At 71.6% G+C, this 55010-nt stretch carries 58 protein-coding genes (2 of these 58 cut by a window edge); 34 read left to right on the top strand and 24 right to left on the bottom strand.

Annotation, left to right across the window (positions count from 1 at the left end; genetic code table 11):
- The 3 genes from ACGFIE_RS09645 to ACGFIE_RS09635 all read right to left on the bottom strand — a co-directional run.
- Positions 1-31 carry the beginning of an MSMEG_1061 family FMN-dependent PPOX-type flavoprotein gene (locus tag ACGFIE_RS09645; RefSeq protein ID WP_393292879.1) on the bottom strand. Its footprint begins 629 nt before the window's first position, so the window shows 31 of its 660 coding nt (coding positions 1-31); its start codon is at positions 29-31; its stop codon lies off the left edge, out of view.
- A 56-nt stretch (positions 32-87) separates the two neighbouring features.
- Entirely contained in the window at positions 88-738 is a 651-nt protein-coding gene (locus ACGFIE_RS09640) for a VOC family protein (RefSeq protein WP_393292876.1), read from the bottom strand.
- A gap of 107 nt (positions 739-845) precedes the next feature.
- Positions 846-2135 carry an MFS transporter gene (locus ACGFIE_RS09635; protein ID WP_393292874.1) on the bottom strand — a complete coding sequence of 430 codons (1290 nt, stop codon included), beginning with the start codon at positions 2133-2135 and terminating at the stop codon, positions 846-848.
- Positions 2136-2487: 352 nt separating this feature from the next.
- Here ACGFIE_RS09635 and ACGFIE_RS09630 point away from each other — a divergent pair, with 352 nt between their 5' ends.
- Both ACGFIE_RS09630 and ACGFIE_RS09625 read left to right on the top strand, forming a co-directional pair.
- On the top strand, positions 2488-2973 hold the full coding sequence (locus ACGFIE_RS09630) for a hypothetical protein (protein WP_393292871.1): 486 nt from the start codon (positions 2488-2490) through the stop codon (positions 2971-2973).
- An 88-nt stretch (positions 2974-3061) separates the two neighbouring features.
- The gene (locus ACGFIE_RS09625) at positions 3062-3502 is read left to right on the top strand and encodes a VOC family protein (protein ID WP_393292869.1); all 441 of its coding nucleotides are present in this window, start codon (positions 3062-3064) and stop codon (positions 3500-3502) included.
- A gap of 3 nt (positions 3503-3505) precedes the next feature.
- Here ACGFIE_RS09625 and ACGFIE_RS09620 read toward each other — a convergent pair whose 3' ends face one another.
- On the bottom strand, positions 3506-4000 hold the full coding sequence (locus ACGFIE_RS09620; RefSeq protein ID WP_393292867.1) for a GNAT family N-acetyltransferase: 495 nt from the start codon (positions 3998-4000) through the stop codon (positions 3506-3508).
- Positions 4001-4076: 76 nt separating this feature from the next.
- On the opposite strand from ACGFIE_RS09620, the gene ACGFIE_RS09615 reads away from it, so the two are divergent.
- Both ACGFIE_RS09615 and ACGFIE_RS09610 read left to right on the top strand, forming a co-directional pair.
- Positions 4077-4505 carry a VOC family protein gene (locus ACGFIE_RS09615; protein WP_393292865.1) on the top strand — a complete coding sequence of 143 codons (429 nt, stop codon included), beginning with the start codon at positions 4077-4079 and terminating at the stop codon, positions 4503-4505.
- A gap of 222 nt (positions 4506-4727) precedes the next feature.
- Complete coding sequence (locus tag ACGFIE_RS09610; protein ID WP_393292863.1) at positions 4728-5312, top strand: hypothetical protein; 585 nt, start codon at positions 4728-4730, stop codon at positions 5310-5312.
- Between the two features lie 94 nt (positions 5313-5406).
- On the opposite strand, the gene ACGFIE_RS09605 is transcribed toward ACGFIE_RS09610, so the two are convergent.
- On the bottom strand, positions 5407-8637 hold the full coding sequence (locus ACGFIE_RS09605) for a S8 family serine peptidase (protein WP_393292861.1): 3231 nt from the start codon (positions 8635-8637) through the stop codon (positions 5407-5409).
- Positions 8638-8818: 181 nt separating this feature from the next.
- Between ACGFIE_RS09605 and ACGFIE_RS09600 the strand changes: the two genes are divergently transcribed.
- On the top strand, positions 8819-9319 hold the full coding sequence (locus ACGFIE_RS09600; RefSeq protein ID WP_358100990.1) for a SigE family RNA polymerase sigma factor: 501 nt from the start codon (positions 8819-8821) through the stop codon (positions 9317-9319).
- A complete protein-coding gene (locus ACGFIE_RS09595) occupies positions 9312-10028 on the top strand; it encodes a hypothetical protein (protein ID WP_393292859.1) in 717 nt (238 codons plus the stop codon). Before ACGFIE_RS09600 ends, ACGFIE_RS09595 begins: the two co-directional genes overlap by 8 nt.
- A gap of 59 nt (positions 10029-10087) precedes the next feature.
- Here ACGFIE_RS09595 and ACGFIE_RS09590 read toward each other — a convergent pair whose 3' ends face one another.
- A complete protein-coding gene (locus ACGFIE_RS09590) occupies positions 10088-10807 on the bottom strand; it encodes an SDR family oxidoreductase (RefSeq protein ID WP_393292858.1) in 720 nt (239 codons plus the stop codon).
- A gap of 144 nt (positions 10808-10951) precedes the next feature.
- Between ACGFIE_RS09590 and ACGFIE_RS09585 the strand changes: the two genes are divergently transcribed.
- Together ACGFIE_RS09585 and ACGFIE_RS09580 are read left to right on the top strand one after the other, a co-directional pair.
- A complete protein-coding gene (locus ACGFIE_RS09585) occupies positions 10952-11851 on the top strand; it encodes a LysR family transcriptional regulator (protein ID WP_393292856.1) in 900 nt (299 codons plus the stop codon).
- 13 nt (positions 11852-11864) lie between these two features.
- Positions 11865-12308 carry a GNAT family N-acetyltransferase gene (locus ACGFIE_RS09580; RefSeq protein WP_393292854.1) on the top strand — a complete coding sequence of 148 codons (444 nt, stop codon included), beginning with the start codon at positions 11865-11867 and terminating at the stop codon, positions 12306-12308.
- On the opposite strand, the gene ACGFIE_RS09575 is transcribed toward ACGFIE_RS09580, so the two are convergent.
- From ACGFIE_RS09575 to ACGFIE_RS09560, 4 genes are all read right to left on the bottom strand, one after another.
- Positions 12305-13213 (bottom strand): NAD-dependent epimerase/dehydratase family protein, encoded by a 909-nt coding sequence (locus ACGFIE_RS09575; protein ID WP_393292852.1) that lies wholly within the window; start codon positions 13211-13213, stop codon positions 12305-12307. The genes ACGFIE_RS09580 and ACGFIE_RS09575 overlap by 4 nt on opposite strands.
- A 49-nt stretch (positions 13214-13262) precedes the next feature.
- Positions 13263-14300 (bottom strand): trypsin-like serine peptidase, encoded by a 1038-nt coding sequence (locus tag ACGFIE_RS09570; RefSeq protein WP_393292850.1) that lies wholly within the window; start codon positions 14298-14300, stop codon positions 13263-13265.
- 267 nt (positions 14301-14567) lie between these two features.
- Positions 14568-17402: a PQQ-dependent sugar dehydrogenase gene (locus tag ACGFIE_RS09565; protein WP_393292848.1), complete on the bottom strand. Its 2835-nt coding sequence runs from the start codon at positions 17400-17402 to the stop codon at positions 14568-14570.
- Positions 17403-17488: 86 nt separating this feature from the next.
- Complete coding sequence (locus ACGFIE_RS09560; protein WP_393292846.1) at positions 17489-18760, bottom strand: ThuA domain-containing protein; 1272 nt, start codon at positions 18758-18760, stop codon at positions 17489-17491.
- A gap of 325 nt (positions 18761-19085) precedes the next feature.
- On the opposite strand from ACGFIE_RS09560, the gene ACGFIE_RS09555 reads away from it, so the two are divergent.
- The gene (locus tag ACGFIE_RS09555; RefSeq protein WP_393292844.1) at positions 19086-19433 is read left to right on the top strand and encodes a hypothetical protein; all 348 of its coding nucleotides are present in this window, start codon (positions 19086-19088) and stop codon (positions 19431-19433) included.
- A gap of 24 nt (positions 19434-19457) precedes the next feature.
- Here the strand turns inward: ACGFIE_RS09555 and ACGFIE_RS09550 are convergent, their stop codons facing one another.
- A complete protein-coding gene (locus ACGFIE_RS09550) occupies positions 19458-20186 on the bottom strand; it encodes an alpha/beta fold hydrolase (protein ID WP_393292841.1) in 729 nt (242 codons plus the stop codon).
- A 121-nt stretch (positions 20187-20307) separates the two neighbouring features.
- Complete coding sequence (locus ACGFIE_RS09545) at positions 20308-21051, bottom strand: SAM-dependent methyltransferase (RefSeq protein WP_393292839.1); 744 nt, start codon at positions 21049-21051, stop codon at positions 20308-20310.
- A 105-nt stretch (positions 21052-21156) separates the two neighbouring features.
- Between ACGFIE_RS09545 and mug the strand changes: the two genes are divergently transcribed.
- Positions 21157-21750 (top strand): G/U mismatch-specific DNA glycosylase, encoded by a 594-nt coding sequence (gene mug, locus ACGFIE_RS09540; RefSeq protein ID WP_393292837.1) that lies wholly within the window; start codon positions 21157-21159, stop codon positions 21748-21750.
- On the opposite strand, the gene ACGFIE_RS09535 is transcribed toward mug, so the two are convergent.
- Positions 21747-22259 (bottom strand): SRPBCC family protein, encoded by a 513-nt coding sequence (locus ACGFIE_RS09535; RefSeq protein WP_393292834.1) that lies wholly within the window; start codon positions 22257-22259, stop codon positions 21747-21749. The genes mug and ACGFIE_RS09535 overlap by 4 nt on opposite strands.
- Positions 22256-22636 carry an ArsR/SmtB family transcription factor gene (locus tag ACGFIE_RS09530; RefSeq protein WP_393292832.1) on the bottom strand — a complete coding sequence of 127 codons (381 nt, stop codon included), beginning with the start codon at positions 22634-22636 and terminating at the stop codon, positions 22256-22258. Before ACGFIE_RS09530 ends, ACGFIE_RS09535 begins: the two co-directional genes overlap by 4 nt.
- Before the next feature lie 72 nt (positions 22637-22708).
- On the opposite strand from ACGFIE_RS09530, the gene ACGFIE_RS09525 reads away from it, so the two are divergent.
- Both ACGFIE_RS09525 and ACGFIE_RS09520 read left to right on the top strand, forming a co-directional pair.
- The gene (locus tag ACGFIE_RS09525; RefSeq protein ID WP_393292830.1) at positions 22709-23809 is read left to right on the top strand and encodes a calcium:proton antiporter; all 1101 of its coding nucleotides are present in this window, start codon (positions 22709-22711) and stop codon (positions 23807-23809) included.
- A 121-nt stretch (positions 23810-23930) separates the two neighbouring features.
- Positions 23931-24140, top strand: a complete 210-nt coding sequence (locus ACGFIE_RS09520; RefSeq protein ID WP_393292827.1) for a hypothetical protein — start codon at positions 23931-23933, stop codon at positions 24138-24140.
- Between the two features lie 4 nt (positions 24141-24144).
- Here the strand turns inward: ACGFIE_RS09520 and ACGFIE_RS09515 are convergent, their stop codons facing one another.
- Positions 24145-24507, bottom strand: a complete 363-nt coding sequence (locus tag ACGFIE_RS09515) for a hypothetical protein (protein ID WP_393292825.1) — start codon at positions 24505-24507, stop codon at positions 24145-24147.
- Between the two features lie 165 nt (positions 24508-24672).
- Between ACGFIE_RS09515 and ACGFIE_RS09510 the strand changes: the two genes are divergently transcribed.
- Positions 24673-25416: a neutral zinc metallopeptidase gene (locus ACGFIE_RS09510; protein ID WP_393292823.1), complete on the top strand. Its 744-nt coding sequence runs from the start codon at positions 24673-24675 to the stop codon at positions 25414-25416.
- A 122-nt stretch (positions 25417-25538) separates the two neighbouring features.
- A complete protein-coding gene (locus tag ACGFIE_RS09505; protein ID WP_393293211.1) occupies positions 25539-26195 on the top strand; it encodes an HAD family hydrolase in 657 nt (218 codons plus the stop codon).
- 69 nt (positions 26196-26264) lie between these two features.
- Here the strand turns inward: ACGFIE_RS09505 and ACGFIE_RS09500 are convergent, their stop codons facing one another.
- The 4 genes from ACGFIE_RS09500 to ACGFIE_RS09485 form a co-directional block, all read right to left on the bottom strand.
- Positions 26265-28820, bottom strand: coding sequence for an ABC transporter permease (locus tag ACGFIE_RS09500; protein ID WP_393292821.1), 2556 nt, complete (start codon positions 28818-28820; stop codon positions 26265-26267).
- Complete coding sequence (locus tag ACGFIE_RS09495) at positions 28820-29587, bottom strand: ABC transporter ATP-binding protein (RefSeq protein ID WP_358101050.1); 768 nt, start codon at positions 29585-29587, stop codon at positions 28820-28822. Before ACGFIE_RS09495 ends, ACGFIE_RS09500 begins: the two co-directional genes overlap by 1 nt.
- A gap of 354 nt (positions 29588-29941) precedes the next feature.
- Complete coding sequence (locus ACGFIE_RS09490; RefSeq protein WP_393292818.1) at positions 29942-30628, bottom strand: response regulator; 687 nt, start codon at positions 30626-30628, stop codon at positions 29942-29944.
- A gap of 148 nt (positions 30629-30776) precedes the next feature.
- Entirely contained in the window at positions 30777-31691 is a 915-nt protein-coding gene (locus tag ACGFIE_RS09485) for a RecB family exonuclease (RefSeq protein WP_393292816.1), read from the bottom strand.
- Between the two features lie 140 nt (positions 31692-31831).
- On the opposite strand from ACGFIE_RS09485, the gene ACGFIE_RS09480 reads away from it, so the two are divergent.
- Genes ACGFIE_RS09480 through ACGFIE_RS09470 form a run of 3 tightly spaced genes read left to right on the top strand, consistent with a single transcriptional unit; the run spans position 31832 to position 34522 of the window.
- Positions 31832-32923, top strand: coding sequence for a site-2 protease family protein (locus ACGFIE_RS09480; protein ID WP_393293210.1), 1092 nt, complete (start codon positions 31832-31834; stop codon positions 32921-32923).
- Positions 32920-33921 (top strand): tRNA (adenine-N1)-methyltransferase, encoded by a 1002-nt coding sequence (locus ACGFIE_RS09475; protein WP_393292814.1) that lies wholly within the window; start codon positions 32920-32922, stop codon positions 33919-33921. Before ACGFIE_RS09480 ends, ACGFIE_RS09475 begins: the two co-directional genes overlap by 4 nt.
- A 28-nt stretch (positions 33922-33949) precedes the next feature.
- Positions 33950-34522, top strand: a complete 573-nt coding sequence (locus ACGFIE_RS09470) for a hypothetical protein (protein ID WP_007459901.1) — start codon at positions 33950-33952, stop codon at positions 34520-34522.
- A gap of 64 nt (positions 34523-34586) precedes the next feature.
- Here ACGFIE_RS09470 and ACGFIE_RS09465 read toward each other — a convergent pair whose 3' ends face one another.
- Complete coding sequence (locus ACGFIE_RS09465; protein ID WP_039908212.1) at positions 34587-34880, bottom strand: ferredoxin; 294 nt, start codon at positions 34878-34880, stop codon at positions 34587-34589.
- A gap of 178 nt (positions 34881-35058) precedes the next feature.
- Here ACGFIE_RS09465 and arc point away from each other — a divergent pair, with 178 nt between their 5' ends.
- The 6 genes from arc to prcA all read left to right on the top strand — a co-directional run bounded on the left by arc (position 35059) and on the right by prcA (position 41212).
- The gene (arc, locus tag ACGFIE_RS09460; RefSeq protein WP_363689455.1) at positions 35059-36843 is read left to right on the top strand and encodes a proteasome ATPase; all 1785 of its coding nucleotides are present in this window, start codon (positions 35059-35061) and stop codon (positions 36841-36843) included.
- A 203-nt stretch (positions 36844-37046) separates the two neighbouring features.
- Positions 37047-38564, top strand: a complete 1518-nt coding sequence (gene dop, locus ACGFIE_RS09455) for a depupylase/deamidase Dop (RefSeq protein WP_393292810.1) — start codon at positions 37047-37049, stop codon at positions 38562-38564.
- Between the two features lie 104 nt (positions 38565-38668).
- Positions 38669-38884 (top strand): ubiquitin-like protein Pup, encoded by a 216-nt coding sequence (locus tag ACGFIE_RS09450; RefSeq protein WP_088948111.1) that lies wholly within the window; start codon positions 38669-38671, stop codon positions 38882-38884.
- Between the two features lie 6 nt (positions 38885-38890).
- Positions 38891-39562 carry an endonuclease VII domain-containing protein gene (locus tag ACGFIE_RS09445; RefSeq protein ID WP_393292807.1) on the top strand — a complete coding sequence of 224 codons (672 nt, stop codon included), beginning with the start codon at positions 38891-38893 and terminating at the stop codon, positions 39560-39562.
- Positions 39481-40320 carry a proteasome subunit beta gene (gene prcB / locus ACGFIE_RS09440; RefSeq protein ID WP_363689449.1) on the top strand — a complete coding sequence of 280 codons (840 nt, stop codon included), beginning with the start codon at positions 39481-39483 and terminating at the stop codon, positions 40318-40320. The genes ACGFIE_RS09445 and prcB overlap by 82 nt, the downstream gene beginning before the upstream one ends.
- 61 nt (positions 40321-40381) lie before the next feature.
- Complete coding sequence (prcA, locus tag ACGFIE_RS09435; RefSeq protein ID WP_393292805.1) at positions 40382-41212, top strand: proteasome subunit alpha; 831 nt, start codon at positions 40382-40384, stop codon at positions 41210-41212.
- Between the two features lie 92 nt (positions 41213-41304).
- Here the strand turns inward: prcA and rfbB are convergent, their stop codons facing one another.
- A complete protein-coding gene (rfbB, locus tag ACGFIE_RS09430; RefSeq protein ID WP_393292803.1) occupies positions 41305-42306 on the bottom strand; it encodes a dTDP-glucose 4,6-dehydratase in 1002 nt (333 codons plus the stop codon).
- Between the two features lie 86 nt (positions 42307-42392).
- On the opposite strand from rfbB, the gene rfbA reads away from it, so the two are divergent.
- From rfbA to ACGFIE_RS09405, 5 genes are all read left to right on the top strand, one after another.
- Complete coding sequence (gene rfbA, locus ACGFIE_RS09425; RefSeq protein WP_393292800.1) at positions 42393-43280, top strand: glucose-1-phosphate thymidylyltransferase RfbA; 888 nt, start codon at positions 42393-42395, stop codon at positions 43278-43280.
- Entirely contained in the window at positions 43277-43900 is a 624-nt protein-coding gene (locus ACGFIE_RS09420; protein WP_393292798.1) for a dTDP-4-dehydrorhamnose 3,5-epimerase family protein, read from the top strand. Before rfbA ends, ACGFIE_RS09420 begins: the two co-directional genes overlap by 4 nt.
- Positions 43901-43968: 68 nt before the next feature.
- The gene (pafA, locus tag ACGFIE_RS09415; RefSeq protein ID WP_393292796.1) at positions 43969-45327 is read left to right on the top strand and encodes a Pup--protein ligase; all 1359 of its coding nucleotides are present in this window, start codon (positions 43969-43971) and stop codon (positions 45325-45327) included.
- A gap of 67 nt (positions 45328-45394) precedes the next feature.
- Entirely contained in the window at positions 45395-45598 is a 204-nt protein-coding gene (locus tag ACGFIE_RS09410) for a hypothetical protein (protein ID WP_393292794.1), read from the top strand.
- 176 nt (positions 45599-45774) lie between these two features.
- The gene (locus tag ACGFIE_RS09405; protein WP_393292792.1) at positions 45775-46917 is read left to right on the top strand and encodes an oxalate decarboxylase family bicupin; all 1143 of its coding nucleotides are present in this window, start codon (positions 45775-45777) and stop codon (positions 46915-46917) included.
- A gap of 178 nt (positions 46918-47095) precedes the next feature.
- Here the strand turns inward: ACGFIE_RS09405 and ACGFIE_RS09400 are convergent, their stop codons facing one another.
- Positions 47096-48181: a DUF3866 family protein gene (locus ACGFIE_RS09400; protein WP_393292790.1), complete on the bottom strand. Its 1086-nt coding sequence runs from the start codon at positions 48179-48181 to the stop codon at positions 47096-47098.
- Between the two features lie 55 nt (positions 48182-48236).
- Positions 48237-49277: a cation diffusion facilitator family transporter gene (locus ACGFIE_RS09395; RefSeq protein ID WP_393292788.1), complete on the bottom strand. Its 1041-nt coding sequence runs from the start codon at positions 49275-49277 to the stop codon at positions 48237-48239.
- Between the two features lie 127 nt (positions 49278-49404).
- On the opposite strand from ACGFIE_RS09395, the gene ACGFIE_RS09390 reads away from it, so the two are divergent.
- From ACGFIE_RS09390 to ACGFIE_RS09365, 6 genes are all read left to right on the top strand, one after another.
- Positions 49405-50403, top strand: a complete 999-nt coding sequence (locus ACGFIE_RS09390; RefSeq protein WP_363689431.1) for a WYL domain-containing protein — start codon at positions 49405-49407, stop codon at positions 50401-50403.
- On the top strand, positions 50400-51449 hold the full coding sequence (locus tag ACGFIE_RS09385) for a helix-turn-helix transcriptional regulator (RefSeq protein ID WP_393292786.1): 1050 nt from the start codon (positions 50400-50402) through the stop codon (positions 51447-51449). The genes ACGFIE_RS09390 and ACGFIE_RS09385 overlap by 4 nt, the downstream gene beginning before the upstream one ends.
- A 10-nt stretch (positions 51450-51459) precedes the next feature.
- Positions 51460-51705: a hypothetical protein gene (locus ACGFIE_RS09380; protein WP_266242080.1), complete on the top strand. Its 246-nt coding sequence runs from the start codon at positions 51460-51462 to the stop codon at positions 51703-51705.
- Between the two features lie 180 nt (positions 51706-51885).
- On the top strand, positions 51886-52200 hold the full coding sequence (gene tatA / locus ACGFIE_RS09375; RefSeq protein ID WP_393292783.1) for a Sec-independent protein translocase subunit TatA: 315 nt from the start codon (positions 51886-51888) through the stop codon (positions 52198-52200).
- 18 nt (positions 52201-52218) lie between these two features.
- Entirely contained in the window at positions 52219-53172 is a 954-nt protein-coding gene (gene tatC / locus ACGFIE_RS09370) for a twin-arginine translocase subunit TatC (protein WP_393292780.1), read from the top strand.
- Positions 53173-53444: 272 nt separating this feature from the next.
- The gene (locus tag ACGFIE_RS09365) at positions 53445-54329 is read left to right on the top strand and encodes a diacylglycerol kinase (protein WP_393293209.1); all 885 of its coding nucleotides are present in this window, start codon (positions 53445-53447) and stop codon (positions 54327-54329) included.
- On the opposite strand, the gene ACGFIE_RS09360 is transcribed toward ACGFIE_RS09365, so the two are convergent.
- Positions 54292-55010, bottom strand: the 3' portion of a protein-coding gene (locus ACGFIE_RS09360) for a DMT family transporter (RefSeq protein WP_393292779.1). It continues 199 nt past the right edge of the window; the window shows 719 of its 918 coding nt (coding positions 200-918); its start codon lies beyond the right edge, outside the window; the stop codon is at positions 54292-54294. The genes ACGFIE_RS09365 and ACGFIE_RS09360 overlap by 38 nt on opposite strands.

Below are 55010 nucleotides of genomic sequence, written 5' to 3'. Positions count from 1 at the left end.
CGAACGCGGTGGTGGCAGGGGCTGGTGTCATGCCGCCGACCCTAATGGGGCGCACAGCAGCCGTGGGGGGACCACGATGGCCGCGGTTCAGACCGTCCCGGACGTTCCGGCATCGCGGCCGACCCAGGTGGCGACGCACACCTCGTTGCCCTCGGCGTCGGCCAGCACCCACCACATCGGCGCGTACGCGTCGGATACCAACCGGCCGCCGGCGGCCAGGGCGGCGGCGATGCGCGCCTCGGCCTGGTCGTGCGGGACGGCGACATCGAGATGCATGCGGTTGCGGTGCGAGCGCGGTAGGTCCATCTGCTGCAACCCGAAGCCGGGGCCGCGGCGCGACGGGTCGTAGAGGTAGTCGTCGCCGATCGGGGAGTAGCCGAGTACCGCACGCCAGAACGGCAGCACGTCCGCGCCGACGAGCGCGTCGAGCGTGACGTTGATGACCTGTACGGCGGTCGGGTCGGCGGAGAGCCCTCGATTCCGGGCGGCCGCCGAGATCCGCCGGGCCAGCCCGGCATCGCGCCGGGACAGGGACACCGTGACACCGGCGTTGCGCAGGTCGATGGTCAGAATCCGCTGCTCGGCCTCGTCGGCGAGCCTGCCGATCTCATCGACGAGAGCGATGCCGTCCGTCAGCGAGCGAGTGGGGAAGTGGGCGGAGACGAGGTGGTACAGGGAGCGCCAGTCCTCGACACCCTCGGCGGCGTGAAACTCCCTGGCCGTGATCTGCCGAGTCATGCCGGCGAACCTAACATCGCACGCCCCGACCGGAGTCCGGACGCCCACTGCCGGGACGTGGAACCTGTCCTGGTTGCTCCTGGGACGGCGTCGGCCGGCTCGCGGCCCTAGGTTCCGCTGGCGACGAGCGCGGCCTCCGCTGACTCTGGGCGCGTTCGCTCGCCCCATCGGACGACCGCTGGCACGGCGAGCCCTACGGCGACGAAGATGCCGCCCATCAGCAGCCAGCCGGGAGCCCCCCAGGCGATGCAGAGCAGGCCCAGTATGGAAGGGGCGGCGACGTTGGCCAGGCCCGTGCCGAGCCCGGATACTCCCGTGTACTGCCCCTGCGCGTGCGCGGGGGCGAGTCGGAACTGCAGCTCGAGTGACCCCGCCGCGTGCCACAACTCGCCGACGGTGTGCGCGGCGACCCCCAGCGTTATCACCGTGACGGCGAGCCATCCGGGCATCGTCGACGTGGCGGCGATCAGGGCCATCCCGACCAGGAACGCTACGCCGGAGCGGCGCATCGCCCGACCCGCCGCTGGACTGGTGTCGATCCCCCGGCTCGCTCTGACCTGAAGCGCCGCCACGAGGGCGGTGTTGACCAGCACGGCCACCCCGACGAACCAGCGCGGAGCATGCGTCTGCGAGATGATCCACACCGGCAGCGCGAAGACCAGTACCTGGCCCTGAATTCCCAGGATGGCGTCGAGCACGGTGACGGCCAGGAAGGTCTTGTCCCTCAGTGCAATCCAGCGCCCGGTCATCCGGGGGACTGGAACAGGCGGCAGCGAGGGCAGCCGGGTGATGATGGCGGCGCATGCCACGAAGCTGATGGCGTTGCCGACGACCAGGGCGAGGTAGGCCGCTCGGGTGTCCAGTTGCACCGCAGCGCCGGCGGCGAGGGCGCCGCAACATCCGGCGAGGTTGGCGACCGAACGCAGATAGGCCCGGTACCGGGCCAGGTGCGTGCCCGCGAAGCCACGCACCAGCGGACCGCGAGACGCCCCGCCGGCCGAGTGGGCGAGCTGGGTCAGACAAACCAGGACGACGAAGAGCCAGAACGTGTGCACGAATGCCAGAGCGGCCATGGTGGCGGCTCGAACGATCAGCGTCAGCAGGTAGATCTCGCGCGGCCCCCGCCGATCGGCGAGATGCCCCACCGGGACTCCGGCGAGCATTCCGACCAGCGCTGCTATGCCCATGCCCAGGGCGACCTGCGCAAGGGGCAGCCCGACGGACCGGGTGAAGAAGAGCACGGCACTGGCCATGAAGATGCCACTTCCGAGCATGTTGACGAAGGTCGCGAAGGCCAGCACGCGCCGAGGGCCGCTCGCGGGAATGAGTCCTCGGGCAACCAGCCATGAGCTGTTGGACGGCGGCGGGGTGGGAATGGGCGATGTCGCTGCCTGCACGTGACGAACCTTCCGTCGGGGATCGTGGACTCGTGGCAGGGCTGCAACCTGCCCGAGAGCTGCTACTCGAGGCTGGTCAACCGCTAGCTCACCCAGTGCTTGACCGACCGGAGCGGCGAGAAGTGGAAGGCCGCCGTGCCGCTGTGGTCCAGCCGGGTGTCCAGGCACCCGCAGCAATCACGTTCGTGGGCATTGGGCGAACGTAGCCACCGCCGCTGACCTGCGCAGTCGGTTGTCCGCCCGATACCGATCGCGCACAATCGCTGTTAGGTTATCTATCGTGGGAAGCGCTCCGCCGGCAGCGCGATGACGGCTCTCGCGCGGTAGTCAGGTGGGCTCGTAGGATCTGCTGATGATCGAGCCTGCGCCGGTGACCCGGTCGTCGTTGCGTCGCATTTCGCCGATCGCGGCGCCGATGCCGTTGGCGGTGCTTCCGGCCCGGACCTGGTCCGACGAGCAGTGGAAACGGATCACGCTCGGTTACCGGGCTCGCGACATGGACGAGAAGTGGAACGTGTTCGTTGAGGACGAGGTCGCGTTCCTGCATCGCAGCTGGACCGGCAACGGAATCTACGAAGCGTCCTTCTCGCCCGTACCCGGCGATGGCTGGCGCATCTCCACCGTGGTGGTGGAGTCCGATCCGTCGCGTTACCGCCGCCGCTCGGACCAGTACGACAGCCTGCTGGTCGATTTGGTGCTCAGCGGAATCGTGCTCGGTGAGCCCGTCGTTGATCTACGCGCCGAGCTGGTGGCGCTGACAACGCAGGGGTCTGGACGCACCGATCTGCCCGCAGGCGTCATCGAACACAGCGCGCTCGGGCTGAGGTCATCCCAATAGCCAACGCTTTGTGTCGAGAACGCGTCGGTGGCTCCGTCTCAGGGGAGGATGCGACCACGGCGGCCGCAGCAGAGCGAGGAGATCCCGCATGGCGATCCAACGGATGGACAACGTCCTCATCGTGGTGAACGACCTTGACGCGGTCATCGCGTTCTTCGTCGAACTCGGCATGGAGTTGGAGGGCAGGGGGCCGGTCGAGGGACGGTGGGTGGAGCGTGTCATCGGCCTCGACGACGTCCGCCAGGAGGTCGCGATGCTGCGGACCCCGGACGGTCACGGCAAGGTCGAGCTGGCGATGTTCCACACGCCGAAGGCGATCAGCCACGAACCGGAGAACGCGCCGACGAACACCCTCGGGATTCGCCGCATCATGTTCGCCGTCGACGACATCGAGGACGTCATCGCCCGGCTGCGCGCCCACGGGGCCGAACTCGTCGGGGAGGTGGAGCGGTACGAGGATATCTTCCTGCTCTGCTACCTGCGCGGCCCGGAGGGCATCATCGTCGGACTGGCCCAGCAGCTCACCTGAGTGTCAGGCCCCGATGTCGGCGACCATCGTGTCCGCGTCCGTGAACGACTCGACCGTGCGGAATCCCTCGGAGGCGTAGAGGCGGGCGGCGGCGTTGGCCCGCTCGACGCTCAGCGACACGGTACGGATGCCGCGTTCCCGTGCGGCGTCCAGGACGGCGCGCAGCAGCGACCGGCCCACACCCCGACCCCGCCAGGCGTCCACCACGCCGATCGTCAGCTCCGGCACGTCGTCACTGACGTACCCGTAGCCGGGATCTTCGGCGCTCAGGTAGCGGAACCAGGCCGCGCCGACCGGCCGACCGGCCGGGTCCACCGCGACCACGCCGACGTCGTCCCGCCGCATCCACCCCGCCACGTAGTGGGCCAGCGCGGGATCGGCCAGGATCCGCTCGCGAGACCAGGTGCGCTCGGGCAGCCAGTTCACGGCCTCGACGAGCATGTCCACCAGGAAGTCGGCGTCGGCCGGGGTGGCCGCGCGGATGACGAAGTCGGTCACCGCGCCAGCCTCGCACACGCGAGCGGATGCGAGAGGCGGCCGGCGCCACCACAATGGGCGCCGGAGGTGATCGAGGATGGTCGACCAGGAGAGCGTGCCCAAGCTGTGCCAGGTGGTGCTCGACTGCACCGACGCCCGTTCGCTGGCGGAGTTCTACCGGCAGCTGCTGGGTCTGGTCTACCGGCCCGGCGACGAGCCGCCAGCGCCGGGGCAGGACGATCAGCGCGGGCGCGACTGGTTGGTGCTCAGGACTCCCGAGGGCGCGTCCCAGATGGCGTTTCAGCAGGTGGATCACCTGCCGGAGACGACCTGGCCGGACAACTCGGTGCCCCAGCAACTGCACCTGGACCTGACCGTGGAATCGGTCGAGGAGCTGCTCGTCCAGCACGAGCGGGTCCTGCGCCTCGGTGGTCGGTTGCGCTACGACCGTATCGACGACCCCGACGAGCCACTGCGGGTGTACGCCGACCTGGCCGGCCACCCCTTCTGTGTGTTCGTCGGCTGAGCGGCATCGCCTGCGCGGTGTCGAGCGCCGGGCGCAGCGAGCCCGGCAAGCGCTGTCATGTACCGGCGATACCGCCCCCGGCTCACAGCGGTGGCGACGCCCGGCGTCCACGACCTGCTCGCCAGCAGGCGGGAACGTGCCGCTGAGAGCGAACATGCGGCACGCCGGAGCGCGCGGTCCCTACGATGTCCGAAGAGGCGGCCGCTGTGAACGGGGATGACCATGCCGGAACCGCGCGCTTTCTGGGTCGACGAGCACTTCGACCGGGAGCACGACGTCGACGGCCGCGGCCGGTACGAGGCCGAGGTGCTGAGGCGGATCGACGAGTTCGCCAGCAGTTGGGACGACATCGCGCCGGTGAGCTTCGCGGCGACCGCGTGGCGCATCGCCTGTGAGCTGGAACCGGGCTACGTCCGCTGGCACCGGCGGGTCCTGTCGGCGTCCTGCACGCGCAGCCCGTGGGACGGGGGCATGGTCTGCGCGGTGACGGTGATCTCGCGCTGGCCGGCGGAGCTGACCTGGACGAAGCAGTGGCAACGCGACAGGGGTTGGCAAGACTGGCCGCAGATGTTCGGGCAGTACACGACCCCGTCGGAGCAGGACGTGACGCGCCGTCCGCACCTGCGGGCGCTGCTTCAGGTGGAGGCGCCGGTTCCGCTCGGTGAGCTGCCGCCGGCGCCCGCCGGGCCGCAGGATCAGGTGGCGTCCGCAGCGCGCAGGGCTGTCACGGTGCTGACCCGGGAACTCAACGACCTGCTCGCCCCGATGATCGGCCAGCTCGAGGCCGGGGTGCCGGCCGACTCCTGAAAGCCGCCGGGCCGCCGGCAGCGACGCCGCCGACTCCTGAAACCCGCCGGCAGGGGAGTCCGGGGCGACGGCAGGCCGCCCCGGACTCCACAGGTCACGCGGTCCGGTAGGCCCGCAGCACCGTCTGCGTCACCGTGTTGCCGGCGGTGTCGGTGGCCGTCACGCGCAGCGACACGAAACCGGCCCGTCGTGGGTGAGCGATGAGCGCTACGCCGCGCACCACCGGCAGCGCGATCCATGTCCTGCCGTCGTCGAACGACGCGGAGACGCCGAGCTTCCGGTTGGGCGCGGCCGACGAGCCGGCCTGCCGGTCCAGGCCGACCGGGATCGCCATGATCCGGCCCGCCCGCGCGGTGTTGGTGTCATCGAGAATCGGCATCGGCCGAGCCGTCGTCAGGGGCAGCCGCTGCGGCGACGACGTGTGCGCCGAGGTGAACGTCCAGGCCACCGACACCGACGTCGACAGGGTGTCCGGGGCGCCGCGCTTCGCGGTGGCCTCCAGCCGGTAGTCGGCCTTGCCGGCGGGCACCGTGAACTCCGCCCACGGGCTGTCCGACGTGCCGATCCGCGTGCCGTTGCGGAACAGTCGGACCTCTACCGGCAGGTCGTCGCGGGTGGCGGGGCGGCCGGTCGCGTCACCGAACAGCGGCAGCCCAGCGACCGAGATGGTGTCGCCGTCGCGGCCCGCGTACCCCAGGGGGTTCAGGGTTGGCGCCTGGGCCACCGACGGGCCGAACGGGGCCGCGTTCCAGGTCTGGGTGTACGCCCGTCCCGGTTGGAAGGTGGACTCCTGGGTGGTGGAGTTGTCGCCCTCGACGAACGTGGAGGTCCAGGTGAGTCCGCCGTCGGTGTTGTAGTACTCGGTGCCGTGAAACGGCAGGTCGATGGGCGTGTTCGACCCGATCGGGCCGGCTCCGCCGGCCGCCGCCGCGCGGTGGAACCGGACGGCCGTCGCCGTGGTGGACTGGCGGCGGTAGGTCGCGGTGACGGTGGCGAGGTTCTTCGGCGTCAGCTTGGTGGACAGTCCGGTGAACATGTCGCCCTTGCGGACGTAGGCGAGGTCGTACGTGTAGGGGCTGTTGCGGAAGGTCCCGTCCCGGCCGGGGCGGGCGAGCCCGACGCCGAGCGTCGCGGCGAACTCGGGCGCGGCGACGGCAGGCCCGATCCGGCCGAAGAACACGTCCCCGAACGACACCCCGCTGAGCTGCACACCCGGGTAGCGGAAGCCGTCGTCCCAGTTGGCGCTCACGTTGATCGCGGTGGGCGCGGCGTCGCGTTGCGGCACGGTCAGGGCGACGGGCTTGGCGGTACGGGCGTCGACGGCCTCGGTGACCGGGCCGTGGACGTCCAGAACCGGCTGCACGAGCAGCGTCGAGGCGTCGCCCTCGTGGATGGTGCTGTAGAGCCCGTAGCGGCCCACGGGCAGCCGCAGGGTGCCGCCGCCCGGCTCGGAGGTGAGGGTGCTGAACTCCCCGGTGGCGAGGTTCGCCGCGACTGTCGTGTACTCGGTGGCCGGCTTGCCGTCCCGGCCGGTGTGGGGGAGCGCGACGTCGTAGCTCTCGATCTCGCGGTTGAGGGCGAACGGCGTGCGTACCCGCAGGTCACCGGCGCCGGTCGCGACCACCGCGCCCTGGTAGACGCCGTCGGCGGCGTCCACGCGGGTGTCCACGGTGATCGTGGCCTCGGCCCGGCCGCCGGCCGGCACGACAAGCGTGGCCGGGCTGACGGTGAGCATGCCGGCCGGCGCGGGGGCGACGGTCAGCGACAGGGTGACCGGCGCGGCGCCGGTGTTGCGGTAGCCGACGACCCGGGTGACGGGGGTGTCGTCGGCGTGCGGCCAGCGCTGGACCGGGAAGTCGATGGCGGCCACGTCGGCGGCGACCGGCTGGGTGACCGCGCGGGCGATGTCGACCCGGCCGGCGCCCTGCTCGTAGAGGGTGTCCGCGCCGGTCGGCTTGGCCGAGTCCATCAACGCGGCCTTGAGCTGCGCTCCGGTCCAGTCCGGGTGCTGGCCGGCGAGGATCGCGGCGCTGCCCGCCACGTGCGGGGTGGCCATCGACGTGCCCGCCATGGTGGCGTAGTCGCCGCCGGGGGCGGCCGCGACGATGTCGACGCCCGGCGCGCTGATCTCGGGCTTGATGTGGTTGTCGCCGACGCGCGGGCCTCGGCTGGAGAAGTACGCCCGTTGGTCGTCGGCGTCGACGGCCGCGACGGCGAGCGCGTCGTCGGCGGACGCCGGCGAGGACACGGACTTCGGCTTGCCCTCGTTGCCGGCGGCGACCACGAACAGCGTGCCGTACTGGCGGCTGAGGTCCTGCACCGCCGTCTCCAGGGGGTCGAGTCCTGGCGCGTCGTCGCCGCCCACGCTCAGGTTGACCACCCGGGTCTGCGGGGCGAGCCACTGCATGCCGGTGATGATGTCCGAGTCCTGGCACTCGGTGGTGGCGCAGACCTTGCCGACGAGCAGCTTCGCGCCCGGCGCGACGCCCCGGTACCGACCGCCGGAGGCGGCCCCACTGCCCATGATCGTCGACGCCACGTGGGTGCCGTGGCCGACCGCGTCGGCGGGGTCGTCGCCGCCGGTGAAGTCGCGGACCTCGGTGAGGTGCCCGGCGAAGTCGGGATGGGCGGCGTCGATGCCGGTGTCCAGCACGCCGACGGTGACGCCGGTGCCGTCGAAGCCGGCCTGCCAGGCCGTCGGGGCGCCGATCTGCGGGACGCTGCGGTCCAGCGTCACCCGCCGCTTGCCGTCGAGCCAGATGGCGCTGACCCCGTCGGTGAGCGTGCGCGCCATCGACGTGCCCCGGGTGAGCGACGACCACAGCGTCACCCGGTCGTCGCGGCCCGCCCGCACCGCGAGGGCGTGGGCGGCGGGCAGGTCGGCTCGCACGCGCCCGTCGCCCCCGACGGTCGCGGTCCGCGCCGCCGCCGGGTTCTTTCCGGGGTACGTGACAAGCAGCGGCAGGTCGGCCGCCCGGTCGTCGTAGCCGAACCCGGCCAGCGTGGTGAGGTCGAACAGCCGTCGGTCGAGCCGCCCGTCGCGCAGCAGCGGCAGAGCGTCCACCGGGACGACGAACTGGTGGCCGCCCTCCCGGCTGGTCACGAAGCGCATCGTCGTCCGCCCCGGCCCCCGCTCGATCGCCGGGCGGCCGGCCCCGTCGACGGACACCCGGTCGCCGGTGATCAGCGTGAAGGTGCCGGGCGTGCCGGAGACGGTGGCCGCCGGCCGCACCTGGGCGCTCGCCGGGTTGGCCGCCAGGCCGGCCGCGACAAGTGCTGTCGCGAGCACCCCGGCCGTCAGGGCGCGTCGTTGACGTCGTCGCACATCGTCCTCTCCGCCACGGGTGTCTCCCGGGACGGCACGATGACGCCTGGGCTCGCCACCCGGTTGATCTTTGCTGGTGTGACCGTGATCACAAACAGGCCGGGCGGGCGCCGGTCGGGTCGGCGCGGCGAGTTCCATGCGCGGTGACCCGGGGGACGAGGCTTCGAAAGGCGCAGGTCGGATGCGTGACGCTGAGGAGTTCGACGCCCTCTACGCCGCCTGCGCGGGGCGGATCGTGGGTCACGTCTACGCGCTGACCGGCAACCGCAGCGAGGCCGAGGACGCCGTCGCGGAGGCGTTCATGCGGGCCTGGCAGCGCTGGCACACCGTCCGGGAGGCGGACAGCCCGGAGGCGTGGGTCCGCGCCGTCGCCTCCCGGGCGGCGGTGAGCAGTTGGCGCAAGACGTTCAACCGGATCCGCGCCCACCACCGGGCCGCCGTCGACCAGAGCGTGCCCGGCCTCAGCGAGGACCACGTCGCGCTGATCCAGGCGTTGCAACGCCTCAGCGCCAACGAGCGCCGCGCCGTCGTGCTGCACCACCTGAACGACCTCAGCGTCGCCGAGGTGGCGGCCGAGATGCGGGCCCCCGTCGGGACCGTCAAGACCTACCTCGCCCGTGGTCGCCGGGCGATGGCCGGGCTGCTGACCGAGGTGAACCAGGAGGGGACCTCCCATGCCTGATCCGCACGACGACCTGCGGGCGATCGTCGACGAGGTCCGACGCGTCACGACCCTGCCCTCCGCAGGGACGCTGCGCGGGCGCAGCGACCGGCGGCGTCGACGCCGGACGGCGGTCACCGGCGTGGGCCTGGCCGTGCTGGTCGCGGCCGTCGGCACCACCGTGCTGCGGGTACGCGCCGACGTCCCGACACCGACCGTGGGCCCGGCGGGCGTGACGCAGCCATCCGTGGTCCCGTCGTCGCTCTCCCCGAGCCAGACCTCCCCGGCGGGGTCGCAGGACATCCTCGGCGGTCGCCGGCAGGTACGGATCACGGTGCCGGGCCTGGACGGGGCGGCGTTGGCGAGCGGCCCCGACGACGACCGGGTGCGGGCCACCGCCGGGGCGGGCGTCGACGAACGGGCGCTGTGGGTCCTGCGGCCCGCGGGGAAGGCGTTCCGGATCGTGGCGGCCACCCCGGCCGGGGCCGGCCAGGTCTGCATGACAGTCGTGCACGACGCCGCGCCGGGCAGCGTCCGTGCCCACCCCTGTGACCCGACCGCGGCGACGCAGCTCTTCACCATCGACCGGGTCGCCGACGGCAGCTACTCGATCCTGCAGGGCAGGCGCTACGTGCAGGTCGTCGACGGCACGTTCGCCCTCGTCCCCGACCTGCCGGAGGCCCTGACCACCACCTACGAGTTCGAGGACCGAGGCGCGTCGGGCTCCTGACCGCCGCCGGCCGGCAGGTGGTGCGACACCGCTGCGTGATCGGCTCTGCAGGCTCGGGCTCAGGAGACCAGGGTGCCGCCGTCGATGGTCACCACCGTGCCGGTGGCGTAGGTCGCCCGCAGCAGGTAGACGAACGCCTCGGCGACCTCCTCCGGCTCGCCCACCCGGCCGAGCGGCAGCGACTCGCTGAGCTGGGCGTACATCTGCTCTCGGGCCTCCTCGGCCAGCGAGTCCCACAGCGGCGAGCGGATCACGCCCGCCGAGACGGCATTGACCCGGATCGGGGCGAGTTCGACGGCGAGCGCGCGGACCAGGGCGTCGATCGCCCCGGTGATGCTGGACGCCACCGACCAGCCGGCGCTCGGCCGGTGGTTGGCGGTGCCGGTGGTGAGGGTGATCGACCCACCGGGCCGCAGGTACGGCAGTGCCGCGTTGACCGCGGACAGGGCGCCGAAGTACCGCAGGTCGAAGGCGGTACGAGCGGTGGCGAGGTCGAGGGCGTCGACGGACATCAGCGCGAGCGGCTCACCGGCGGTGTAGACGAGGTGGTCGAACGGGCCGAGGCCCTGGAACAGTCGGGCCACGTCGCCGGGGTCGGTCAGGTCGGCCACGTGCCCCTGGGCGCCGGCCGGCAGGGTAGCCAGGGCGCGGTCCACGCTGCGCTGGTTGCGGGAGGCGACCACGACCTGGGCGCCCTCGCGGGCGGCCCGGGTGGCCGTGGCCAGCCCGATTCCCGAGGTCCCGCCGAGTACGACGACACGCTTGTCGCTGAGGTTCATGATCGTGTCCTTCCGGATCTGTGGTGGAGACGGTTCCCACCATGCGCCGGTTGCCACGCCCTCGTCCAAGACCTCTTTCACCTACTGTGATACCCAACGGGTATCATGGATACGGCCCGATGGCGGGACCGGACGGGGGACCGGATGGATGTCGATCTGCGCAAGCTGCGCTACTTCGTGGCGGTCGCCGAGGAACTGCACTTCGGGCGGGCCGCCGCGCGGCTGCACATCGCCCAACCGGTCCTGTCGCGCCAGATCCGGGTCTTCGAGCAGGAGTTGCGCGCCGAGCTCTTCGTCCGGGACCGTCGCTCCACCGTGCTGACCGAGGCAGGCCGTCAACTGTTGACCGACGCTCGTTCGCTGCTCGCCTCGGCCGAGGCACTGCATCGGCGGGTGCAACGGGCCGCGCACGGCAGGTCGACGTTCACCATCGCGTTCATGCCCGGCATCATCGTCACCGCCGAGGCTCGCGCGATCGCCGAGCGGCACCCCGACCTGTCCGTCGATGTCGTCCGCACCTCCGTGACCGACCAGGCCGACGTGGTACGCGAGGGGCGCGCCGACGTCAGCTACGTCCGGCTTCCGATCGACCAGCGCGGCCTGAGCCTGCGCCCCCTGTTCACCGAACCCCGGGTCGTGGTCCTGCCTCGGGAGCATCGCCTGGCCGGCAAGGAGTCGGTCGAGCTTGCCGAGCTGGTCGGGGAACGGCTTCTCCAGGACCCGGACGTGGTGCCCGAGTGGCGGGACCTGCCGAACCGTCCGAGCGACAGCGATCCCCGTCCCCGGCCCGTGCTGTCGTCCGTCGAGGAGAAGCTGGAACACGTCGCCGCGTACGCGGGAATGGTGATCCTGCCGCTGTCGATCGCGACGTTCTACACCAGACCGGATGTCGCCCACGTGCCCGTCGGCGACCTCGGGCACAACCAGGTGTGCCTGGCGTGGGCCGAGGACAATCGCTCGCCGCTGGTGCAGGAGTTCGTCGACATCGCCGCGCGGCAGGCCCGGGCGGCCGACCGCACGTCCCCCAGTGGAGACGGCCGCTGACTACGCTCGGGGCATGTTCCGTGCGGCTCGGCCCGATGACTTCGCGCAGATCATCCGCCTCTATCGGCAACTGAACCCGGACGATCCGGTGCTGGACAACGGCGCCGACGAGGCGGCCTTCCACCGGATCCTGGGGGCACCGGGGCTGCATCTCTTCGTCCTCGAAGCCGACGGGGTCGTCGTCGCCACGACGTACCTCAACGTGATCCCCAACCTGAGCCGGTCGGCGTCGCCGTACGCCGTCATCGAGAACGTCGTCGTCGAGGAAGCACGGCGCGGCGCCGGTCTGGGCCGGCAGATCATGGCCGGGACGCTCCAGGCGGCGTGGGATGCCGGCTGCTACAAGGCGATGCTGATGACCGGTTCGCGCGACGCGGCGACCCACGCCTTCTACCGCGCCTGCGGGTTCTCGGCCGACGTCAAGACCGCGTACCTCGCGCGCCCGCCGGCAGCCTAGGCGGGAAAGGTCTCGCGCAGCGCGGAGTCCAGCGACCGGCCGGTCGTCGGCTCGACGAACAGTTCGGCGAGCAGCAGGTCCGCGAGGTGGGTGGGGTTGATGCCCGACTCCTTGCCCCCGAGGCCCTGCAACCCGCCGCCGAGTCGGAGGGCGGCCTTCGCCGCGCCGGCCGGCAGTCGGGTGACCCGGCGGCGTCGGCCGACCGCCTCGGCGATGCGGCCGAGCATGTCGCGCCACGTGAGGTTCTCGTCGGCGACCGGGATGTCCGCGCCACTGGCCTGCTCCAGAGCGTCCGCCGTGACCTCGGCGACGCTGCGCGCCGAGGCCGCGGCGCTCCCGCCGGTCGGGGCCACCAGAGGGGTACGGGAGCGAGCCCACCGGTCCAGCGGCCCGGCCCAGTTCGGCAGCCGGTCGCCGGAACGACCGAAGACGAAGGGCAGTTCGAGGACGGCGATCGGCAGATCCGGGCCGGCCGCCGCGCGTCCCTCCCGGGCCTGCTCGACCCGGCACCTGATGTACGTGTGCCGCTCGGCGAGCCGCCACTGCGGATGCCGCCTGTCGAAGTAGGTGTAGTACGAGCCCATGACGGCACCGCGGGTGAGGCCCTCCAGGCGGGCAGCGGTGAACAGGCGCACCACCGGCTCCACGTTGTCGCGGCGGAACTGCGGATAGATCGGCTTGGGCAGCGGCCGCTGCTCGTCGGTGCGGGTGGCGTACACGACGCCGTCGTGGGCGGCGAGCAACGGCCGCAGCTCCTCGATCGGGGCGGACCCCACATCGAGCAGGTGGTCGACCCCCGGCTGGGCGGTGCGCGCCACAGTGGTGGTGGCATGGCCGCGCTCGCGCAGCACGTCCACGACATGAGCGCCGATCAGACCACTGCCACCCACCACGAGAATCCGCACGATGCATCGTCCAGTCTGGACCCCGGTGCGTGTCAAGCCATGGCGCCGGTCACTGCTTGTTCTTCGCGACGTTGTAGATGTCCAGGACGTCGTCGTCGAAGTAGGGGCCGTACATGTTGCCGGAGTACTTGTACGACATCACCGAGTTGACGTACCCGAACCGGAGGGTGTTGTCCCAGGCGCGCAGGAACGGGCCTCCGCTGGAGCCGTGGTTGAGCGGGCAGTCCTTCAGCTTGACCCGCTGCGTCCCGGCGGCTTTGATGCCGCCCTGGGCGTAGTACTGCGACTGACCGTCGTAGGGGGCCTCGCCGGGGTAGCCGAGCAGCAGCGCTGTGAGCGTCTTGGACTTGTTGACGCTGAGCCCCTGCCCGCCGGTGACGTGCACGAGCCGGTCGCCGTTGCGGGGGTGCATGGTGACGAACGCGAAGTCCCACCAGAGGTAACCCCAGTCGACCCAACCCTCGACCGACGTGAACTCCTTGGCGAACCAGAGGCCGTGCAGCGCCACACCGTCGGTGAACTCCGGGGCGTACGCCCAGTTGTCGAACCAGACGGACCCGCCGTCACCGGGATGGACGCAGTGCCCGGCGGTGGACACCATGTTGGCCTGCGGGTTGTTGATGGTCCCGCCGGAGCAGAAGAAGTCCTCGTCGTTGTGGGTGAAGAAGACGCGCCCGACACCGGGTGAGGCGTTCACCGACTGGGTCCCCTGGCTGGGGCCCCGCGCGGCCGCGCTCAGCCCGGCCGCCGGGGAGCGTGGGGGCGCCGGCGTCGCCACGTCTCGTGCGGCGCCGATGCGGCCGGGTCGGTCGGCGGCCTCCCCGTCGAAGGTGTCGACCCCGTCCGGCATGGGCGCGGGGCGTGCCGCGCGCATGCGCTCGGGCGTCCAGTAGGCACTGCCCGCCGACGCCGCGGTGTCCGCGTCGGTCAACACCCGCCCGTGGATGGTGGCACGCGCCTCGGCCACGGTCGCCGAGGCGCTCGGCGCGTCCGCCGCCGCCGCAACCGCTCGGGCCGGCGTCGCTCCGACGGCGAGCGTGGCCACCAGCATGATGCCCACCGCGACGAATCCGAGTTTCCTGCGCACGGGACCCCCTGAGGTTGGCGGTCGGAGTCACTACGCTCCGACGTCGCACCGCCAACGCTAGGGTCGACCGGGCGATCCACAGTGGTCCTGTCGGCTACGTTCGGTGACGGTTGCCTGACTGCGAAACGGGCTCCGCCGTGTCTGAGGATCCTTCACCAATGCGTGTCGGAGCGGGCCACAAAGGAACCGGGGCGGGCGGTTTGCACCGCCCGCCCCGAACTCCCGCCGTTTCACGGCCCGGCCGCCGACCAGGCCGGGTAGCGCCGTCTAGCTGCTGGTCAGGACGAACCTTTCCCAGGATCCGACCGACGTGCGGTTGGCGATCAACGCGCCCGCCCCGGCGTTCTCGGCGGCCACGATCTGGTTGTTGGCAAGCGCCCGCAGCGCGACCGTCCCGTCCGAATTGTTGATGATCTGGAAGGTCTCCCACGGGCCGATCGTCGTACGGTTCGCGATCAACGGGCTGGTGCCCGTGTTGTCAGCACAGACGTACATCCCGTTGGCGCGCGAGCGCAGGGCGATGTTGCCGTTGCCGGCGTCCACCCGGTCGTACTGCTCGGTCGTCGAGACGCTGGCCTTGTTGGCGATCAGCGGGTTGGTGCCGACGGCCGACACGTACTGGTTGTTGACCTGCGCCCGCAGCGTGATCCCCCCGGTGGGTGGGGTGGTCGTGCCGGTGGTGAAGGTGAACGCGTCCAGGTCGAACAGGTTGCCCGAGCCGCCCTTGAACACGAGGTACAGCGTGGTCGAGGCGGTCGGCGGGTTGCTGATGGCGGTGGAGACGTCGACGAAGGTCTCCCAGTTACCGGTCACCGGCACCGTGGCGGTGCCGAGCAGGGTGCCGGTGGCGGACCCGGTACGGACCTCGATGGTGCCGCCGGCGCCGGCCGAGGAGACCCGGGCGGTGAACCGGGTCGCGTTGGCCAGGTTGTACGGCTGGTACGAGATCCAGTCGTTGTTCTCGATGAACCCGGCCGTCCGGCCACCCTCGGCGTTGGTGTGGTCGGTCGCCTGGACACCGGACTGGGCGGTGAAGTGCTCACCCTGGCGGTGCTTCGGCTGGAGGGTCTTGATGCTGTGCGTGGTGAGCCCACCGTTGTCGGTGTAGGCGGCGTCGAAGACCCCGTAGATGTTGGCCGCGGAGTCGTGCTCCCCGTCGGTCGGGACGGCGATGGAGCCACTGCACCCGTTCTTCGAGGTGATCTGGTGCGCGTGGCTGTCGTGGCCCAGCGCGTAGGTCAGGCTCACCTTGGAGCAGTCGATCGTGCCGTCCTGCGGGTCGCTCACGCTGATCTGGTACGACACCGTGTCACCGAAGCTGAACAGCTGCCCGTCGACGGGCGAGGTCAGCGTCACCGTCGGCGCGGTGTTGCCCACGGTGATGACCAGGCTCGCCGTGCCGGACAGGCCGGTCGGGTCGGTGACCTTCAGGGTGGGGGAGAACGTGCCGTTGGTGGTGTACGTCTTCGTCGGGTTGGCCGCCGTCGACGTGGTGCCGTCGCCGAACGTCCACAGGTAGCTCAGCGCCCCACCCTCCGGGTCGGAGCTGCCGGCCGAGGAGAAGGTGACGGTCAGCGGGTTCGACCCCGAGGTCGGGTTGGCCGAGGCGACCGCGATCGGGTTGCGGTTGCCGCCGCCGATGTACTCGATGCGGAAGAGCGCCTGGTTGTTCGAGCCGGTACCGTAGTCCAGCACGTAGAGCGCGCCGTCCGGGCCGAAGGCCATGTCCATGACCTGCGTGCCGCTCCACGGGAAGCTGGAGATCTCCCCGCGCGAGCCGTCGGAATTGATCTTGATCGGCTTGATCCACCGGCGGCCGTACTCGCCGGCGAAGAACTGGCCGTCCAGCGACTGCGGGAACTTGATGCTGGAGTTGAGCGAGGCGTTGTACCGGTACACCGGCCCGGCCATGGGCGACTCGGAGCCGCTGCCGAACTCCGACGGCGAACCGGAGTCGCCGGCGTACTTGATCCAGGCCGGCTTCGCCGCGGGCAGCGTACCGAGGCCGGTGTTGCGGAACGAGTTGTTGGTGGGCCCGCCGGTGCAGTTGTACTTCGACTGCGACGGCCCGGACGGGAAGGTGTATTCGTTGTATGTTTCCGTGCTGCTGTTGCTGCCGGTGCAGTACGGCCAGCCGAAGTTGCCCGGTGCCGTGATGCGGTTGAACTCGACCTGGCCGGAGGGGCCACGGCTGGAGTTCGTGGACCCGGAGTCGGGGCCGTAGTCGCCGACGTAGACGACGCCTGTCGCCTTGTCGACGCTCATCCGGAACGGGTTGCGCAGACCCATCGCGTAGATCTCCGGACGGGTGTTGGCCGTGCCGGGCGCGAACAGGTTGCCGGACGGAATCGTGTACGTGCCGTCCGTCTGCGGCTTGATGCGCAGCACCTTGCCCCGCAGGTCGTTCGTGTTGCCCGCCGAGCGCTGGGCGTCGAACTGCGGGTTGCGGTTGGTCCGCTCGTCCAGCGGCGCGTACCCGGAGGACTCGAACGGGTTGGTGTCGTCGCCGGTGGTCAGGTAAAGGTTGCCGGCGCTGTCGAAGTCCAGGTCACCGCCGACGTGGCAGCACTGCCCACGGTCGTTGTTGACCTGGAGCACGACCTTCTCGCTGCTCAGGTTCACCGTGTCGTCGCTGTTGAGGGTGAAGCGGGACAGGTTGAGGTGCCCCTTCCACCGGTCCCAGTCCGACTGCGAGCCCGTGGTCGGCGCATCCCCGGACGGGGTGCTCAACGTGGGCGAGTAGTACAGGTAGATCCACCGGTTGGTGGCGAAGTTGGGGTCGACGGCGACGCCCTGCAACCCCTCCTCGTCGTGCGTGTAGACGGACAGGGTGGCGGAGACCTTGGTGTTGCCCGCCACGTCGGTGACCCGCAGCACGCCGTTGCGGGCGGTGTGCAGCACCGAGCGGTTGGGCAGGACGGCCAGGGACATGGCCTCACCCAGCTCTGCCGAGCCGGTGGCGAGTTTGACCTGCTGATAGTCGGAGGCCGGGATGACCGCCGCCTGAGCGGTGGAGGGCGCGGCCACGGCCAGGGCCACACTCGCTGCGGTGGTGACCGCGGCGACGAGTGCCCGGGACCAGCGCCGGGGGTTCGAAAGCATGATCGTCCTTTCTCGACGACCAGGGCCGGGCGTGCGGGGGCGCACCACGGCCAGGTGGGGGTGGTGAGGAGCGCGTCGAGACGCGATCAGTTGGTGGTGACGAGGTCGAACTTCTCCCACTGACCGATGGAGGTCCGGTTGGCGATCAGCGGGGAGGCACCAGCGTTGTCGGCCGCGACGTAACGGTTGTTCACCGTGGCCCGCAGGCTCACCGTGCCGTCGGAGTTACGGACGAGCTGGAACGTCTCCCAGGCGCCGGCGCTGGCCCGGTTGGCGATCAGCGCGGAGGCGCCGGCGTTCTCCGCCGCGACGAACTGCCCGTTGCTCTTGGCGCGCAGCGCGACGTTGCCGTTGGCGAGGTTGACCAGTTCGAACCGCTCACTGTTGCCGACGGAGCTCTTGTTGGCGATCAGCGCGGTGCTGGCGTTGGGCGCGCTCACGTACTGGTTGTTGGCGCGGGCCCGCAGCGTGGAACCGGCGGCAGCGGGCGGCGGGGTGGTCGGCGGGGCCGTCGTCGGCGGGGCCGTCGTCGGCGGGGGAGTGGTCGGCGGGGCCGTGGTCGGCGGCGGGGTCGTCGGGTTCGTCGACCCCGGCGAGCAGTTGGCGCTGACCGAACCCGCGGCGACCTGCAGGCCACCGAGCAGCATCCGGGTGAAGTTCGGGTCGGTGTACGACGCCTCGGTGTGCCCGAGGCCCGTGTACCAGGCCCGTCCGCTGCCGACCGTCTTGCACCAGGTGATCGGGTGGTCGCCGTTCATGTTGCCGCCGCTGTAGGACGACTCGTCGAGGCTGGCGAGGACCCGCGCGGTGGAGCGGGGGTTGGTGCGGTAGTTGTACCACTCGTCGGAGCGGGACCAGGTGGCGGGCAGGTGAGCCGTCGACGGGTTGGTCCGGTCCTCGATCTTCACGGTCGCCGTCTGGATCGCCGGGTGCGAGTCGAACCACGCCCCGACGAGCTGGCCGTACCACGGCCAGCTGTACTCGGTGTCGGCGGCGGCGTGCACGCCGACGTACCCACCACCGGAACCGATGTACGACTCGAAGGCCGTCTGCTGGCTGGAGTTGAGGACGTCGCCGGTCGTCGACATGAAGACCACCGCCTGGTACTGGGCCAGGTTGGAGGTGGTGAACTGGCCGGCGTCCTCGGTGGCGGTCACGCTGAAACCGTTGGCGGAGCCGAGCTGCTGGATCGCGGCGATGCCGTTGGGGATGGCCGAGTGGCGGAAGCCGGCGGTCTTGCTGAACACCAGGACCTTGGTCAGCGGTGCCGCCGAGGCGGTGGTCGGCAGTGCGACCAGACCGGCCATCATCACGGCCAGGCCGGTGACGAGGGCCAGTAAACGGGGACGGGAACGCATGGTCTTGCTCCTCTGCTGAGCGTCGACCCCGAAGGTGTGCACGAGGGCACGCCGGGGCCACGGTGGCGGTGGTGCGGAAGCCGGGCCGCCGATGCTCGGCTGAGATGGTGCGGTGATGTGGTGCGGTGATGTGGTGCGGTGGTGAACTGCGATTGGCCAGCCGATGACCCCGACCACCCTCAGTGGACGGTCGCCGCGCATCGACTCGCATCGCTGACGCAGTAAACCTCCGATGTCTGGGCCCCGTCAAGCCCACCCGCTCCGGCCAGGGACGCGCCGTGGCACGGTCGGCGCCGTCGTCGGGGCGGGACGTAGGGTCGACCGCATGTCCACCGACGAAGATCGCGAGCGCCTCGCCGGGCACCTCGCGGCGCTGCCGGTCCGTGAGCTGGTCGACGTCCTGCGGCGTGCCCTACCGCACTTCGAGCAGGAGGCGTACGGCATGCGAACGGTGCTGACCCTGGCCAACGTCACCTGGTACGAGGACGATGTCGACCCCGGCCTCGACGTCGAGCTGGTCGCCTGGCCCGATCGCGACCACTACGGCGGCGAGCTGGGCCCGGACCAGGGTCTGTGGGAGAACGGTCGGTGCCCACGCTGCGACGTCGAGGTCACCTCCAACGCCAAGCGCGCGCACTGCCCGTACTGCGGAACCGCGTGCGCCCTGACCTGACGGTCGACGTCGGCGTCGCGGTGGTCAGCTCCGGCTGTCCGCGGCGGGACCGCGGGTCCCCGTGGTCGCCATGAGGATGAGGTCGGCGATCGTCTCGGGGTGCGTGACCATGGCGAGGTGCGAGGAGTCGACCTCGATCGTCGTCGCGTTCATCCGTTCGGCCAGGAACCGCTCCAGCTCCGGCGCGGTGGTCCGGTCCGCCGTGGAGACGGAGTAGTAGCAGGGGCGGTTCCGCCAGGCCGCGACCGTCGTCCGGCCCGCGAACAGGTCCCCGGCGATCGGCCCCTGAACGGCGTAGAGGGAACGCGCACGGGTCGCCTCGACGCCGCCCGCGAAGTCGTCGAGGAAGGCCTTCTCGCTGAGCTGCGCAAAGCCGTCGTCGTGCACGAGCCCGGCATTCGCGGGCGGGGTGGGGAACCGTGCCGCGAGCGCCGTGAAGTCCTCTCCGGCGTCCGGGGCGCGGGCGGCGACGTACACCAGGGCGGTGACCGTGGGATGGTTGCCGGCCTCGCTGATGACCGTCCCCGCCCAGGAGTGGCCCACCAGCACCGTCGGCCCGGCCTGCCGGTCGAGAGCGCGGTTGGTGGCCGCCACGTCGTCGGCCAGGGAGGTCAGCGGGTTCTGCACCGCGGTGACCGTCAAGCCGGCCCTTTGCAGGAGGGGAATGACGTCGGACCAGGAGGAGCCGTCGGCGTAGGCGCCGTGCACCAGGACGACGTTGCTGACGGGCCCGGTCGGGGTCGTGCCGCTCATCCGCACCTCCGCACGCCACGACGCCGTGCCACCGCCCGGCCGTCGACGACAGTTCTCGTCAGCACTCTTCCCCACCGCGGCTGGGTCGGGCGGCCAAACGGGCGGGCTTCCGCCAGAGGGGTCAGCGACCGAGGACGAGGTACGCGAGGCCGAGGACGCCGCGGTAGCCGCCCACGTACTGGCGCAGCCGATCGTCGAGCTCCGCGCGGACCTCGGCCGCGCGGGGATCCTCGGGGTACGTCAGCAGCCACTCCTGCCTCCCCGCGAGCCAGGTGGACTCGAAGTCGTCCCACTCCCGCTGGTCGGCGGTGCTCAGGTGCAGCAGCCGCCAGCCCCGCTCGCGCGCGGCCTCGACGAGGCCCGCGAGGTCGGTGACCTCCGTGCCGAAGATCTGCTCGGCCTCCGTGGTGGGGTCGCGCTGCCAGTACGCCTCGCCGAACAGCAGTCGCCCACCGGGCCGGACCACTGTCGCGAGCGTGTCGAGAGCCGCCCCGGTGCCGCCGAAGGCGTGCGCCGAGCCGATGCACACGACCCGGTCGGCCGGCTCGTGCCAGGCCGCCGCCTCGCCCATCACGAAGGCGACGTGCCGGTTCAGCGACCTTTCGGCGGCGAGCCGGCGTCCGCGGGCCAGGGCGGCCTCGTCGGTGTCCACACCGACTCCCCTCGTCGCGGCCGGGCCGCCCACGCCACCCGCGGCGACCGCCCGGAGCAGCAGTTCGCCCCAACCGCAGCCCAGGTCGAGCACGCGCGCGCCGGGACGTACGTCGAGTCGTCGCAGCAGCAGGGCCGCGTGCTCCTCCGACAGCGGCGTGTTCCAGCGCATCCGCGCGTAGCGGCTGGCGGCCAGGTGGTCGGTGCTGTGCATCCGTTCAGGGTCTCAAGTCGTGATCACCGGCGTGCACCGGGTCGGGTGCGGTCGCGTTGCGCGCACGTCGGGACGGGCGTCGGAGCGTACGGCAGGATCGGTGGTGTGGACGCGGGCGCGGCGCAGCCCTGGCGGCCGCCGACCCGCCACGAGGTCGCGGCCGCGGCCGGTCGCGGCCTGGTGGACGTGATCGGCCCCGGCCTGCGGGTGCTCTTCTGCGGCTTCAACCCGGGCCTCTACTCGGCGGCGGTGGGGGAGCACTTCGCCCGCCGGGGCAGCCGCTTCTGGCCGGCCCTGCACGGCGCCGGCTTCACCGACCGGGAGCTGCGCCCGTGGGAGCGCGCCGAGCTGCTGCGCCAGGGGCTGGGCATCACCAGCCTGAGCAACCGGGCCACCGCCCGCGCCGACGAGCTGACCTCCACCGAGTTGGTGGCAGGCGTGACCGGGCTGGCGGTCAAGGCCGAGCGTCACCGGCCCCGGTGGGTGGCGATTCTCGGGGTGACCGCGTACCGGATCGCGTTCGTCCGGCCGAAGGCCGGGCTGGGCCCGCAGCCGGAGCGGCTCGGCCCGGCCCGGGTCTGGGTGCTGCCCAACCCCAGCGGCCTGAACGCGCACTTCCCGCTGCCGGCCCTGACGGCCGAGTTCGCCGCGCTGCGCCGCGAGGCCGGCCCCACGACAGGGCGCGAGGCCGGTCGCTAGGCGTGCGGCGCGGCCTCGGCGGCCAGCCCCTCGTAGTAGGGCTGCATGGCGGGGTGGTACTCGTCGAACTCCGGTCGGGGTGAGCCGTCCCGGGCGGCGACGAACAGATCCAGGTAGTACTCCCAGCCGGCGCCCACCTCGGCGATGCCCTCCACGCTGTCGAGGTGTTGCACGAAGCGCAACTCGGTGGTGCCGTCGGTCTCGGTCAGCGCGAACTCCAGCAGCCAGGTGCCGTAGCTGTCGGTCGTCGACACGGCGAGTCGCCGCTGCGGTTCACACGCGTCGATGTGGACGTCGCACCAGGGCTGCTGCTCCTCGTACGCCATCTGGACCCGGATGGTCCGGTCGGGCCCGGCGTCGCCCTCCCACGGACCGAACCAGCGGGCCGTGCGCTCCGACTCGGTCAGGCTCGCCCACACGTCCGCCGCCGGGGCGCGGAACGTGCGGGTGAGGACGAGGTCGTGGCCAGCGGCGGTGCGAAACAGGCGTCCAGCGGGTGTACGGGTCATGCGACATGCTCCGTTCGATGCTCTGCCGGGCCGCGAGCGCGACGTTCCCGGCGGGTGCGATGGACCTCGGTCTCCAGCGCGTCGAGGCGCTGCTCCCACTTCTGCGGTGCGGTGAACTCGGCGAGCCAGTCGGCCAGCGCGGCGAGTGGGCCGGGGTCGAGCCGGTAGATCCTGCGGCGGCCGACCACCTCGTCGCGGACCAGTCCGCTCTCCCGCAACACCCGCAGGTGGCGGCTGACGGCGGGTCGGCTGATGGCGAACCGCCGGGCGATCTCGCCGGCGGCCAGCGGCGCGTCGCGCAGCATGGTCAGGATGCTCCGCCGCACCGGGTCCGCGATCGCGGTGACCACCTCGTCCACACCGGAAGCGTAACCCATGGGTTACGCATATGCCTGCCGCGCTGCGTCGATGGTGGGCACATGATCACGTCACCTGGCACTCTTGACGGCATGCCAGCCCAGCTTCGATCCCGCCCGCTCGACTGGACCGTCGCCGTACCCGTGCTCGCCGTGCTGGTGTTGCTCGTGACGTGGGGGCGGGACCTTCCCGGCCCGATCGTCGTGGTGGTCGCCGCGTTGCTGGGCGGCGCGGTGCTCGCCGCCGTGCACCACGCCGAGGTGGTCGCCCACCGGGTGGGGGAGCCGTACGGCTCGCTGGTGCTCGCCGTTGCCGTCACCGTCATCGAGGTGGCCCTGATCGTCACGCTGATGATCAGCGGGCCGGAGAAGACCCAGTCGCTCGCCCGCGACACAGTCTTCGCCGCCGTCATGATCACCTGCAACGGGATCCTCGGCCTGTCCCTGCTGCTCGGGGCGCTGCGCCGACGCGTGGCCGTGTTCAACCCCGAGGGCACCGGCGGGGCCCTCGCGACGGTGATCACCCTGGCCACGTTGAGTCTGGTCATCCCGACCTTCACCACGGCCCGCCCCGGGCCGGAGTTCAGCCCCGCGCAGCTCGTCTTCGCCGCCGTCGCGTCGCTCGCCCTGTACGGACTGTTCGTGCTGGTACAGACCGGTCGGCACCGCGACTACTTCCTGCCCGTCGACACCGAGGGTCGGGTCATCGACGCGGAGGAGCACGCCAGGCCGCCGACCACCCGCGCCGCGCTGATCAGCCTCGGACTGCTGCTGGTGGCGCTGGTCGCGGTGGTCGGCGACGCCAAGACCGTCTCACCCACCATCGAGGCCGGCGTGGCGGCGGCGAACCTGCCGCACGCGTTCGTCGGCGTGATCATCGCCCTGCTGGTGCTGCTGCCGGAGACCCTGGCCGCCGCCCGCGCCGCCCGCCGGGACCGGGTGCAGATCAGCCTCAACCTCGCCCTCGGCTCGGCGATGGCGAGCATCGGCCTGACCATCCCGGCGATCGCCATCGCCTCGATCTGGCTGGACGGCCCGCTGCTGCTCGGCCTCGGCGGCACCCAACTCGCGCTGCTCGCCCTCACCGCCGTGACCGCCGTGCTGACAGTGGTGCCGGGCCGGGCCAACGTGTTGCAGGGCGGCGTGCACCTGGTGCTGCTGGCCGCGTTCGTCTTCCTGGCAGCCAGCCCCTGACCCCGCAACCCCTGGTTGATCATGAAGTTATTGCCCTCGATGCCGGCGTGTCGGCGCAATAACTTCATGATCGACGAGATGGGGATGGGGATTGGTGGATGGTGGGTCCTAGGGTGGCGGCATGACGGTGGTGTGGGTGGTTGCCGGCGGTTTCGTTGCGGTGGCGGGGCTGGCGGTCGGAGTCGTGGCGCGGCGGGGACGGGGACGGCCGGGCGCGGGTGACGACCGCGCTGCCGGGCGGGACGCTCGCGCCAGGCAGCAGCGGTACGAGGCCGAGCGGCAGGGGGACCAGGGCGCGACGTGGCAGCGCGGCCGCGAGTCGGGCGGGTGACGGGTCACTGCCCGTAGGAGCGGCGGAGCTTGTCGTTGATCAAATAGTTGAGGCGGTGGCGCAGGTAGCCGAGGGTGCTCTCGCTCGGCAGGTCCGCCTCGGTGGTCAGGGTCCAGCGCAGCGTGCAGTCCCCGCCGGGTGATCCGGGCGTCACGTCGAAGCGGATCCGGTCCAGCGGCCGGTGCGGCCACAGCGACGACCACACCAGCAGCACCGGTGCGTAGCCCGCCACCACCCGGGGCGGCACCTCGTCGTCGCGCAACTCCAGCCAGGGGCGAGCGCCCGCCGCGTACGGGTCACGCAACGACCGCCACACGACGTGCGCCGGGACCGGTTGACTTCGCCGGCGGCTGCCCAACACGTGCACGTCGCGCCCTCCTCGCCGGACGGTCACCTCCGCCCCCGGGCCATTGTGGCCGCCCGACACCGGCCCCGTGAACCGCCCGGCCCGCTCGTGCGTGCATCCGGTGGGCGTGGCGGTCGTACCGTCGGGGTATCGCACAGCGCGAGCGCCGATGTCTGGGGAGGCACCGTGGGGGCATGGTCAGGACGCGACGCCCGAGGGCCACTGGCGGGCCTGGTGGTGGCCGCGCTGGTGTCGCTGGCCTGCGCCGGCGGTGGGCTGGCCGAGCCGGAGGGCGAACGCCCGGGCGCGAAGCCGTCGGCCGCCTCGCCGGGGCCGAACACCACCCGCGCCGACAGCACCACAAGCGTGGCCGAGTTCAAGCAGGATGTGGCCGACGCGCAGACGGTCGCCGAGCGCTACTGGGCGGCCCAGTTCAAGGCGTCCGGGAAACGCTTCCAACCCGTTCGGCGGGTCACCCCGTACCAGCGGGCCGGTGAGGTCTCCTGCGGCGGGCAGCCGCTGCCCCGCAACAACGCGGTCTACTGCTCGCAGGGCGACTTCATCGCGTACGACGTCGCCTGGTCGGTGGCGGCGTTCCGCGAGGTCGGTGACGCGTTCGTGTTCTACCTGCTCGGCCACGAGTACGCCCACGGCATCCAGGTGCGCCTCGGCATCAACTACAGCTTCACCATCCAGCAGGAGTTGCAGGCCGACTGCATGGCCGGGGCGTACCTCGGCGACTCGGTGCGCTCCGGCGACCTGAGCCTCGCGGAGGGCGACCTGGACGAGTTCCGGGAGGGGGTGGCGGCCGTCGGCGACGACCCCGACCAGCCGTGGTTCGCCGAGGGCGCGCACGGCACCGCCGAGCAACGCACCGACATGTTCTTCCGCGGCTACGAGCGCTCCCTGTCCGAGTGCGACCTGGGCTGAGCGGGGGTAGCCCTGATCACCTCGGCGCCCGTTGCCGCCACCGTCGACGGCCCGTGCTGGCAGGATCTCCGGTGTCGGTTACGACCCTGGAGGATCCGCTGAGCAGCCATCACCCCGCCGCCGTGCTCTTCGACATGGACGGCACGCTCGTCGACAGCGAGAAGCTGTGGGACGTCGCCCTGCAGGAACTGGCGCGTGAGTACGGCGGCGACCTCTCCGCCGACGCCCGCCGGGCGATCATCGGCACCGCCATGGCCGAGTCGATGCGTATCCTGCACGACGATCTGGGGCAGCCGGAACGGGATCCGGACCTCAGCGCGGCGTGGATCAACGCCCGGATCCTGGAGCTGTTCCGCACCGGTCTGCGCTGGCGGCCGGGGGCGTTCGAGCTGTTGCGCGCGGTCCGCGCGGCGGGGATCCCCACCGCGCTTGTCACCTCCAGTCCGCGGGCGCTCGTCGAGATCGCCCTGGACACCCTGGGGCGGGACAACTTCGACACGGTGGTCGCCGGCGACGAGGTGGTCGCGGCCAAGCCCCACCCGGAGCCCTACCTGACCGCCGCGCGGCTGCTCGGTGTGCCGATAAAGCGGTGTGTGGCGATCGAGGACTCGCCGACCGGGGTGGCCAGCGCGCGTGCCTCCGGCGCTGCCGTGCTGGCCGTACCCGCCGAGGTGCCGCTGCCCAGCCTGACCGGCGTACACCAGGTGGAGAGCCTGACCGGCGTGGACCTGGAGCTGCTCGCGACCCTGGCGGCCGACCGGGCCGGCGCGACCGGCTGAGCCGGGCCGACCAGACCCAACGGCCGAGGCCCCGACCGCGCAACGGCGGTCGGGGCCTCGGTGACGTGGTCAGTCGTGGGCGATCGCGCCCAGGACGTTGATCCGGGCCGCCCGCACGGCGGGGAGCACCGCGGCCACCACCCCGATGATCGCGGCGAGACCGAGGAAGACCCCCATCTGACCCCAGGGCAGGATCAGGTCGGTGATGCCCTCGTCCTTGAGCGCCTCGACCACTGCGGCGCCGAGGCCGCTGCCGACCGCCACGCCCAGCAGCGCGCCGAACACGGAGATCACCACCGCCTCGACAGTGATCATGCCCATGGTCTGGCCGCGGCGAAGGCCGATGGCCCGCAGCAGGCCCAGTTCCCGGGTCCGCTCCAGCACCGACAGCGCCAGGGTGTTGATGATGCCCAGGACGGCGATCACGATGGCCAGGGCCAGCAGGATCTGGATCATCGTGAGCAGCCCGTCGAGCGAACTGGTCTGCTGCTTGATGAACGCGTCCCGGTCGGCCACCGACACCTCGGGGCTGTCCGCGAGTAGCGTCTCCACCTGCGGCTGCACGTCGGCCACCCGGGTGCCCGGCGCCAGCTGGATGAAGCCCTGGATGGGCTGCGGGATGGCGAAGTCCTTCGCCGCCGTCGCCGGCAACGTCACCGGGTTGGTGAGCTGCGACGACTCGTAGATGCCGCTGATCGTGTACGTCCGGGCCTCGCCCCGGGTCAGCTGCACGTTGACCGTCGAGCCGACCGACCAGCCACGGGACGTGGCGGTGTCGGAGCTGGCGAGCATCTGGGTCGGCCCGAGCCGGTCGATGTCACCGGCGGTGGCCTTCGCGCCGAAGATCTGCCGCAGCGACGCGATGTCGCTGCTCGCCGCCACCCACGTGCTCTCGCCGTCGATCCGGCCCATGTCGCCGTACTCGCCGTCGACCATCCGCACGCCGGGCAGGGCCTTCGCCTTGTCCAGGACGCCCGGGTCGAAGCTCGGCGGACGGGGCCCACCCTGCTGGCCGGAGATCACCAGCTCGGCCTTGATGGTGTCCTGGGCGAGGGCGCTGATGCTGCCCTTGGCCGAGTCGAGGATCACCGTGACGCCGGTGACAAGCGCGATGCCGACCATCAGCGCGGCCGCGGTGATCGCGGTGCGGCGCGGGTTGCGCCCCGAGTTCAGCCGGCCCAGCTTGCCCGGCACCGACCAGGAGAAGATCGCGCCGAGCAGGCTCACCACCGGCCGACTGATCAGCGGCGTCAGCAGCGCCACGCCGATGAAGGCGAACAGCACCCCACCCAGGATGGTGGCCAGGGTCTGACCATGTGCGTTGCCGCTGAGCCCCAGGAAGAGCAGCACCGCGCCGATGCCGGTGACCACCGCCCCCGTCACCGTGATCTTGGTCAGTGGCCGGTCCGGGGTGGCCACGTCCTGCATGGCGGCGATCGGCGGGATCCGGGATGCCCGCAGCGCCGGCAGCAGCGCCGCCACCACGGTGATCACCAGACCGACGCCGAACGACCCGATCACCGCGGCCGCCGGCACACCGATCCCGGCCAGGGTCAGCCCACCGGCCAACTTGCCGAACAGGAACGCCAGCAGCGCCCCCACGCCGATGCCGGCAGCCAGGCCGAGCACCGACGCGATCAACCCGACCGCGATGGCCTCCAACACCACCGAACCGATGATCTGCCGACCGCTCGCCCCGATGGCGCGCATCAGCGCCAACTCCCGGGTGCGCTGCGCCACGATGATCGAGAAGGTGTTGAGGATCAGGAAGGTGCCCACCAGCAGCGCCACCGCGGCGAAGCCGAGCAGGATCTTGTTGAAGAAGGACAGGCCCTCCTTCAGGCTGGCCGAGGCGTCCGCGGCCACCTGCTCGCCGGTCTTCACGTCGAAGTCCGCACCCAGGGTGCGGGCCACGTCGTCGCGCAGCGTCTCGTCCGAGACGCCGTCGGCGGCGCGCAGCGTGATGCTGCTGAACGTGTCCGGCTCGCCCAGCATCAGCCGCTGCGCCACCGGCGTGGTGAAGAAGACCTCGTTGACACCGCCGATCGAGTCCCGGTCACCGCTGTAACCCATGATCCCGACCAGCGTGAAGTCCCGCTTCTTCGACTCGAACGCGGTGAGCACGCCTACCTTCTGACCGACCTGCACCTTCGCCGTGGTGGCCAACGCCTTGTTGAGGACGATCTCGTCCTCGGCCTGCGGCGCGCGCCCCTCCCGCAGCTGCATCAGGTCGCTCTCGCCGATCCAGTTCTCACCCAGCTGCGGCGGACCGAACGACGTGACCACCTTGCCGTTGCTGCCGATCACCCGGGCGCCGTCGGCGTTGACGATGCCGGTGGCCCCGGCCACCCCCGGCACCTGCTTGACCCGGCCCACCACGGCGGCCGGCAGGGGAGCGGCGGTCTGCTCGCCCTCCATCTCGTTGACCTCGACCTTCGGCTTCGCCGCGACGTTCACGTCGATCTCGGAGAAGCCGTCGGCGAAGACCGAGTCGAAGGAGCGGCCCAGCGTGTCGGTCAACACGAACGCGCCGGAGACGAACATGACCCCGAGCACCACCGCCAGCCCCGACAGGATCAGCCGGACCTTGCGGGCCAGCAGACTCTTGAGTGTCGCCCGGAACATCAGTTGCCCACCTCGGCCGGAGTGTCCAGCTTCTTCATCGTGTCCAGCACCGTCTCGGCGGTCGGCTCGATCAACTCCGAGACGATCTGCCCGTCGGCGAGGAAGACCACCCGATCGGCGTACGCCGCGGCGGTCGGGTCGTGGGTGACCATGACGATCGTCTGGCCGTGCTCACGCACCGAGTTACGCAGGAAACCGAGCACCTCCGCGCCGGAGCGCGAGTCCAGGTTGCCGGTCGGCTCGTCCGCGAAGATCACCTCGGGGCGGGAGACCAGCGCCCGCGCACACGCCACCCGCTGCTGCTGACCACCGGAGAGCTGCGCCGGCCGGTGATCCAACCGGTCCTGCAGGCCCACCGTCTTGATCACCGTGTCGTACCAGGCCGGGTCCGGCTTGCGCCCGGCGATCGACAACGGCAGCAGGATGTTCTCCTTGGCGGTGAGCGTCGGCAGCAGGTTGAACTGCTGGAAGATGAAACCCACCTTGTCCCGGCGCAGCTTCGTCAGCCCCGAGTCGCCAAGCCCGGTGACAGTCGTCGCACCGATCGCCACCGTCCCCCGGGTCACCGAGTCCAGACCGGCCAGGCAGTGCATGAGCGTCGACTTGCCGGAACCCGACGGGCCCATGATCGCGGTGAAGCGGCCACGTTCGAACTCCGCGCTGACCCCCCGCAGCGCGATGACCTGAGCCTCGCCGCTGCCGTACACCTTCCACACGTCGTTCGCCCGGGCCGCGGCCTGCGCCTGCTGGCCTACCGTCGCGGTCACGTCATCTACCTCTTCCGTCTGTCCGAATCCCACGCCGCCCCCCGATGGTCCGGCGCGACTGTTCCATCATCGGCGCTGCTCGCGCCCACCCCGTCCGCCCACGGGGGGACCCGGCGCGGATTTCCCGCTGCGGGTGCACCCCCATGCCGCATCAGGGTTGCCCCTGACCCGACGGCCGATCGACAGGTTTCCCGACCGGCGAAACACCGCCGGACACGACACTGCCCCCTCACGCCACAGGAGGGTCAACCGCGCCGAGCCGTCTACGGTCACGGTAGGTGACGACGGCAACAGGGCCGTCCCCCCACGGAGGGATCTTCGAGTACGCCGGGTGGGGTACCCGTCACGCGGCCACTACGCCCGCGGGCGGACCAGACCCGACTCGTACGCCAGCACGACCGCCTGCACCCGGTCGCGCAGCCGCAGCTTGGTCAGCACGTGCCCGACATGGGTCTTGACCGTGGTCTCGCTCACCGACAGCACAGCGGCGATCTCGGCGTTGGACAACCCCCGGGCCACCTGCACCAGCACCTCGCGTTCCCGGTCGGTGAGCGCGCTGAGCGCCGACGACGGCGTCGCCGCCGGGTCCGGCAGCAGGTCGGCGAAGCGCTCCAGCAGGCGGCGCAGGATCCGGGGCGCGACCACCGCGTCCCCACCGGCCACCGTGCGGATCGCCGCGATCAGCTCCTCGGCCGGCACGTCCTTGGCCAGGAACCCGCTCGCGCCCGCGCGCAGCGCCCCCACCACGTACTCGTCCAGGTCGAACGTGGTGAGCACCAACACCCGCACCGGCAGTCGGGCGTCGACGATCGCCCGGGTCGCCGCCACCCCGTCCATGCGGGGCATCCGGATGTCCATCAACACGACGTCGGGCAGCAGCCGGCGGGACAGCTCCACCGCCTCCACGCCGTCGCCGGCCTCCGCCACCACATCCAGGTCGCCCTCGGCGCCCAGCACCATCCGGAAGCCCGTGCGCAGCAGCGGCTGGTCGTCGGCGAGCAGGATCCGTACCGGCCGCGCCGAGGCCACCCGATCGGCCATCACGTCTCCCGTCCCCTCGCCGTCGCGCCCACGCCGGTCATCGTCGCGTACACCGGCCGGCGCGTCGTGGACCACCGTAGAGGCCCGCCGGCCGTGGCGTCCCGACCGACGCGGCACCGTCGCGGCTCGGGTCCGGGCGAACCGGCGATCAGTCGTCGGCGCCGGGCACCACCGGAGCGGACCGCGCGTCGCGCAGCGGATCGGCGTTCGCCGCCGCGACCGGGAAGGGCGGCGGAGTCCCACCGAAGGTGGGGCAGAGCGCCTGGTGACTGCACCAGTCGCACAGCCTGCTCGGACGGGGCCGGAAGTCCTGCCGGGCGGTGGCCTGCTCGATCGCCCGCCACAGCGCCACCACCGTGCGCTCGAAGCGGACCAGCTCGTCGGCGTCGGGGGTGTAATCCAACACCTCGGCGTCGCGCAGATAGAGCAGGCGCAGCACCCGCGGCACCACCCCCCGGGTGCGCCACAGCACCAGCGCGTAGAACTTCAGCTGGAACAGCGCCCGCGCCTCGAACGCCTCCCGTGGCGCGCCGCCGGTCTTGTAGTCGACCACCCGCAGCGCGCCGTCCGGGGCGACGTCGAGCCGGTCGAGATAGCCCCGGATCAGCAGCTCGTCGTCGACGACAGCCGAAATCAGGCTCTCCCGCTCGGCCGGCTCCAGCCGGGTCGGATCCTCCACGGCGAAGTAGCCCTCCAGCAGCCCCGCCGCGGAGCGCAGAAACTCCACCGGGCCGGCCGGCTCGGCGTCGTCGAAGATCCCGGCCAGCTCCGGCTGCTCGGTGACCAGCCGATCCCACTGGGGGGCCACCAGGTCACCGGCCGCGGTCGGGGTGCGGCCCTGCGCCGGCAGGTCGAACAGCCGCTCCAGCACCGCGTGCACAAGCGTGCCCCGCGCCTGCTCGACAGTCGTCCGCTCCGGCAACCGGTCGATGCTGCGGAACCGGTAGAGCAGCGGGCAGGTCTTGAAATCCGCCGCCCGCGACGGGGACAGCGAGGCCCGCACCGTCGGCGGCGCCTGCGCCGGGGAGGAGGACTGGGGAGTGGTGACCGGTTCCGCCGTCATGTCCGCAAAGGTTAGGGCACCGGTGTGACACCGCCCGCCGCCCGCCCCACGCCGGGCCGGTCCGTAGCATCGGTGCGATGGAGCAGACACCCCGGCCGCCGCGTCGGCCCGACCGGCGACCCGGTCTGAACGTGGGCCGGGTGCTCGGGGTGCCGCTGCACCTCAACGCCTCGATGCTCCTGCTCGCCGTGCTGGTCGCCGTGCTCTACGCCGAGTTCGCCCGCCGGCAACTGGACCTGCCGCAGGTCAGCGGCTACCTCATCGGCTTCGGGTTCGTGGTGTCACTGCTCGGCTCGGTGCTGCTGCACGAGCTGGGTCACGCGCTCACCGCCCGCCGCTACGGCATCGGTGTGCGCGGGATCACCCTGGAACTGCTCGGCGGGTACACCGAGATGGACCGGGACGCGCCGACGCCCAAGGTCGACCTGCTGGTGTCGCTCGCCGGCCCGGCGGTCTCCGCGGTGCTCGGCGTCCTCGCGGTCGCCGCCACCGTGGCCCTGCCCCCGGGCACCGTGGCCCACCAGCTCGCCTTCCAGCTCGCGCTGAGCAACGTCATCGTCGCGGTGTTCAACATCCTCCCCGGGCTGCCGCTGGACGGCGGGCGTGCCTTACGCGCCGCCGTGTGGGGCCTGACCCGCGACCGGCACCGTGGCACCGAGGTGGCCGGCTGGGCGGGCCGCGTCGTCGCCGTCGGCACCGCCGTCCTCGTCGGCCTGCTGACCCTGACCGACTACCTGGTGCCTGTGGCGCTGCCACTGATGCTGCTTGTCGCCGTCACCCTCTGGCGCGGCGCCGGGCAGTCGATCCGGGCCGCGCGGGTCAGCCGGCGGTTCCCGCTTATCGACCTGGCCCGGCTGGCGCGGCCGATCTGGCCGGTGCCCACCGGCACACCGCTGTCCGAGGCGCAGCGCCGCCGCGCCGAGGGCGGGCAGCCCGCCGCCGCGCTGCTGGTCACCGACTCCACAGGTCACCCGGTGGCGCTTGTCGACCCGGCCGCCGCCGCGGCCGTCCCCGCCGAGCGCCGCCCCTGGCTGACGGTGGACACCGTCGCCCGCGCACTGACCGCGCTCCCCACCCTGCCGGTCGGGCTGGACGGCGAACGGGTGATGGAGGCCGTGCAGACCCACCCGGGCGCGCAGTACGTGGTGACGTCAGGCGAAGATGTCGTCGGCATTCTGCACATCGGGGACCTGGCACAGCTCCTCGAACCCAACCGGAAGATGACATCGTGACCGCAACTCCCTCCACCGTCGCCGCCGACACCGCCCCCGGAGCGCTGACACCCGTGCACCGTGGCCCGTTCCGGCCCGGTGACCGGGTGCAGCTCACCGACCCCAAGGGGCGGATGCACACCGTGACGCTGGAGCCCGGCAAGGAGTTCCACACCCACCGCGGCATCCTGGCGCACGACGCGCTGATCGGGCTGCCCGACGGCAGCGTGGTGACCACCTCCGGCGGCGGCACCGCCTTCCTGGCGCTGCGTCCGCTGCTCTCGGACTACGTGCTGTCCATGCCGCGCGGCGCCCAGGTGATCTACCCGAAGGACTCGGCGCAGATCGTCGCGATGGGCGACATCTTCCCCGGCGCCAAGGTCCTCGAGGCCGGCGCCGGCTCCGGCGCGCTCAGCTGCTCGCTGCTGCGCGCCGTCGGCACCGAGGGAGAGTTGCACTCGTTCGAGGTGCGCGACGACTTCGCCCAGATCGCCAAGCGCAACGTCGAGGCGTTCTTCAACGGGCCACACCCCTCGTGGAACCTGCACGTCGGCGACGTCGCGCAGTGCCAGGAAACCGGCTTCGACCGGATCATCCTCGACATGCTCACCCCCTGGGAGACCCTCGACATGGTCGAGCGGGCGCTGGTGCCCGGCGGCGTCTTCATCGGCTACGTCGCCACCACGCCCCAGCTCTCCGAACTCGTCGAGGCGCTGCGCGAGCGCGGCGGCTGGACCGAGCCCCGCGCCTGGGAGTCGTTGGTGCGCGACTGGCACGCCGAGGGCCTCGCCGTCCGCCCCGACCACCGGATGATCGCGCACACCGCGTTCCTGGTCTCCGCGCGCAAGCTCGCCCCGGGCGTCACCGCGCCGCCGCGCCGCCGCAAACCCAGCAAGGGCACCGAGGCGTACGCGCAGCGCCGGCAGGACCTGCGCGAGGCCGAGGCGGCCCGCCAGGCGGCCGCCGCCCGGGCCGCCGACGCGCAGCCCGACACGACCGGGGAGATGGACAGGCCGTGACCATCGGCGAGCGGGGGGAGGCGGCGGCATGAGCCGACCGGGTTACGGCGGCGGCGACCTGCCCGCCGTGTTTCCGGACTGGTCGCCGTACCAGGACCTGGAATCGGCGGCGCGGGCCTACCTGCGCGACCCGGACGTCGCCCTGGAAGCCCTCGGTGGTGTGCTGCGCGGCGCCTCGGTGCTCGGCTTCACCCTGGAACGCTTCGTCAACGAGGTCAACGGCGTGTGGCAGGAGGTCGTCGTCTGCGACGGCAGCCGGCTGATCCTCTGGCACGGTGAGGACGTGCCGCCGGGGGAGGGGCCGCCGGGCTCGATGACGTCGTCGCTGCGGGTGGTGCCGGTCTCCACAGTCACCGAGGTGGGCTGCCGGCGGCGGCTGAACCGCTCCGACAGCGGCGAGATCCGGGTCGACAGCATCGACGTCTACCTGCTGCTCACCTCGCTGGACGAGGCCCCGCCGAGCGAGGAGATGGCGGGTACGCCCCGACACGACGCGCTGCGCTTCGGCAAGACCCTCGACGACGGCGGCGCCGGGCAGATCGCCCGACTGGAGGAGTTCGCCCGGCTGGTGGCGTCGGTGGTCGGCCGCCCGATGCTCTGAGGGCGTACCCCGAACGGGTGGCGTCGGCGTCGCGCGAACGGCGCGACGCCGACGCCCGCCCGACTCAGTCGTCCTCGGCGTCCGGGCCGGCGACCTCGACACCGTCGCCGCGCACCACGTGGATGCAGTCGCCCGGGCACTCCTTCGCGGAGTCGATGACTTCGAGGCGCAGGTGCGCGGGCACGTCCACCCGGCTGCCCGGCGCCATCCGCAGCTCACCATCGACGCCCTTGACGTACGCCAGGCCGTCGATGTCGAACTCGAAAACCTCCGGCGCGTACTGCACGCAGAGCCCGTCACCCGTGCAGAGATCCTGGTCCACCCAGACCTGCAACTGGTCGGTCGCGACCTCGGCCACCGGTGCACCCCCCATGTTCTCCCGTACCAGCCTCCGACGGTACCCGAACGCCCGTACCGGCCCGCCAGGCCACCCTTGGCGATCAAGGTTCGGTGACGAGGGTGTTGCGTGGGACCGAATCGGGCTCATAGCGGCTAGTGTTAGCTCAGAACGTTCAAGCCCCCCGGGGAGGTGGGACGTGGCAGCACGCAGCGACGACGCGGACTCGCGCGCCGCACGGTGGGAGAAGGAAGCCCACGATCTCTCCACGCAGGTCGCGTTCCTTCAGGAGGAACTCGCTCTGGTGCGGCGTAAGTTGACCGAAAGCCCCCGACACGTCCGGCAGCTCGAAGAGCGGCTGGCGGCCACCCAGGCACAGTTGGCGCGGCTGACCGAGAACAACGACCGGCTGGTGAGCACCCTCAAGGAGGCTCGCACGCAGATCGTCACGCTCAAGGAGGAGATCGACCGGCTCGCGCAGCCGCCGAGTGGCTACGGGGTCTTCCTGGCCAAGCACGACGACGGGACGGTGGACGTCTTCACCGGCGGCCGCAAACTGCGGGTCTCCGTCTCGCCCTCACTGGACGTGGACGAGTTGCGTCGCGGCCAGGAGGTCCTGCTCAACGACGCGCTCAACATCGTCGACGCGTTCGGATACGAGCGGGTCGGTGAGGTCGTGATGCTCAAGGAGATCCTGGAGGGACCGAACGGCGGGCCGGGCGACCGGGCGCTTGTGGTCTCCCACTCCGACGAGGAACGCATCGTGCACCTCGCCGAGACGCTCATCGGCTCGGCGATCCGGGCCGGCGACTCGCTCATGATCGAGCCCCGCTCGGCGTACGCGTACGAGCGGATCCCGAAGAGCGAGGTCGAGGAGCTGGTCCTGGAGGAGGTGCCCGACGTCGACTACGGCGACATCGGTGGCCTCCAGTCGCAGATCGAGCAGATCCGCGACGCGGTGGAGCTGCCGTTCCTGCACGCGGACCTGTTCCGCGAGCACCAGCTCCGCCCGCCCAAGGGCATCCTGCTCTACGGCCCGCCCGGCTGCGGAAAGACGCTCATCGCCAAGGCGGTGGCCAACTCGCTGGCCAAGAAGATCGCCGAGCGGCAGGGCAAGGAGAAGCACACCAGCTTCTTCCTCAACATCAAGGGCCCGGAGCTGCTCAACAAGTACGTCGGCGAGACCGAGCGGCACATCCGGCTGATCTTCCAGCGGGCTCGGGAGAAGGCCGGCGAGGGCACCCCGGTGATCGTGTTCTTCGACGAGATGGACTCGATCTTCCGCACCCGCGGCTCCGGTGTCTCCTCCGACGTGGAGAACACGATCGTCCCGCAGCTGCTCAGCGAGATCGACGGCGTGGAGGGCCTGGAGAACGTCATAGTCATCGGCGCCTCCAACCGGGAAGACATGATCGACCCGGCGATCCTGCGCCCCGGTCGCCTCGACGTGAAAATCAAGATCGAGCGACCGGACGCCGAGGCGGCGAAGGACATCTTCTCCAAGTACATCCTCTCCGGGCTGCCGCTGCACCCGGACGACCTCGCCGAACACGGAGCCGACCCCCAGGCCACCGTCGCCGCGATGATCGACGCCGTCGTGCTGCGGATGTACTCCGAAACCGAGGAGAACCGTTTCCTCGAAGTCACCTACGCCAACGGTGACAAGGAAGTCCTCTACTTCAAGGACTTCAACTCCGGCGCGATGATCCAGAACATCGTCGACCGGAGCAAGAAGATGGCCATCAAGGAATTCCTCACCTCCGGTCGCAAGGGCCTGCGCCTGCAGCACCTGCTCGACGCCTGCGTCGACGAGTTCCGCGAGAACGAGGACCTCCCCAACACCACAAACCCCGACGACTGGGCCCGCATCTCCGGCAAGAAGGGCGAGCGGATCGTCTACATCCGCACGCTCGTCTCCGGCGGCAAGGGCGCCGAGGCCGGCCGGTCCATCGAGACCGCAAGCAACACCGGCCAGTACCTCTGAGCAAACGGTGACACCAGCGGGCCCGGGACGCGACGCGTCCCGGGCCCCACCCGTCGCGCCCACCCCTGCCGGGCTGGTCCCGGCGACGGGCAGCGGAGACGACACCGGTAACCCGCCCGCACCGGCGTGCCCCCGTCCCCGAACACTCGGACTACGCTCGACATGACGGGGGACCGGGTCGGGCGAGCGAAGCGGGTAGGTCGATGAGCGTAAGACGGATCATGGGCACCGAGGTCGAGTACGGCATCTCCGTGCCCGGCCAGGCCGGAGCCAACCCGATGGTCACCTCGTCCCAGGTGGTCAACGCCTACGGGGCCCGGCCCGAGCTCAACCGGGGCGGGCGCGCCCGCTGGGACTACGAGGAGGAGTCGCCGCTGCGCGACGCCCGCGGCTTCACCTACTCCGGGGCCGCCTACGACCCCGCCGAAGCCCTCGCCGACGAGGACCTCGGCCTGGCCAACGTGATACTCACCAACGGCGCACGCCTCTATGTGGACCACGCCCACCCCGAATACTCCACCCCCGAGGTCACCACCCCCCGCGACATCGTGCGCTGGGACAAGGCCGGCGAACGGGTGATGGCCGAGGCGTCCCGCCGGGCCGCCACCATCCCCGGCAGCCAGCCGATCCACCTCTACAAGAACAACACCGACAACAAGGGCGCCAGCTACGGTGCCCACGAGAACTACCTGATGCGCCGGCAGACCCCGTTCGCCGACATCGTGGCGTACCTGACGCCGTTCTTCGTGACCCGGCAGATCGTCTGCGGCGCCGGCCGCGTCGGCATCGGGCAGGACGGCGGGCAGAGCGGCTTCCAGATCTCCCAGCGCGCCGACTTCTTCGAGGTCGAGGTCGGCCTGGAGACCACCCTCAAGCGGCCGATCATCAACACCCGCGACGAGCCGCACGCCGACGCCGACAAGTACCGCCGGCTGCACGTCATCATCGGCGACGCCAATCTCTCCGAGATCTCCACCTACCTCAAGGTGGGCACCACCGCGCTGATCCTCACCATGATCGAGGAGAAGGCGCTCGGCGCCGACCTCGGCATCGCCGACCCGGTCAGCGAACTGCGCGCCGTCAGCCACGACCCCTCCCTGGCGCACCTCATGAGGCTGCGCGACGGCCGCCGCCTGACCGCCCTGGACCTGCAGTGGGCGTACCTGGAGCGGGCGCGGTCCTTTGTCGACGACCGCTACGGCACCGACGTCGACGAGCAGACCGCCGACGTACTGGACCGGTGGGAGGACGTGCTGGACCGGCTCGGCCGCGACCCGATGCTCTGCGCCGACGAGCTGGACTGGGTGGCCAAGCTGCGGCTGCTGGAGGGTTACCGCGAGCGGGAGAAGCTCGGCTGGGGCTCGCACAAGCTGCAACTCGTCGACCTGCAGTACTCCGACGTACGCCCGGAGAAGGGCCTCTACAACCGGCTGGTCTCCCGAGGGGCGATGAAGACGCTGCTCACCGACGAGGAGACCCGCCGCGCCATGACCGAGCCCCCGGAGGACACCCGGGCCTACTTCCGTGGCCGCTGCCTCGCCCAGTACGCCTCCGAGGTGGTCGCCGCCAGCTGGGACTCGGTGATCTTCGACGTGGGTCGGGAGTCGCTGGTCCGGGTGCCGATGATGGAGCCGGAGCGGGGCACCCGCGCCCACGTCGGGGCCCTCTTCGACCGCTGCGCCAGCGCCAAGGACCTGTTGGAGACGCTGACCGAGGGCTGAACCCGATCCCGAATGCCCGCCGTGCGCCGCAACCCGGCGCGCGGCGGGCTTTTCGTCGTCCGCGCGAGGTAAGTTCATCGCAGACGATCGCGGAGGAGGCAGCAATGGCCACTCATGACAGCGGCGGCCAGTCGCAGTCCGGCAAGTCCCGCCAGGGCGAGGAGATCGAGGACGTCACCACGGAGGCCAACCCCGAGGTGGCCGAGCGGCACGCCGAGATCACCGAGGACGTCGACGACCTCCTCGACGAGATCGACTCCGTCCTGGAAGAAAACGCAGAGGAATTCGTGAGAGGTTATGTCCAGAAAGGCGGGGAATAGGGCTTAATGTCCGATTTACCGGACCCCTCGGGCAAGGCCTGCCCGCAGTGCGAGAGAGTGCTGCCCAGCACGGACTTCCACCGAAACCGTCGACGGGCAGACGGTCTCGCGTTCTACTGCAAAGCCTGTGCCGCCCTCCGGTCCACGGCGAGCCGGCGTAAGCGGGGCATCGCCCCGCAGCGCCGGTCTCCCACGCCCGTCGGCGAGGGTCTCAAGTGGTGTCCGGACTGCGAGCAGATCAAGCCTCTGGAGGAATTCCCCACCACCACGACCAAGGCGAGTGGCCGGCACAGCTACTGCAAACCCTGCCATAATGCCCGTGGCAAGGAGACCGCGCAGCGGCTCTACGGCGGGACGCGCGAGTATCACCTGCGGCGGCGGTATGGCATCGGTGAGAAGGAGTTTCAGGAGCTCCTGGCCGAGCAGGGCGGGGTCTGCGCGATCTGCGGCGGCGCGGACCCCCAACATCTGGACCACGATCATCGCACCGGGTGGGTGCGCGGGATACTCTGCTTCAACTGCAACGGTGGTCTTGGCCAGTTCCGTGACAGTCCTACGAGGCTGGCCAGGGCGATCACGTACCTGAGAGGAACCACGTGGCAGCGGGCTTTGATCCATCCGGGCGTCTACCAGATGTGTTCACCAACGCGGGGACGTCCTCCTTCACCACGTTTCTGAGCCGGGTGGCGCCCGAGATGCTGCCCGGTCGTCGGCCGTTGCCGCCGGGCATGGCCGCCGACCTGGCGCCGCACGCGACCACCATCGTGGCGATCTCGGCCGCCGGCGGTGTGGTGATGGCCGGCGACCGACGGGCCACCATGGGCAACCTGATCGCCCAGCGCGACATCGAGAAGGTGCACCCCGCCGACGCGTACTCGCTGGTCGGCATCGCGGGCACCGCGGGCATCGGCATCGAGCTGATGCGACTGTTCCAGGTGGAGCTGGAGCACTACGAGAAGATCGAGGGCGCGATGCTCTCGCTCGACGGCAAGGCCAACCGGCTGGCGTCGATGATCCGGGGCAACCTGGGCGCGGCCATGCAGGGCCTGGCCGTGGTTCCGCTGTTCGCCGGCTTCGACCTGGCCGCCGCCGACCCGTCGCGGGCAGGGCGGATCTTCAGCTTCGACGTGACCGGCGGCCCGTACGAGGAGACCGGGTACGACGCGATCGGCTCCGGCTCGCTCTTTGCGAAGTCGGCGCTGAAGAAGCGCTTCCGGGCCGGCATCTCCGTGGACGACGCGACCCGGCTCGCGGTCGAGGCGCTCTACGACGCGGCCGACGACGACACCGCGACCGGCGGACCGGACCTGACCCGCCGGATCTATCCGGTGGTGATGACCGCTACCGCCGAGGGCACCCGCCGGCTGACCGACACCGAGACGGCGGCGATCGCCGAGGGTGTGGTCGCCGGTCGGATGGAGAACCCGGGCGGTTGAGCCCCGTCCACCCCCACCAGTCAGCAGTCGTCAGCACAGCGCCGTAAGGAGAACCGCCGCCGTGGCCATGCAGTTCTACGCCTCGCCCGAACAGATCATGCGCGACCGCTCCGAGCTGGCCCGCAAGGGCATCGCCCGGGGTCGCAGCGCGGTGGTCCTCAGCTACTCCGGCGGGGTGCTCTTCGTCGCGGAGAACCTCTCCAGCGCCCTGCACAAGGTCAGCGAGATCTACGACCGGATCGGCTTCGCCGCGGTCGGCCGCTACAACGAGTTCGAGAATCTGCGCCGGGCCGGTGTGCGGATGGCCGACCTGAACGGGCTCAGCTACGACCGGCGCGACGTCACCGGGCGGGCGCTCGCCAACGCGTTCGCGCAGACGCTCGGCGCGATCTTCACCGAGCAGTCGAAGCCGTTCGAGGTGGAGATCTGCGTGGCCGAGGTCGGGGCGACTCCTGATGACGACGAGCTGTACCGGCTCACGTACGACGGGTCGGTCAACGACGAGCCGGGCCGGATGGCGATGGGTGGCCAGGCCGAGGCGATCACCGGTGTGTTGAAGTCGCAGCACCGTGCGGACATGTCCCTCGGCGAGGCGGCCCGGGTGGCGGTGCAGGCGTTGAGCACCGTCGGCGGTGAGGGCGGCGCGGCCCGCACGATCGCCGCCAACCAGCTCGAGGTGGCGGTGCTGGACCGCCAGCGGGTGGGTCGTACGTTCCGTCGGATCACGGGCGCGGCGTTGACGGCGCTGCTCGATGGTGACGTCGCGGACGCGGACCAGCCGGCCGAGGCGGGTGGCCCGGACACGCCTGCGCAGCCGACCACGGAGGCGCACAAGCCGACGACGTCGGCCGGCTCCGCCGACCTGGAGGACAAGCCGGCGGACGGCAAGTAACGCCTGTCATTGTCAGCGGGCGGCCTGGAAATGGGCCGCCCGCTGCGTCGTGGCGAGCAACGCGCCGGCGGTGGCCACGTCGGACGACCGGGTCATGCGGCCGGTACGGCCTTCAACGGCTCCCACCAGGCCCGGTTGTCGCGGTACCACTGCACGGTCTGCGCCAGGCCGTCGGCGAGGTCGATGCTCGGGGCGTACCCCAACTCTTGATTGATCTTGGTGATGTCCAGCGAGTAGCGGCGGTCGTGGCCCTTGCGGTCGGGGACCGGGACGACCCGGTCCCAGCCGGCGCCGCAGGCGTCCAGCAGCAGGCCGGTCAGCTCCTTGTTGGTCAGCTCCGTGCCGCCGCCGATGTTGTAGACCTCGCCGGCGCGGCCCTTCTGCTGGACCATCGCGATGCCCCGGCAGTGGTCGTGCACGTGCAGCCAGTCGCGGATGTTGCCGCCGTCGCCGTACAGGGGAACGGTGCCGCCGTCGAGCAGGTGGGAGACGAACAGCGGGATGATCTTCTCGGGGAACTGGTACGGCCCGTAGTTGTTGGAGCAGCGGGTGATCACCACGTCCATGCCGTGGGTGCGGTGGTAGGCCAGGGCGAGCAGGTCGGAGCCGGCCTTCGAGGCCGAGTACGGCGAGTTCGGCGCGAGGGGCGAGGTCTCCGTCCAGGAGCCCTCGTCGATCGACCCGTACACCTCGTCGGTGGACACGTGGACGAAGCGGCAGGTGCCGTGGCGCAGCGCGGCGTCCAGCAGAGTCTGCGTGCCGAGCACGTTGGTGCTGACGAACGGCGCGGCGCCGGCGATCGAGCGGTCGACGTGCGATTCCGCCGCGAAGTGCACGACCACGTCGTGCCCGGCGACCACCTCGTCGACCACACCGGGGTCGCAGATGTCGCCCTGCACGAAGCGCAGGCGCGGGTCGTCGCGCACCGGGTCGAGGTTCGCCAGGTTGCCCGAGTAGGTGAGCTTGTCGAGCACCGTCACGCCGGCGGGGTCGACCGCGGGCACGCCCGAAGCGGTGCCAGCAGGCACGCCCAGCAGCATGCGGACGTACTCTGAGCCGATGAATCCGGCACCGCCGGTGACGAGGATCCTCACGGGTCCAGAATGTACGTGAAGCGGTGGGCCGGGCTGTCCGCAGCGAAAACCCATGTCGACGGGCTGATTGCCGCTAAGCTCCCACGGTGCGCGGAATCGTACTCGCCGGCGGCACCGGCTCCCGGCTCTGGCCGATCACCCGGGTAGTTTCCAAGCAGCTGATGCCGGTCTTCGACAAGCCGATGATCTACTACCCGCTCTCCACGCTGGTGATGTCCGGTGTGCGGGAGATCCTGATGATCACCACACCGGAGGACCAGGACCAGTTCCGCCGGTTGCTCGGCGACGGCAGCCAGTTCGGGCTGCGGCTGGAGTACGTCACGCAGGCCCGCCCGGAGGGCATCGCCCAGGCGTTCATCCTCGGCGCGGACTTCATCGGCGACGAGTCGGTGGGGCTGATCCTCGGTGACAACATTTTCCACGGCGTCGGTCTGGGTTGGCAGTTGGCCGCCCACAGCGACCTCGTCGGCGGCCGGGTGTTCGCGTGCCCGGTGGCCAACCCGCAGGAGTACGGCGTGGTGGACTTCGACGCCGAGGGTCGGGTGCTCTCGATCGAGGAGAAGCCGGCTCGGCCGAAGTCGCGCTACGCGGTGCCCGGCCTGTACTTCTACGACAACCGCGTGGTGGACATCGCCCGCAAGATCACTCCCAGCGCCCGGGGCGAATTGGAGATCACGGCGGTCAACGAGGCGTACCGGGAGATCGGTGAGCTGTCCGTCACCCTGCTGGACCGGGGCACGGCCTGGCTGGACACCGGCACGTTCGCCTCGATGATGCAGGCCAGCGAGTTCGTCCGGGTGATTGAGGAGCGGCAGGGCCTGAAGATCGGTTGCGTCGAGGAGGTGGCCTGGCGGGCCGGCCTCATCGACGACGACCAGCTGGCCGCGCTCGCCGAGCCGCTGACCAAGAGCGGCTTCGGCGACTACCTGTTGGGTCTGCTGGCCGAGAAGAACGACGCGCAGGTGACCCGGTGAAGATTCGGGAGCTGGGCATCGAGGGCGCGTGGGAGATCACGCCGCAGCAGCACGGCGACCCCCGGGGCATGTTCATGGAGTGGTACCGCTTCGACAAGCTCGCCGGGGCGGTGGGCCGTCCGTTGCGGCTGGCCCAGGCAAATCTGTCGGTGTCCGCGCGGGGCGTGGTGCGCGGCGTGCACTTCGCCGACGTGCCGCCCGGGCAGGCCAAGTACGTCATCTGCGTGCGCGGCACGGTCCTCGACGTGATCGTGGACCTGCGGGTGGGCTCGTCGACCTTCGGCCGGTGGGAGGGCGTCCAGCTGGACGACACCGACCGGCGGGCGGTCTACCTGAGCGAGGGGCTGGGGCACGGCTTCGGCGCGCTTACCGACGACGCGACGTTGAGCTACCTCTGCTCGGCCACGTACAACCCGGCCGGCGAGCACACGGTGCACCCGCTGGACGAGGAGCTGGGCATCGAATGGCCCGCCGACGTCCCGGTGCTGTCCGCCCGCGACGACGCCGCGCCGACCCTCGCGCAGGCGCGCGAGCGCGGTCTGCTGCCGGAGTACGACGCCTGCCGGCGCCTCGTGACGACCATCGGGCCGGACGGAATGTCGCACTCAACCGGTATGTGACCACCCCCGGAGCACGACCTGTGGTGTGACAGTGACGAACGGGGCCTCCGGGCGGCTAATGTCACATCATGGAGCGGCGAATCTTCGGCCTCGAGACCGAGTACGGCGTCACCTGCACCTATCGCGGGCAGCGGCGGCTGTCCCCGGACGAGGTCGCGCGGTATCTGTTCCGTCGCGTCGTGTCCTGGGGTCGGTCGAGCAACGTGTTCCTGCGCAATGGGGCCCGGCTCTACCTGGACGTCGGGTCGCATCCGGAGTACGCGACACCGGAGTGCGACTCGGTGACCGACCTGGTGGCCCACGACCGGGCCGGCGAGCGGATCCTGGAGGGGCTGCTCGTCGACGCGGAGAAGCGGCTGCACGACGAGGGCATCGCGGGTGAGATCTACCTGTTCAAGAACAACACCGACTCGGCCGGCAACTCGTACGGCTGCCACGAGAACTACCTGGTCTCGCGGCATGGGGAGTTCGGCCGGCTCGCTGACGTGCTCATCCCGTTCCTGGTCACCCGGCAGTTGATCTGTGGGGCCGGCAAGGTCCTGCAGACCCCGCGCGGCGCGGTCTACTGCCTGTCCCAGCGGGCCGAGCACATCTGGGAGGGCGTCTCGTCGGCGACGACCCGCAGCCGTCCGATCATCAACACCCGCGACGAGCCGCACGCCGACGCCGAGCGTTACCGGCGCCTGCACGTGATCGTCGGCGACTCCAACATGAACGAGGTCACCACGCTGCTCAAGGTCGGCACCGCCGACATCGTGCTGCGGATGATCGAGGCCGGCGTCGTCATGCGCGACCTGTCGCTGGAGAACCCGATCCGGGCGATCCGCGAGGTGTCGCACGACATCACCGGCCGGCGCAAGGTGCGGCTGGCCTCCGGCAAGGAGGTCAGCGCGCTGGACATCCAGCAGGAATACCTGGCCAAGGCCACCGAGTTCGTCGAGCGGCGCGGTGGCGACCAGGCCGCCAAGCGGGTCGTCGAGCTGTGGGGCCGGGTGCTCAGCGCGGTGGAGAGCGGTGACCTGGAGCCGGTCTCGCGCGAGATCGACTGGGTCAGCAAGCTGCGGCTGATCGAGCGCTACCAGCGCAAGCACGACCTGCCGTTGTCACACCCCCGGGTGGCGCAGATGGACCTGGCGTACCACGACGTGCGCCGTGGGCGTGGCCTCTACGGGCTGCTGGAGCGTCGCGGCGAGGTGGACCGGGTGGCCACCGACCCGGAGATCTTCGAGGCCAAGGAGACGCCGCCGCAGACCACGCGGGCGCGGCTGCGCGGCGAGTTCATCAGGCACGCCCAGGAGAAGCGGCGCGACTTCACAGTCGACTGGGTGCATCTGAAGCTCAACGACCAGGCGCAGCGCACCGTGCTCTGCAAGGACCCGTTCCGGGCGTACGACGAGCGGGTGGAGCGGTTGATCGCCAGCATGTGACGGGTGTGCCGGTCCCGGCGGTGGTGTACGCCGACGGGGCCGGCCGGCCCGGTAGGCTGGGCGCGCCATGACGACTTCTGGACCATCCGAGCGCTCCGAGCGCTCCGAGCGCGGCACCGAGCGGCAGAACTGGGTCGAACGCCGGCGGGAGAAGATCCGCGCCGAGGTCGACCGCAACAGGCGCGGCGACTACACCGTGCCGACGTGGGTGCTGGCACTTGCGCTGGTGCTCATCGTGGGCGGCTGGCTCGCCCTGATCTTCCTCTCCTGACCCGCCGCCTGAGCTCGCCTTCGGGGTGTCGCTCGGGTGGTCGTCCGTGACCCATCGGGGCCAGAGGTTGGCCCGGTCGGGTCGCGTCGACGGGTACCCGCTCGCCGTCGCCGTCGCGGCGGGTCTGCCCGCCTTGCGCGTCGACGACACCGGACGCGACGACGCGGGAGGCGATCATGGACGACGAACCGAAGGTGCCGCAGCCGGAGCGCGGTGGCGGAGGCTGGCAGGACCCCGGACCGCGCGACGTGATCCGGGACCGGCAGAACCCCGACCTGCTGACTCCGCCGAGCACGGACGCGGGGACACTGCCCAACCTGCGGTTCTCCTTCTCCGACGCGCACACCCGCGTCCAGCGTGGCGGCTGGACCAGAGAGGTGACCGTACGCGAGCTGCCGATCGCCACCGAGCTCAGCGGCGTGGACATGGCGCTGGAACCGGGCGGCTACCGGGAGCTGCACTGGCACAAGCAGTCCGAGTGGGCGTACGTGTCGCGCGGCAGCGCCCGGATCAGCGCGGTCGACCAGGAGGGCCGCAACTTCCTCGACGACGTACACGCCGGCGACCTGTGGTTCTTCCCCCAGGGGGTGCCACACCACATCCAGGCACTCGACGAGGGTGTGGAGTTTCTGCTGGTCTTCGACGACGGGGCGTTCACCGAGAACGGCACGTTCCTGATCAGCGACTTCTTCGCGCACACCCCGAAGGACGTGCTGGCCAAGAACTTCGGGTGGCGACCCGAGCAGCTCGACTCGATCCCGGAGCGGGAGAAGTACATCTTCGCGGGGCAGGTGCCGCCGCCGTTGGACCGTGACCGGGTGGTCAGCCCGACCGGGGACGTGCCCCGCAGCCTGAGCCATCGGCTGCTCGCGCAGAAGCCGCAGCGGTTCGCGGGCGGTCAGGTCCGCATCGCCGACGTCGCCCAGTTCCCCGCGGCCACCACGATCTGCGCCGCGCTGGTCGAGGTCGACCCGGGCGGGATGCGCGAGCTGCACTGGCACCCCACCGACGACGAGTGGCAGTACTACCTCTCCGGCCACGGCCGGATGGGCGTGTTCGCCAGTCAGGGAGTGGCCGGCACCTTCGACATGCGCTCCGGCGACGTCGGGTACGTGCCCTTCGCGTACGGCCACTACATCGAGAACCTCGGCACCGAACCGCTGGTCTTCCTGGAGATGTTCCGCAAACCCCGGTTCGAGTCCGTCTCGCTGACCCAATGGATGGCGAACACCCCGGCACAGGTCAGCGCGGACACCCTCAACCTGCCCCGAGAGCTGATCGAGGCCCTACCCCGCGACCAACGCCCAGTAATCCGCTAAACCCACCCACCCACCCACCCACCCACCCACCCACCCGCCCGCCCGCCCACCCACTCGCGGTGATCATGAAGTTATTGCCACGACACGCCGCGGAGTCGGGCAATAACTTCATGATCAACGGGGCTGAGGGCGGGGGCGGGGACCGGGTGCCGTGGGGGCGGGGTGGGGTGGGGTGGGGTTAGGGGAGGTGGGTGGTGGCTTGGCGGCCGGCTGCGGCCGCCGCCAGGAAGTAGGCGTGGTCGGCGTCGAGGTTGCGGCCCATCGTGGACAGCGGCACGACGCTGGCGCGCAACGCCTCGTCCAGGCCCGCGGTGGGCACCCGGACGATCCGGTGCCGGGCCGTCAGCGGCGCCAGCGCCGCGTCGACCTCGGCCGCGAGGGCCGGGTCCAGGTCGTCGGGCACCACCAGCTCCGCCGGGGCGAGCGCCACCCGGCCGTACGCGGTGAGGCTGTGGTGCGACACGCCCCGGTGCCGGGGGCGGGGGTCGGCGTCGGAGATGCGCAGTGAGCCGACCGGCCGGCCGCCGAGCGTGGCGATCGCGTTGACCGCCTCTCCGACGGCGACGCCGGAGAAGCCCCACCGGGTGCCGGTGCCCAGGTTGCCGGGCCCCTGGGCCACGATTGCCACGTCCGCGTCCAGCACGTGGCGGGCGGCGAGCAGGCCGCCGTGCAGGGTGGTGGCCTCCAGGTCGCCGCCGAACGCCTGCCCGACGGTGATCGTCCCGGCCAGCTCGTCCCGCAGCCCGGCGAGAGTGCGGGAGAACCAGGCCGGCAATGCTCCGCCGTCGGTGAGCAGGTACGCCACCCGGGCTCGTGGGGCGTCGGCCCGGATGCCGGCCAGGATCGCCGGTAACGCCGAGTGCAGGTCGGCGGTGACCACCGGCATTCCGCCCAGGTCGTCGGCGTCGGCGAGGACGGCGCGGTGTGGGCTGGCCTCCTCGTCGACGCCGAGCAGGATCGGCTGCAACGGGGTGTAGCGGGCCTTGACGAGGTGTCCGGCGTCGCGGGTGTCGGAGGCGTCCGGGGGGTCCGGGGGAAGCCGGTCCGGCAGGGCCACCACGAGGGCGTACCCACCGGTGCCCAACCCCATCAGCAGCGCGCCCGCGTTGAGCAGCACCCGGTCACCCGGCTCGGGTGTGCCGACCAGCTCGGGATAGGCCAGCGCCCGCATGCCCGTGCCGTCGGGCAGGTCGACGTCGAGTTCCACCGCCCCGGTCCACTGCCGCCGCAGCGCCGCCACCGTCCCCGCCCGCCATCGCACCATGACGGGCACGCTAGCCGCGCGGACCGGCCGGCCCGCGCTCGGGTCGGCCCGTCCCTCAGCTGGGGTCGGGTTCGCCGCTCGGCGTGGCCTGGGTGGGGTCGGGTTCGCCGCCGGCGTCGACGCTCGGCCTGGCCTGGGTGTGGCGGGCCTTCCCGGGGGCGCCGGGCAGCGAGCGGGTGGGATCGAGGAAGACGTAGCGGATCTCCGGGTACCGCTCGGTGAGCCGCCGCTCGGCCTCGTCGGCGGTGGCCTCGATGGCCGCGCCGGTGGCCTCGTCGCGGAAGTCGACCTTCGCGGCGACGAGGATGTCGTCCGGGCCGAGCTGCATCGTCAGCAGGGTGTCGATCCGCTCGACCTCGGGCAGCCCGGCCAGGTCGTGCTCGATCTCGCGGCGTAGCCGCTCCGGGACGGCCCGACCGACAAGCAGCGACAGGTTGTTGCCGGCCAGGACCCCGGCGACGGCCAGCAGCAGCAACCCGATCAGGATCGATGCGACGCCGTCCCACACCTCGTCGCCGGTGGCCTGGGACAGGCCGACGCCGAGCGCGGCCAGCAGCAGACCGATCAGGGCCGCGCTGTCCTCCAGGAAGACCGCTTTGACCGTGGTGTCGGCGGTCAGCCGCAGGAACCGGCGCGGTGTCGTCTGCCAGCGCGCGGACTCGCGGCGAACCTGCCGCACGGCCCGGGCCAGCGAGATCGACTCGATGACGAACGACACCCCCAACACGATGTACGAGATCAGGTAGTCGCCGCTGTGCTCGTGCACGAGGATGGTGGTGACACCGTGGGTGACGGCGAAGCCGGCGCCGGCCACGAAGGTGAACATCGCGGCGAAGAACGCCCAGACGTAGCTCTCCTTGCCGTACCCGAAGGGGTGTCGCTGGTCGGCCGGGCGTGCCCCGCGGCGCAGCGCCTGGAACAGCAGCACCTCGGTGGTCGTGTCGGCGACCGAGTGCGCGGCCTCGGAGAGCATCGCGGCCGATCCGGAGATCAGCCCGGCGATCAGCTTGGCGATCGCGATGGCGAGGTTGGCGGCGCCCGCGACGACCACCGTGCCGACGCTCTCGCTCTCGGTCTTCATCCCGGCTTGCGACATGGGGGCAACCCTATGACCGCCGCCGTCGGCACGCCCGGCGGGTGGCGCGACACCCCGGATCCGAACAGATGTGCGGCACGCCCGCGTGGGTGCACGCCTGTGCCGCGTCGGCTGCTAGCGTCTACCCGTGTCGCGGACCCGCACCGAACGCCTGGTCAACCTGGTGATCTGCCTCCTGTCCACGCGACGGTTCCTGACCGCCGCGCAGATCGCCGCGACCGTGCCCGGCTACGAGCACGACCCCGACGACGCGCGCGACCACGAGGCGTTCCAGCGCAAGTTCGAGCGGGACAAGGCGGAGCTGCGCGAGCTGGGCGTTCCGCTGGAGACCGGCACGGCAAGCGTCTTCGACGCCGAGCCCGGCTACCGCATCGCCCACCGCGAGTACGCGCTGCCCGACATTCCCCTGGAGCCCGACGAGGCCGCCGCGGTCGGCATCGCCGCCCGCCTGTGGCAGCACGCCGGTCTGGCCGCCGCCGCGTCGTCCGGGCTGGCCAAGCTGCGTGCCGCCGGGGTGGACGTCGACCCGCAGGCCACCCTCGGGCTGGAGCCGATGGTCACCGTCGACCCGGCGTTCGCGCCGCTGACCGCCGCCGCCCGGGACCGCCGGGAGGTCGGGTTCGACTACCGGGTGCCCGATCGGGACGCCTCCACCCGTCGCCGCCTGCAACCGTGGGGCGTGGTCTGCTGGCGGGGGCGGTGGTACGTGGTCGGCCACGACCTGGACCGCGACGCGACCCGCTGCTTCCGCCTGTCCCGGGTGGTCGGGGCGGTCCGGGTGACCGGCGCGCCCGGCGCGTACGAGCCGCCGGCCGGCGTCGACCTGATCAGCCACGTGGCCCGCTGGTCCGGGCCGGTGGAGCGCACCGGCCGGGCCACCGTGCTCGCCGCGCCCGGGCGGGCCGCCGGCCTGCGCCGCTGGGCCGTGGAAGTGACCGCCGGGTCGGAGGGCGACCGGCTGGTCCTGCCGTACGCCGACCCGGACGGGCTGGCGGGCCAGCTCGTCGGGTACGGGCCGGACGTGCGGGTGCTCGACCCGCCGGAGGTCCGCGAGGCGGTCATCCAGCGGCTCAAGGAGATCGCCGCCCGGCACGACGAGCTGGCCGTCTCCGGGGGTGCCCGGTGACCCGCCCGGCCGCCCGCGGCGCTTCTCGGGCCTCCGCCGACCGGCTCGCGCGACTGCTCAACCTGGTGCCCTACCTGCTGGCCCGACCCGGCATCGAGATCGCCGAGGCGGCCGGTGACCTGGGCGTCACCGAACGGCAGCTCCGGGAGGACCTGGAGCTGCTGTGGGTGTGCGGGCTGCCCGGTTACGGCCCCGGTGACCTGATCGACATGGCGTTCGACGGCGACCGGGTGACCATCACCTACGACGCGGGCATCGACCGGCCGTTGCGGCTCACCCCCGACGAGGCCCTCGCGCTCGTGGTGGCGCTGCGGATGCTCGCCGAAACCCCCGGGGTGGCCAACCGGGAGGCCATCGAGCGGGCCCTGGCCAAGATCGAGGACGCCGCCGGTGACCTGGTGGGCGCGCCGGTCGCGGTCCGGCTGCCCGGGGACACCCGGCGGGTCGAGGCGCTGCGCGCCGCCGTGGAGGGCGGCAGGGCGCTGCGGATCACCTACTACACGGCGGCCCGCGACGAGACCACCGAGCGCGTCGTCGACCCGCTGCGGATGTTGATGGTCGGTGGCCGGGCGTACGTGGAGGCGTGGTGCCGCCGCGCGGAGGCGGTCCGGCTGTTCCGGGCCGACCGGATCGACGCGATCGCCGAGCTGGACGAGCCGGCCACCGTTCCGCCGCAGGCGGTTCCGCACGATCGCACCGAGGGTGTCTTCCGGCCGTCGCCCGACCTGCCGCTGATCACCCTGCGGGTCGGCCGGAGCGAGCGGTGGATCACCGAGTACTACCCGTGCGAACGGGTCGAGGCCGGCGACGGCGACCAGTGGCTCGTCTCGCTGCGGGTCACCGACCTGGGGTGGGCGCGGCGGTTCGTGCTGGGCCTCGGCCCGGACGTCGCAGTGGTCGCCCCGGTCGAGCTTGCCGAACAGGTCCGGGCGACCGCGGCCGCCGCCCTCGACGCGTACGCCGTGCCCGCTCCCGCGGCCGCTGTCCGCGCCCCGGCCGATTCCGTGCCGTCGGGCGACACGGCGGTGTCCGCCGGCGCCCAGTAGGCTGACCGGCGTGCTGATCTGGATCGTGCTCGCGGTGGTGCTTCTCCCGCTCGTGGCGCTCGCGCTGGCCGTCCGCCCGGTGCTGAGCCGGCTGCCCCAGCTGCGCCGCGCCGCGGTGGCGTTGCAGCGACGCGCCACCGAGGCGGAGGCGCTGCGGGAGACCGCCGAGGCGTTGCAGCAGCGCGCCGAGGGTGTCCAACGCCAGCTCGACACCGCCCAGCAGCGACTAGCCGTGATCCAGGCCAAGCGCGGCTGACCGACAGCCGTCGGCCACCGCCGCCACCCGGCCGGGCGGCGATGCTTGACTGATCATCACGGTTGGTCAAGACTTCACCGGCCGGGCCCTGATCATCATCCCCGGCAGGTGGCATTCGGTTCATCCGCACGTACGATGGGCTGCGTACCACCCCCGGACACAGAGCGACTGGAGCTTCTCATGGGTGCCCTCAAGCCGTGGCACATCGCCGTTCTCGTGGTTGTGCTGATCCTGCTCTTCGGTGCCAAGCGGCTCCCCGACGCGGCCCGCTCGCTGGGTCGCTCGCTGCGGATCATCAAGGCCGAGACCAAGAGCCTGCAGGACGACGACCGCGACCTCGCCGAGAAGGCCGACGCACAGGCCGGTTACCAGCCGCTGCCGCCGCACACCGGCCAGCAGGCGCCGTACGCCGGGCAGCCGCAGCAGGCGCCGTACCAGCAGGCGCCGGCGCAGCAGCCGGTCGTCGACCCGGTGCACCGCGTCCGCGACAACTGACCGAAGGGCCCCACCACCGTGGCCTTCGCACTGCGTAAGCGCGGCCCGAGCACGTTCGAACGGGCCGCCGACGGCTCGATGACGCTCATCGAGCACGTCCGTGAGCTGCGCAATCGTCTCTTCCGCGCCTCGCTGGGCATCGTGGTCGGTTTCGGCTTCGGCATCTGGCTGGCCGGGCCGGTGCTTCATCTGCTCCAACAGCCCTACTGCGACCTGCCCAAGGCCAGGCTGGCCAATGGCATGTGCAACTTCGTGCAGCTCGGCCCCGCCGACCTGTTCCTGTTGCAGCTGAAGGTCGCGCTCTGGGTCGGGTTGATCGTGGCAGCGCCGATCTGGCTCTACCAGCTCTGGGCGTTCATCGCGCCCGGCCTGCACCGGCACGAGCGGCGTTACGCGTACGTCTTCACCGGTCTGGCCGCGCCCCTGTTCGTCGCCGGAGCGGTGCTGGCCTACTTCGTCACCGCGAAGGGCCTGGAGTTCCTGCTCAACGTCTCCGGTGGCGGTGACATCACCACCACGCTGGACATCACCCGCTACATCTCGTTCGTCACCAACCTGATCCTGCTGTTCGGGGTGGCGTTCGAGTTTCCCTTGCTGGTGCTGATGCTCAACTTCGTGGGCATCGCCAGCGCGAAGCGGCTGCTCAGCTGGTGGCGGGTGGCGATCTTCGTGTTCTTCGCGTTCTCCGCAGTGGTCACCCCCACGCCGGACCCGTTCGGGATGACCGCCCTGGCGGCCTGCCTCTCCGCGCTCTACTTCGCGGCGGTAGGGGTGGCGTTCATCAACGACCGGCGGCGCGGGCGGGGCAAGGAGGTCTACGCCGGTCTCGACGACGACGAGGTGTCGCCGTTGGAGTTCGACGCGGACCCGGTCGTGGCCGGGCAGCGGGTCGACGCGACAGCCCCGGTCGGCGCGCCCGAGCCGATCGCCAAGCCGGCGCCCATCGAGCGCCGCTACGACGACATGACCTGACGGCCCCGCGCCGCCCGGTTCACCGACGCCGTCCCCGCCTGCCGGGGGCGGCGTCGTCGTCGGCGGGCCACCCCTGCGGCGCTCACCCGTCGCGTCGACGGCGGAACTGATCGTGACGTCGCCCGCCCCGGGTGAACGGGGGGTGTCCGACCGGTACGGTGCTGCCCGTGACCGCAGACGATCACCTGCCCGGCCCGCCCACCGACGGCCCGGGTGAGCGCACCCCGGCCGTCGGCGGCTCGGTCGATCGCGTCCGGGATGAGGGTGGCCCCGTGGCCGTGCTCGCCAACCCGACCGCCGGCCGGGGGCGGCACCGGGCCCTGCTGCCCCGGCTGCTGGACGGGTTGGCCGCCGCCGGCCGGCCGGTCCGACTGCTGTCGGCGTCGGATCCGGCCGAGGCGGAGGCGGCGTGCCGGAGCGCGGTCGCCGAGGGCGTCGGCGCGCTGATCGCGGTCGGCGGGGACGGCACCGTGCACCGGGCGATGCAGGCGGTCGCCGGCACCGACGTGCCGTTCGGTCCGGTGCCGGCGGGGACCGGCAACGACTTCGCAGTCGACACCGGCTTTCCGGCCGATCCCGCCGCGGCCGTGGCGGTGATCGCCGACGCGCTGCGCGCGGGCCGGACCCGCCCCGTCGACCTGGCCCGGATGACCGGCGCCGACGGGGCCGCGCGCTGGTACGGGGCTGTCCTCGCGGCGGGCTTCGACGCGATAGTCAACGAGCGCGCCAACCGGATGCGCTGGCCGCGCGGCCCCCGCCGCTACGACCTGGCGATCGTGGCCGAGCTGGCCCGGCTCCGGCCGCGCCGCTACACGCTGCGCCTCGACGGGGTGCCCCACGAGCTGGACGCGGTGCTGGTGGCGGTGGGCAACTGCCCGACGTACGGCGGTGGGATGCGGATCTGCCCCGACGCCGACCCGACGGACGGGCTGCTCGACGTGGTGGTGGCCGGCCGGGTCGACAGGCGGACCCTGATCCGGGTCAAGCCGCGCATCTACCAGGGCACCCACGTGAGCCACCCCCTGGTCACCAGCTACCGGGCGCGCACCGTGGAGGTGGCCGCCGACGGCATCGTCACGTACGCCGACGGGGAACGCTCGCTGCGGCTGCCGGTGACGATCACCGCCGTGCCGGGCGCTCTGCGGCTGCTGCTCTGACCCGTACCGCGCCGATGCTGGCCGCGATGACAAGCGCGATGGCGGCGCACTCCAGCAGGCTCAGCTCCTGCCGCAGCACCAGCCAGCCGGCGAGGGTGGCGATGGCCGGGCCGAGGCTCATCAGCACCGCGAAGGTGGCCGTGGGCATCCGACGCAGGGCCAGCAGCTCCAGGGTGTACGGCAGCCCGGAGGCGAGCACCGCGAGGGCCGTGCCGAGCGCCAGGACCGTCGGGTCGAGCAGCTCCGCGCCGCCGTCGACGACGCCCAGCGGCAGGGTGACAAGCGCGGCCAGGGTCAGGGCCAGGGCCAGCCCGTCCGCGCCCGGAAACCGGCCGCCGACCCGCGCGCTGAGCACGATGTACGCGGCCCACATGGCGCCCGCGCCGAACGCGAAGGCCACACCGGCCGGGTTGAGCCGGTCGAAGCCGCCCTGCCCGAGCAGCGCCACCCCGGCCAGCGCCAGGCCGGCCCAGCACCAGCTCGCCAGCCGCCGGGCGGTGAAGACGGACAGCGCCAGCGGGCCGAGCACCTCCAGGGTCACCGTCGGGCCGAGGGGGATCCGCTCGATGGCCTGGTAGAACAGCGAGTTCATGCCGGCCAGCGCCAGCCCGAAAGCGCCGGCCGCCAGCCAGGCCGGGCGGTCGTACCCGCGCAGTCGGGGCCGGCACACGACGAGCAGCA

This window comes from Micromonospora sp. NPDC049275 (genome assembly GCF_043197115.1).
Classification (GTDB): Bacteria; Actinomycetota; Actinomycetes; order Mycobacteriales; family Micromonosporaceae; genus Micromonospora.
The sequence above is the reverse complement of the archived record's forward strand: the minus strand, read 5'-3'. Positions and strand labels throughout refer to the sequence as shown.

Bases quoted from the DNA above. Each gene is read 5' to 3' on its own strand.
- ACGFIE_RS09640 (WP_393292876.1), bottom strand. From the start codon at position 738: ATGACTCGGCAGATCACGGCCAGGGAGTTTCACGCCGCCGAGGGTGTC.
- ACGFIE_RS09630 (WP_393292871.1), top strand. From the start codon at position 2,488: ATGATCGAGCCTGCGCCGGTGACCCGGTCGTCGTTGCGTCGCATTTCG.
- ACGFIE_RS09625 (WP_393292869.1), top strand. From the start codon at position 3,062: ATGGCGATCCAACGGATGGACAACGTCCTCATCGTGGTGAACGACCTT.
- ACGFIE_RS09615 (WP_393292865.1), top strand. From the start codon at position 4,077: ATGGTCGACCAGGAGAGCGTGCCCAAGCTGTGCCAGGTGGTGCTCGAC.
- ACGFIE_RS09610 (WP_393292863.1), top strand. From the start codon at position 4,728: ATGCCGGAACCGCGCGCTTTCTGGGTCGACGAGCACTTCGACCGGGAG.
- ACGFIE_RS09600 (WP_358100990.1), top strand. From the start codon at position 8,819: ATGCGTGACGCTGAGGAGTTCGACGCCCTCTACGCCGCCTGCGCGGGG.
- ACGFIE_RS09595 (WP_393292859.1), top strand. From the start codon at position 9,312: ATGCCTGATCCGCACGACGACCTGCGGGCGATCGTCGACGAGGTCCGA.
- ACGFIE_RS09590 (WP_393292858.1), bottom strand. From the start codon at position 10,807: ATGAACCTCAGCGACAAGCGTGTCGTCGTACTCGGCGGGACCTCGGGA.
- ACGFIE_RS09585 (WP_393292856.1), top strand. From the start codon at position 10,952: ATGGATGTCGATCTGCGCAAGCTGCGCTACTTCGTGGCGGTCGCCGAG.
- ACGFIE_RS09580 (WP_393292854.1), top strand. From the start codon at position 11,865: ATGTTCCGTGCGGCTCGGCCCGATGACTTCGCGCAGATCATCCGCCTC.
- ACGFIE_RS09565 (WP_393292848.1), bottom strand. From the start codon at position 17,402: ATGCTTTCGAACCCCCGGCGCTGGTCCCGGGCACTCGTCGCCGCGGTC.
- ACGFIE_RS09560 (WP_393292846.1), bottom strand. From the start codon at position 18,760: ATGCGTTCCCGTCCCCGTTTACTGGCCCTCGTCACCGGCCTGGCCGTG.
- ACGFIE_RS09555 (WP_393292844.1), top strand. From the start codon at position 19,086: ATGTCCACCGACGAAGATCGCGAGCGCCTCGCCGGGCACCTCGCGGCG.
- ACGFIE_RS09550 (WP_393292841.1), bottom strand. From the start codon at position 20,186: ATGAGCGGCACGACCCCGACCGGGCCCGTCAGCAACGTCGTCCTGGTG.
- ACGFIE_RS09545 (WP_393292839.1), bottom strand. From the start codon at position 21,051: ATGCACAGCACCGACCACCTGGCCGCCAGCCGCTACGCGCGGATGCGC.
- ACGFIE_RS09535 (WP_393292834.1), bottom strand. From the start codon at position 22,259: ATGACCCGTACACCCGCTGGACGCCTGTTTCGCACCGCCGCTGGCCAC.
- ACGFIE_RS09530 (WP_393292832.1), bottom strand. From the start codon at position 22,636: ATGGGTTACGCTTCCGGTGTGGACGAGGTGGTCACCGCGATCGCGGAC.
- ACGFIE_RS09525 (WP_393292830.1), top strand. From the start codon at position 22,709: ATGCCAGCCCAGCTTCGATCCCGCCCGCTCGACTGGACCGTCGCCGTA.
- ACGFIE_RS09520 (WP_393292827.1), top strand. From the start codon at position 23,931: ATGACGGTGGTGTGGGTGGTTGCCGGCGGTTTCGTTGCGGTGGCGGGG.
- ACGFIE_RS09500 (WP_393292821.1), bottom strand. From the start codon at position 28,820: ATGTTCCGGGCGACACTCAAGAGTCTGCTGGCCCGCAAGGTCCGGCTG.
- ACGFIE_RS09490 (WP_393292818.1), bottom strand. From the start codon at position 30,628: ATGGCCGATCGGGTGGCCTCGGCGCGGCCGGTACGGATCCTGCTCGCC.
- ACGFIE_RS09485 (WP_393292816.1), bottom strand. From the start codon at position 31,691: ATGACGGCGGAACCGGTCACCACTCCCCAGTCCTCCTCCCCGGCGCAG.
- ACGFIE_RS09470 (WP_007459901.1), top strand. From the start codon at position 33,950: ATGAGCCGACCGGGTTACGGCGGCGGCGACCTGCCCGCCGTGTTTCCG.
- dop (WP_393292810.1), top strand. From the start codon at position 37,047: ATGAGCGTAAGACGGATCATGGGCACCGAGGTCGAGTACGGCATCTCC.
- ACGFIE_RS09450 (WP_088948111.1), top strand. From the start codon at position 38,669: ATGGCCACTCATGACAGCGGCGGCCAGTCGCAGTCCGGCAAGTCCCGC.
- ACGFIE_RS09445 (WP_393292807.1), top strand. From the start codon at position 38,891: ATGTCCGATTTACCGGACCCCTCGGGCAAGGCCTGCCCGCAGTGCGAG.
- pafA (WP_393292796.1), top strand. From the start codon at position 43,969: ATGGAGCGGCGAATCTTCGGCCTCGAGACCGAGTACGGCGTCACCTGC.
- ACGFIE_RS09410 (WP_393292794.1), top strand. From the start codon at position 45,395: ATGACGACTTCTGGACCATCCGAGCGCTCCGAGCGCTCCGAGCGCGGC.
- ACGFIE_RS09405 (WP_393292792.1), top strand. From the start codon at position 45,775: ATGGACGACGAACCGAAGGTGCCGCAGCCGGAGCGCGGTGGCGGAGGC.
- ACGFIE_RS09400 (WP_393292790.1), bottom strand. From the start codon at position 48,181: ATGGTGCGATGGCGGGCGGGGACGGTGGCGGCGCTGCGGCGGCAGTGG.
- ACGFIE_RS09395 (WP_393292788.1), bottom strand. From the start codon at position 49,277: ATGTCGCAAGCCGGGATGAAGACCGAGAGCGAGAGCGTCGGCACGGTG.
- tatA (WP_393292783.1), top strand. From the start codon at position 51,886: ATGGGTGCCCTCAAGCCGTGGCACATCGCCGTTCTCGTGGTTGTGCTG.